Below are 49135 nucleotides of genomic sequence, written 5' to 3'. Positions count from 1 at the left end.
GACCGAAGACACGAGTGATGACCTTGACCCCTCACCCTCGCTCTCCACGCCCGCCGCGGCCCCGCCGCAGGCGCCGCCCGCCTGGGGACGCTGCCGCCGGCGGGCGTCCCGAGGCAGCGCGAGCCGCGGCCGGACCCGGCCCCGGACCGGGGGTGGCAGCCGGACCCGGCCCCGGACCGAGGGTGGCGGCGAGGGCCGGAGGGGGACCCCGAGCGGGGGTGGCGGCCGGAGCCGGTGCCGGCCCCGGAGCCGGGGTCGCGGGCGGTGCCGGTCGGGAGGGCCGAGGGGCGGTGGCTGCGGGGAGCGCGCCGGGCCGGTGGGGCCCGGTACGCGGGCGCACCCCCGGCCGCCGCCGTGCCGACCGCCCCGACGGCCCCGCTTCCCGCCCCGCGCGGTGCCCGTTTCGCACCCCCGGCCGCCGCCGTGCCGACCGCCCCGACGGCTCCCCTCCCCGCCCCGCGCGGCGCCCGGTTCGCGGGCGGGGCCACCGCCGCGGAGCCCTCCCCGTCGGCCCCGCCCACCCACCCCGCGCCGGAACCCGGGGCCCCCGCCCGCGGAGCGCACGTGCCCGCCGGCGCCGAGGGCCCCTGGCCCACCCCCGCCCCGTCAGGCCCCGGCCAACGGGCCGCGGACCCCGGCCAACGGGCCGCGGACCCCGGCCAACGGGCCGCGGAGCGCGGCCCGTTCGAACCCGCCGGTCAGGCGCCCGCGCGGCGCGACTTCGTCGCCGAGCTGCTGGCACTGCGGGAGCAGGGCCGTACCGGGGAAGCGCACGCGCTGCTCTGCGAGGCCGCCGCGTGGCCCGCGGGGCGGCTGCCCGCGCTCGCCGCGGAGCTCGGCCGCGCCGGGCTGGCCGCCGACTGGGCCACCCTGCTGTGGGAGGCGGCCTCGCTCCCGCCCGAGCGGCTCGCCGCGGCCGCCGCCGTCCTCGGCGAGGCCGGCCGCGAGGGCGACTGCGACCGGCTGCTGCGCCAGGGCGTGGCCCGCCCCGCCGCCGAGGTCGCCGAAGCCGCGCTCGCCCTCGGTGCCGCCGGGCGGGAACGCGAGGCCCGCACCCTGCTCGCCGCGTTCGTGCGCCTGCGCACCGCCGAGGAGGCGGCGGCCCTGGCCCGCCGCGACCCGCACTGGTTCGCGCCCCGGCTGCTGGCCGGGGCCCGCGCCCTGTCCGGCACCCGGCACCGGGACCTGGCGCACGCCCTGCGCGTGGCGGGGATCCCGGCGAGCTGAAGCGCCCGTCTCCTGACCGCAAACGACCACCTGGCGACGTAACTTGATCGACTACTCCAACCGCGCACGGTGGTCTTGCCCCACGCTGTGACGACGCCTACCTTCGACTCCCTACGCACACCGTCTACGTGCGTAGAAGTCGGCGTTCCCGTCGCGAGGAGCAGCTCATGGCCCAAGTCGTCCGCGCCGCACTCGTCCAGGCCACCTGGACCGGAGACACCGAGTCGATGATCGCCAAACACGAGGAGCACGCCCGCCGGGCGGCCGCCCGGGGGGCGAAGGTCATCGGCTTCCAGGAGGTGTTCAACGCACCCTACTTCTGCCAGGTGCAGGAGCCCGAGCACTACCGCTGGGCCGAGCCCGTCCCCGACGGCCCCACCGTACGGCGGATGCAGGCGCTCGCCCGCGAGACCGGCATGGTGATCGTCGTCCCGGTCTTCGAGCTGGAGGCCGAGGGGTTCTACTACAACACCGCCGCCGTCATCGACGCCGACGGCAGCTACCTCGGCAAGTACCGCAAGCACCACATCCCGCAGGTCAAGGGCTTCTGGGAGAAGTACTACTTCCGCCCGGGCAACCTCGGCTGGCCCGTCTTCGACACCGCCGTCGGCAAGGTCGGGGTGTACATCTGCTACGACCGGCACTTCCCCGAGGGCTGGCGCGCGCTGGGCCTGGCCGGAGCCCAGCTGGTCTACAACCCGTCCGCCACCTCCCGGGGCCTGTCCGCGTACCTGTGGCAGCTGGAACAGCCCGCCTCCGCCGTCGCCAACGAGTACTTCGTCGCCGCCATCAACCGCGTCGGACAGGAGGAGTACGGCGACAACGACTTCTACGGCACCAGCTACTTCGTCGACCCGCGCGGCCAGTTCGTCGGCGAGGTCGCCAGCGACAAGGAGGAGGAACTCCTCGTCCGGGACCTCGACTTCGACCTGATCAAGGAGGTCCGCGACCAGTGGGCCTTCTACCGCGACCGCCGCCCCGACGCCTACGGAGGGCTCGTACAGCCGTGACCAACCCCATCCCCCTGCACAGCCGCCACGCCGCCGTCCTGCCCGACTGGCTCGCGCTCTACTACGACCGCCCCATCGAGCTCACCCACGGCGAGGGCCGCCACGTCTGGGACGCCGACGGCAACCGCTACCTCGACTTCTTCGGCGGCATCCTCACCACGATGACCGCCCACGCCCTGCCCGAGGTCACCAAGGCCGTCTCCGAACAGGCCGGCCGGATCATCCACTCCTCCACCCTGTACCTCAACCGGCCGATGATCGAGCTGGCCGAACGCATCTGCGCGCTGTCCGGGATCCCCGACGCCAGGGTCTTCTTCACCACCTCCGGCACCGAGGCCAACGACACCGCCCTGCTGCTCGCCACGACGTACCGCCGCTCCAACCAGATCCTGGCGATGCGCAACAGCTACCACGGCCGGTCCTTCTCCACCGTCTCGATCACCGGCAACCGCGGCTGGTCCCCGACCAGCCTCTCGCCGCTCCAGACGTACTGGGTCCACGGCGCCGTCCGTACCCGCGGCCCCTTCGCCGCCCTCCCCGACGACGGGTTCACCGCCGCGGCCGTCGCCGACCTGGAGGACGTGCTCGGCCAGGCCCGCGGCGGGGTCGCCGCCCTGATCGCCGAACCGATCCAGGGCGTCGGCGGCTTCACCTCCCCGCCCGACGGGCTCTACGGCGCCTTCCGCGAGGTCCTCGACCGCCACGGCATCCTCTGGATCAGCGACGAGGTGCAGACCGGCTGGGGCCGTACCGGCGAACACTTCTGGGGCTGGCAGGCCCACGCCCAGAACGGCCCGCCGGACATCCTCACCTTCGCCAAGGGCATCGGCAACGGCATGTCCATCGGAGGGGTCGTGGCCCGCGCCGAGGTGATGAACTGCCTCGACTCCAACTCCATCTCCACCTTCGGCGGTTCCCCGGTCACCATGGCGGCCGGCCTCGCGAACCTCGCGTACCTGCAGGAACACGACCTCCAGGGCAACGCCCGCCGCGTCGGCGGACTCCTCCTGGAACGGCTGCGCGCCGTCTGCGCCGGCGTGCCGGCGGTACGGGAGGTCCGCGGCCGGGGCCTGATGGCCGGCCTGGAACTGACGAAGCCGGGCACCGACCGGGCCGACCCGCAGGCGGCCGCCGCCGTCCTGGAGGCCGCCCGCGCGGGCGGCCTGCTCCTCGGCAAGGGCGGTGGCCACGACACCAGCGTGCTGCGCGTCGCACCGCCGCTCTCCCTCACCGTCGCCGAGGCGGAAGAGGGCGCCGACATCCTCGAACAGGCCCTGCGGACCATCCGGTAGCAGCCGGCAGCCCATCCCTTAGGGGGAGTTCCATGAGCACGCGCACCCTGATCCGAGGCGGTCTGGTCGTTACCGCCGCCGACGAGCTCCACGCGGACGTCCTCGTCGAGGACGGCCGCGTCGCGGCCCTCGCCGCACACGGTTCCGCCGCGGCCGACGTCTGGACCGCCGACCGCACGATCGACGCGAGCGGGAAGTACGTCATCCCCGGCGGCGTCGACGCGCACACCCACATGGAGCTCCCCTTCGGCGGCACCTCCGCCTCGGACACCTTCGAGACCGGCACCCGGGCCGCCGCCTGGGGCGGCACCACCACCATCGTCGACTTCGCCGTGCAGAGCGTGGGCCGCTCCCTGCGCGAGGGGCTCGACACCTGGTACGCGAAGGCCGACGGCAACTGCGCCGTCGACTACGCCTTCCACATGATCCTCTCCGACGTCAACGAACACACCCTGAAGGAGATGGACCACCTCGTCGGCGAGGGCGTCACCTCCTTCAAGCTGTTCATGGCCTATCCGGGCGTCTTCTACAGCGACGACGGGCAGATCCTGCGCGCCATGCAGCGGGCCTCCGGCAACGGCGGGCTGATCATGATGCACGCCGAGAACGGCATCGCCATCGACGTCCTCGTCGAACAGGCCCTGGCCCGCGGCGAGACCGACCCCCGCCACCACGGTGAGGTCCGCAAGGTGCTGCTGGAGGCCGAGGCCACCCACCGCGCCATCCAGCTCGCCCGGGTGGCCGGATCCCCGCTCTACGTGGTCCACGTGTCGGCCGAGGAGGCGGTGGCCGAACTGGCCGCCGCCCGGGACAAGGGCCTGCCCGTCTTCGGCGAGACCTGCCCGCAGTACCTGTTCCTGTCCACCGACAACCTGGCCGAGCCCGACTTCCAGGGCGCCAAGTACGTCTGCTCCACCCCGCTGCGCCCCCGCGAGCACCAGGCGGCACTGTGGCGGGGCCTGCGCACGAACGACCTCCAGGTGGTCTCCACCGACCACTGCCCGTTCTGCTTCCGCGGCCAGAAGGAGCTGGGCCGCGGGGACTTCTCCAAGATCCCCAACGGGCTCCCGGGGGTGGAGAACCGCATGGACCTCCTCCACCAGGCCGTCCTGGACGGGCACATCAGCCGCCGCCGCTGGATCGAGATCGCCTGCGCGACCCCGGCCCGGATGTTCGGCCTCTACCCGCAGAAGGGCACCATCGCGCCGGGCTCCGACGCCGACATCGTCCTCTACGATCCGCACGCCGAGCAGGTCATCTCCGCCGAGACGCACCACATGAACGTGGACTACTCGGCGTACGAGGGCAGGCGGATCACCGGGCGCGTCGACACGGTCCTCTCCCGCGGCGAACTCGTCATCGACCGGCGCGAGTACACCGGCCGGGCCGGCCACGGGGCCTTCATCCCCCGCTCCACCTGCCAGTACCTCTAGGGGGCGCCGGGGCCCGCACGCCCCGGCGCCCGTACTCCCCAGCAAGGAGCAGCCCGACCATGGACTTCGGCCTCGTCCTGCAGACCGACCCGCCCGCCTCCCAGGTCATCAGCCTGATGAAGCGCGCCGAACGCAACGGCTTCCGCTACGGCTGGACCTTCGACTCGGCGGTCCTCTGGCAGGAACCGTTCGTCATCTACAGCCAGATCCTCGCCAACACCCAGAAGCTCCACATCGGCCCCATGGTCACCAACCCGGGCACCCGGACCTGGGAGGTCACCGCCTCCACCTTCGCCACCCTCAACGACATGTACGGAAACCGCACCGTCTGCGGCATCGGCCGCGGGGACTCGGCCATGCGCGTCGCCGGCCGGGCCCCCAACACCCTGGCCCGCCTGGGCGAGGCCATCGAGGTCATCCGCGACCTGGCCGAAGGCCGCGAGGCGGTCGTGGACGGCAACCCGCTCCGCATCCCGTGGATCAAGGACGGCAGACTCCCCGTCTGGATGGCGGCGTACGGTCCGAAGGCCCTCGCCCTCACCGGTCAGAAGGCCGACGGGTTCATCCTCCAGCTCGCCGACCCGTACCTCACGGAGTGGATGGTCAAGGCCGTCCGGCGGGCCGCGACCGAGGCGGGCCGCGACCCGGCGTCGATCACCATCTGCGTGGCCGCTCCGGCGTACGTGACGGCCGACGACTCGGCGGCCGCCCTCGCCCACGCCCGGGACCAGTGCCGCTGGTTCGGCGGGATGGTCGGCAACCACGTCGCCGACCTCGTCTCCCGCTACGGCGAGCACTCGGGCATGGTCCCGGACGCCCTCACCGAGTACATCAAGGCCCGCCAGGGCTACGACTACAGCCACCACGGCCGCGCCGGAAACCCGTCCACCGACTTCGTCCCGGACGAGATCGTCGACCGCTTCTGCCTGCTGGGCCCGGCCGAGGCCCACATCGAGAAGCTCCGCGCCCTGCGCGACCTGGGCGTCGACCAGTTCGCCGTCTACGACATGCACGACGCGCGGGAGACGGTCATCGACGCCTACGGACAGCACGTCATTCCGGCGCTGCGCGACTGACGTACCCGCTGCGCGGCCGTGCAACAACGGCCGCCACCAGCTCTGGTGGTTCGACCACTGACGGGCCCGTCGGCCCGAACCCGTGGTGATCTGCCCGGTGGTCCTCCCGAGTGCCCGCACTCACCGGGGACCACCGGGCCGAGCCGTCAGAGGCTGGTGGCCGCGCGGACCCGGTTCAGGTGGATGAGGACGTCGTAGGCCGGGGTGATGGCGAGGGTGGGGAGCGGGTCCTTCTTGAAGGACGAGCCCGCCTCGTAGATGGGGCGGGGGGTGTTCAGCCAGGTGCGGCCCGCTGTGGGCAGGGTGCGCAGGTCGAGGTAGTAGTCGCGGTGGCGCACCCGGTCGAGGGTGTGCTCCTGCATGTCGGGGGTGGCGGCGGGGACGGTGACCTCGCTCCAGGGGCTGCCGAGCGTGGTCGCCGTGAGGAACGAGCCGCGGCCGAAGGTGAAACCGATGGCGGCGTAGTCGCGGCCGAGGGCCTCGCGCAGGAAGGTGCCCTGGGTCTTGGGGTACATCACCGGGTCGCTGGACAGGTAGCCCACGTGGCCGTTGTGCGCCGAGAGCAACATCTTGTCCCCCGTCCGACGCTGCCACCAGGCGGTGTTGTCGGCCATGACCCGGTCGCGGAAGCGCTCCGCGGCGGACACCGATGCCGGGTCGGACAGGTCGAGCGAGGCGAACGCGAAGGTCTGGGCGATGCTTCGGGCGTGCTGCTCGGCCCATTCGTAGGCGTCGCCTCCCGCTCCCTTGTGCCCGGTGACCAGGTCGAAGGCCTGTTGGGCCGTGGCGGCGTCGAGGCGGCGTTCGGCGACGGGCTTGCGCAGGTAGGCGAAGACGTCGTCGAGGGGGCGCAGGCGCGCGTACAGCTCCTCCAGGTGCGCGACGTCCTGGGGGCGACTCGTGCGGACGTACAAGAGCACCCGGTCGAACACGGCGTCGCCGAGTCCGGGGGCGCCGATGTCGTTGCCCATGAAGTGGACCTTCCGGCCGGGGTGACGGTCGTTGTACCGCCGCATCCAGGCGATGAGGCTGACGAATTCCTCCCGCTCCCAAGGCGAGCCGGTCAGCGTCTCCTTGGCTATCCGCCGGGCGTCGCCGGCGCCGCCCTGAAGGTACTCGTCGATCCGCAGGCCGGCCGTCCAGCTCATCTCCAGGGCGAAGGTGGTGAATCCCTTCTCCTCGACGAGGTGGCTGAAGACGCGTTGCTTCATGGCGAAGAACTCGTGGGAGCCGTGGGTCGCCTCACCCAGTCCGACCACCCTGGCTTCGCCGATCATGGCGTCCAGGGCCCGCAGGTCGGCGGTGTTGCCGCCCGGCTCCGTCGAGCGCAGGGGGTGGGCTGCGCGCTCCAGCGCGCGGAGGGCGTCGGCCTGTTGGCCATTCGTCCCCGTGGGGGCGGGTGCGGCGGGTGCGGCGGCGGCAGCGGGGGCGAGCAGGGCCGTGGTCGCGAGTCCGGCCGTCGCGGAGAGCAGCAGCCTCCGTCGGCCGATCACCCGGTCGTGCGCTGTCATGTTGAACTCCTCGGCTCGTTCCTGTCCCCCTGCGGTGAAACGATCATGGCCTGGGCGGGAACGGGCCGCACTGAGGGATCCCTCCGGATTCGAACGGGGGATATCCCCCTTTGCGACGTTCCAGGGGCCGATCAGCCCGAGGCGGCCCACCCGCCCCGTACCGCCCGGCCGTGTCACCAGCCGCCGCCCGGGACGTCGTCCCGCCCGGGGGGCCGGCCCGGCAGCCCGCCGCCGCGCGCTCCGGGGACGGTGCGCCGCCGTTCGCGGTGCGGGGTGACCCCGGCGCCCGGGGCGAGGACGATCACCGAGTCCTCGGGGCCGAAGGCCAGCCGCTCCCGCTTGTCGGGGTTCAGCCGCACCCCGTACGAGGGGCCCTGCGCAACGGCTTCGTGGAGCCGGTAGCCGATGACGCAGTGCCCCTGGCGGCGGCCGGACTCCACGACCGTGGCGAATCCGACCGGGTGCCCGGGCCGGACGTACTCCGTCGCGGGCCTCAGGTGGATGGTGTCGCCGTCGGCCGAGAACAGGCTGTCGAAGACGGCGGCGAGGTGCCGGTTCTCCGCGATCTGCGTCATCAGCAGACTGATGAGCCGGCCGCCGACGATGAAGTCCGCACCCTCCCGGGAGGGAGCCAGCAACCGGCTCCGGTCGTCCGTCATCTCGGTCACGACGGCGAGATCGCGACCGGCCGCCTCCTCCAGCGCGCGCAGGTGGAGGAGGGTCACCAGGGTCCTGTCGTCGCCCGTGAGCGCCCCCGGGGCGGTGTCCCGGACGTCGTATCCGAGGACGATGGCCCGGTCGAAGGACAGTACGTCCAGGTCGTCCAGGACCCGCGGATCGGTGATGTCGCCGCGGTGGACGTCGACGTGCATCCGCCGGCCCGGCGCCCGGGCGCAGCGGTCGGCCTCACGGAGGCACTCCTCGCCCTCCGCCATGACCACGAGTACGGATCCGGGCGGCACGGACGCGTCGAGCTGGTCGGTGATCAGCGGGGCGCGGTGGTTCCAGCCGAGCAGCAGGAAGCGTTCCGGGGGCCGGGGAGACCTGGGCGGTGCGACGATCGCCCGCTCGTCCACGGCGAGCGGCTCGGCGGCCGGGGTGGCGGTGTCGTCGTCCTCGGTGATCAGGACGATCCGGTCGCCTTCGCCCAGCACGCTGTCGGTGGCGGGGTTGAGTTCGACGCGGCTCCGGCCGGACCGGCCGGTCCCGTCGGTGCCCTCGTCCGCCTCGCTCCGGGCGCGGCGCAGGAGACCGATGACGCTGGACGTGTCGTGGGCGAGGAGCAGTTCGCCGAAGGTGCGTCCCGTCAGGGTGGGGTCCGCCACGGTGTAGATCTCGTCGCCGTCGAAGTCCAGCAGTTCCTGGTAGACGAGGGAGAGTCCGGGCTCGCAGGAGGTCTGGGCGATGAGCCGGGCGGTCACGTCCTCGATGTCCAGCACCTTGCCGCGGGGACCCGCGGCAAGGTCCGCCGCACGTTTGTGGCGGCCGTCGCGGACCGCCGCGACCACGGCGGGCCTGCCCCGCCCGCGGACGGCGGCGTCCACGGCGAGCAGTGTCTTGACCACGTGGGCGTCACCGTCCTCGCCCTCGTGGGTGAGGACCAGCACGGCGCGGGCCGATTCGGGGCTGACGAGGGAGACGACCGCGGGGTCGGTGGTGACGCCGCTGCGGCAGATCAGCCGGGTGTGGCCGAGCCGGCCGACGGCGGTGGCGATCTCGTCCTCCATCTCCGCCTTGTCCTTGGGGCCCAGGACGGCGATGACGGCCCTGCGCCGGTTGGCGTTGGCCTCGACCAGTTCGGAGATGATCGGGAACACCTGGTCGGACCAGCCGAGCAGCACCGTGTGCCGGGCCTCCAGGACGGTGGACCGGCCGCGGCGCAGAGCCAGGACCTTGTCGTTGAGTCCGTTGGTGATGAGGCTGACGAGGGTGGAGACGAACAGCAGGGCGACGAGGGCCAGCAGGACCGACATGAGCACGTACAGGGGGCGGCCGACGGCGCCGCCGATCTTCAGCGTCTGGCCCACGCTCACCCACACGGCCACGACCTGCTCCGACCAGGTGGTGGGCCCGTCCTGCCTGGCCCACACGAGGGCCGCGCTGGCCGGGACCACGATGGCCAGGCACATGAGGGTGAGCCAGCCGATCAGCACGGCGGTGCCGCGGGCCACGATGGTGTCGAACCAGTAGCGCAGCCGCGGCGGCCAGGCAGGGCTCGCGCGTCGGGCGGTGGTCCTGCGTCCCGTCAACCGGAGTCCTTTGCTGGGCTGGGATGTCGGAGCGGACCCTGAGCTGCGTTCTGTCTGCCCGGCATCAGCGGTTTTGTACGGGCTCCAGGCTAGTGGCGCGGGCACGCACCCGAGCGGCGCAGCCGTGAACTCCGCCCTACGCGTGACGGTTCGCCCCTTCTTTCGCACTCCGGTGTCGTTCATCCTCCAGCGGGATGGTCGGCAACCACGTCGCCGACCGCTTCTGCCTGTTGGGCCCGGCCGAGGCCCACATCGAGAAGCTCCGCGCCCTGCGCGACCTGGGCGTCGACCAGTTCGCCGTCTACGACATGCACGACGCGCGGGAGACGGTCACCGACGCCTACGGACAGCAGGTCGTCCCAGCCCTGCGGGACTGAGCGCCAGGCCAGGCCAGCCCAGGCCAGGCCGGGCAGGCAGCCTGGCCTGGGCAGGGCCCGGGGGGTGGCCGGTGCCGAACCGGGGAGACGTCATGAAGATCAGAACCGCTGCCGTCACCCTTGCGTCGGCGGTCGCTGCCTTGGAGATCTCGGGTGCCACGCCCTACGCCAACTTCACGCAGGTCGTGGCCGACCTCGTCACCAACTGTGAGGTCTCCTGACCTCGGACCACTCGGTGTGTACCACGTGATGCGTCAAGACGGGCGGTTCTCTGTGTCCACGACGAACGTCCTTCAAGGAAGGCGTGGGACGAGCTCCAGCCAGGCGAGCGTCTCCTGGAAGGTCGAGTCGTCACCTGCCAGGAGTGCACGGAGGGGAAGTAGCGGAGTGAGCATGTTCTTGATCCGCCGTAGTTGTAGCATCTGATCCCGCGGTGCTGACTTCCACCCTTCGGTGAGCCGCGCCCCTGCCTCCAGCGACACTCCCACGTTCCGCAGGATCTCCGAACAGAGGGCAAGAATGTCCCGGGCCGCATCCGCGTTGCTGACCCCGAACTCCCGGATCATGTATGCGCGCACGTGGGCAGAATCGGCCATCGTCTGCTGCGGCGTCTGGTTCGGCTCCTTTCTTGAGATTGCGGAGAGAGCGAGATGGCCCCAACGGAGCCTTGTTTCGTCTGAGAGACCAGGGGACTGCATGCCACCGACAGCGAAATCGCGCAACTGTTCCCAGCGTTCCGACGGCCAGGCCACCGCTTCGACTGTCAGCAGGTTCCGTTCCAGGTCCTCCAACGAAGAACCGAGGAACCGGCGCCCGCTCCCGTGGCGGCCGCGAGTCTCAGGGGAACGGTCAGAGAATGGGGATTCCCGCACGTTCGAATGCCTCCTTCCCGGTGTCAAGGCTCTCTTGCGAGGGCCAGTAGTGTCCACTCTGTCTGTTGATCTGCATGCCGAAGTAGTTGCCGCTGCTTCCAGCGATCTCCGCCTCGCCCGCCGCAAGCACAGGTGCCCCATTCGTCAGCACGGGGTGCTTCAGCTCGGTGCCTTGGACGTGCTTCGGCATGAACACCAGCTCTCCCTCCTCAGTCACCGCCCACTTCACCGTGCCCGAGTTGATCATGTCATCGAAGCCTTCTTCGCCAACACGTATAGGCTTCACGCCGAGACGTTCGGCGTCTGCCAGCTCCCTGGTCAACTCCTCCGGCATCCGATTGTGGAAAGGGGGGCACGGCGAGAGTCCTCTTGGGTCGCTCCACGTCTGCGGGTTGTTGACGTACGTCGCCGGGTTCGGTGCTGGGGCGATCCCCAAGGGGTCCTGGGATAGGTAGCGGGCCAACTCCGGGTCGTAGTAGCGGAAGTGGTTGTAATGGAGCCCCGACTCGGCGTCGAAATACTGGCCCGGGAAGCGTAGAGGGGTGTAGGCCGTCGCGTCGCGGGTCCACGTTGTCGTGCCCCACAGAGTCGTGCGCGTGCGCCAGGCCAGTTCGCCCGATTCGTCGACGAGTTCCGTTGGGGTGCCGATTAGGTCAGTGACGATTGCGAAGAAGCGCTCTTCGGTGGAGTCCTTGCGGCGTTCTGTCTGGGCAAGGGGGCGCAGGCCTGCATGGTCCCAGGTGAGGGTGATGTCCTCGGTTGTCTGCTCGCAGAGGGTCGTGCCGTCCCAGGTGAAGTGGACCGCCTCGAAAGGGGACTGCTTGGATATTCGGCGGCCCAGGGGGTCGTACGCGTACCGCCAGACCGTGCCGTCCGGTGTCGTCACCGCGGTGAGACGGTCCTCTGCGTCCCACTCGTAACGCCAGGTGTCGGGCTTTCGGGAGAGGCGGGTCTTCTGGCGTAGAACAATCCGGCCCTGGCCGTCGTGTTCGTAGCGGAGGGCACCGGCGTTGGTGATCCGAGTGCCCTGGTAGGCACGTGTGCCCGTTGCGGTATGGGACGGGTGGGTGGCCGGCCACGAGGCCTCCGTCTGGTTTCCGGCGTCGTCGTAGGCGTACTGCTCCGTCCAGCCGTGTGCATGGACGGTCATGACGCGGCCGGTCGAGTCCAGGTCGAAGTGGCGGTCACCGGAGAGGGCGTCGTTGATGCCGACGAGACCGCCGTCCGCGCGGTAGGTGTACACGCGGTGCTGGAGGCGACCACCCCGGTGTGTGATCTCCTGGTCCGTCAAGCGGCTCATCTCGTCAAACGACGACTTGAATGACACGAAGTCCGAGACTGTGCGCTCCACTTCGCAGCCCCGGGCGTCGAAGGAAAAGGCGATCTCGCGCCCGGAGGTGTTGAGCTTCGTCTTGTGGCCCGCCGCGTCGTACGACCATTCACTGACCGCGCCACTCGGCGTGGTCCTTCCCACGCGGCGGCCGAGCTCGTCGTACGCGTACGTCAGCGTCCGGCCGTTGACCTTCTCGGACTTCAGCCGACCGAAGCGATCTCGCAGGCGCTCCAGCCGGGCGTCCGGGCCCGCAGCCAGCGCGAGTTCGTCGAAAACGTCATACTCAAATGTCGTGACCGCGTTGCCTTCGACTTCCTTGCGGATCACCTGGCCGAGGACGTTGTGCGTGAAGCCGACGTGCTGGCCCAGGCCGTTCGCCCGGGAGACCATACGTCCCGCAGCGTCGTAGTCGTAGCTCAGCACCCTGCCGTCGAAGTCTGTCTCCGCGACCAGTCGGCTCGCCGCGTCGTAGCTGTAATCCCACGTCAGGCCCTGTGGGTTCGTCACTCGCGTCAGCCGCAGGTTGGAGTCGTGGGAGAACTCGTGGCGAACTCCATCCGGGCCTGTGCGGGCCGCCAGCAGGTCGAAGTCTGTGTACGCGAACTGAGTCGTGCCGCCCATCGCGTCCGTGTGACTGAGGCAGTTGCCCTCGCCGTCGTACGTCCAGAACTCCACCGTCCCGTCGGGTGCGGTGCGCCCGGACGGCCGGCCCTCTACCGTCCACTGCAGGCGCGTCTCCCCACCGAGAGGGTCGGTGATTCGGACCGTACGCCCGAAGGCATCGTGCTCGTACAGGGTCGTGGCACCCAACGGATCGGTGACCTCGACGGGAAGACCCCGGCGGTCAAGGACCAGCCGGGTGGTGGCGGTGAGCGGGTCCGTCACCGAGGTGAGCCATCCGGCCGTGTCGTACGCGAACTCCGTCGTCGCGCCCGAGGGGTCGGTCACCGACGTGCGGTTGCCGCGCTCGTCGAAGGTCTGGCGCGTGACGTTCCCGTCGGTGCCGACGAGGCGTATCGGCAGCCCGTTGTCGTCGTACTCGGTCCGCGCCTGCCGTCCGTCCGGGCGCTCCACCAGCGTCATACGGCCGTGCTCGTCATAGGTGAAACGGCTGACGTGGCCCAGCGGACCAGTCCGTGACAGCAGCCGGTTGTAGCGGTCGTACTCGAAGCGAGTGACCGCGCCCAGAGAGTCGATCTCGGCGACCACCTGTGACCGGTCATTGACCAAGTGGCGCTCGGTGTGACCCAGACCGTTGGTGAGGGTCGTCATGCGCAGCCCGGTAGCGGGATCGACACCGTCCCAGGTGAAGGTGGATTCGAGGTGTCCGTTCGTGCCTGACTGGTAGGTGCAGCGGTCCTGGTCGTCGTAGACGTAGTCGAAGCGGCTTCCGTTGGTGTCGGTCCACGAGGTGATACGGCCGTGTTCGTCGCAGTCGAAACTCAGGGGGCGGCTGGAAGAGTTGATGACCGAGGTGAGATGGCCGTCGGTGTAGCCGTACCGCAGGACTTCCTGATCCGATCCGTCCTTCGCGGCTCCCGCGAGGTGCAGGGCCGTTACGCGGCCGTCGCTTGTGGTGAGCTTCAGGTGATAGCCGCCGTGGTGGAGGATCCCCGTTGGTGCTCCCGACTCGTCGTGCTCGAAGCTGATCCAGCGTCCGTTGCGGTCGTCGATCTGGGCCAGGAGCGCGGTCTCGTCCGTGTGATCGGTGAAGTGCCAGACCTTGCCGGTGTAGGGATCGGTGATGGTGTAGCCGCCGGGGACCCGTTCCAATGGCCACTGGCGGCCGTGCGTGGGCATCACCGCGACCCCGGGAGCCGGGTGGGGGTAGGCGAGAAGGCTCCCCTCGTCACAGCTGAAGATAACGCCCTCGGGTCCGATCTCCAGCTGCTGGTCCACCGTGGACGACCATGTCGGCCCGAACCAGTGCCCGGAGCGGCGCGAAGAGTCGAAGGTGCGCCGAAATACGAGCGGGAGGGAGCCGGGCAGAACAATGTCGGTCGCGGGCAGCAGCATGCGGCCGGTCGCGATGTCGACCGGGTCCCTCTTGCACACGGTTTCTTTGCAACGGTTGGCGCTGCTCTCCGGATTCCGTTCATGCTCCCCGCGGCGGAGAGACTTCAGATCGTCAAGGTGTCTCGCGGCTGCCCCGGCCTCCTTGAAGGAGGCGATGCCCTTGGAACCGATCAGGTCGGGGACGAATCTGCCGATGCCTTCTGCGGGGTCCTTCATGAACTCGTCGAGCATCTGCTTCCCGGCGCCCCATGGGTCGTTGACCGTGGTGACGAGGCCGGCTGCCGTGGAGTTGAGGTGCGTCATGTACTCGGCGGGATGCGTAAGGTTGTACGGATCCTGCGGGCTGAGCGAGCGGGCGAAGTCGGCGGTGCCGGCTGCACCCCGGATGATGCCGCCCACGAAGTGGTTGTTGGCGAGCTGCATGTACGCGATGCCGTCGGTGAGCTGCCCCGCGTACGAGGGCTTGGGCGGGGCGGCGTCACGCGCGGCGCGGACCGCGACCGCGGCGGTCTGTGCCTGCTCGTTGCGCTGCTTGCGGGCGCTGTTCAGTTTGTCCTGCGCTGCCGCGGCCAGCGGCTTGCCGGGGTCGTCGAAGGTCTCGGCCGGGCGGGGCGGGAGGTGCTCCTTCTTGGCTGTGATGGCGTCGTTGTACTCGCTGACCTGTTTGTTGTAGGCGTTGCGGGCGTCCTCGGACACCTTCTTCGCCTTGTTGTAGTCCTCCAGGGCCTCCTTGGCACGTCCCTGCGCCCATTCCACGGTCTCCGTGAAACGGCCCAATGCGTCTGCGGCCTTCCCGAAGGCCTCGGACGCCTTGAACCAGCGCGGTGGCTGCTTCGCCACGGCTTCCCGGAACGCCTTGGCAGCCTGGCCCTTCAGTCCGTCGGGCTCGGTCAGGTTCTTCAGGCCGTTGCCGACGGACTCGAAGGCCCTCTTGAAGTCGCTCAGGTGTCCGACCTGGGCATGGATCTTGGTGACGCTGCCGTAGACCAGCTTCTTCGGGTCGTCGGTCTGCCCGAGTTCCAGCTCGGCGACGTCGGAGCCGAGTTGGTTGGCAGCGGAGCGGGACCTGTCGCGGATCCAGTCGCCCGCTTCCTCCATGCCGACGTCGTCGGCAAGGCCGGCAACTTTACTGCCACCCCACTCGACGAAGTCGCCGACCTTCTCGATCCCGTGCTCGACCTTGTCCTCGACGACGTCCGGTATGAAGTCCTGCCAGCCCATCAGCTACCACCCCTGGCGCGTTCCGCCTGCTCCAGCAGGTCCTTCATCGAGCCGATCTTCCCCGTCGACGTCACCGTGTCCTTGGTGTCGGACCATGTCTGCCCGACGTCCTTCGCCGCCTTCTCGTAGGACTGCGCGCTGTAGTCCGGCTTGTAGACGTCGGTGCTGAAGATGTCGCCCCAGGACTTCTTCTCGATCTCGTCCTCTCTGGCATGCGGATTGCCGTACAGGGAGTTCGCGGCCACCTTGAAGCCGCCCTCGATGTAGTGGTCCTCTTCCCAGACCGTCCCCGCGGCGATGCCGAGGTTTCCGGCCAGGGCTGACGCGTCCTGGATCAGTGACCGGACGCCCCATTCCCAGAGCTCACAGAAGCCCTCGAAGTCCTTCGACAGACCACCGTGCCCTGTCTCCATTGCCGTCATCGACAGGTTGTGGAACCCCGCCCCCTGCGACGCGCCGGCTGCATCCCCAAACTCGCGCAGCTCCGAGACAGCATCCCGCAACCCCTTCTGGATCGCAGATACCGCGGCCGGAGACACCTCCAGGTCACTATCGCCCGGCATCAGGCCACCTCCCCGTCCCCGTCGTTGCTCACGTCCACAGCACAGCCATCGGGCACGATCCCGGCCACCGGTGGGAACAACATCGAACCTTCCTCATCCGCCACGTTCACGGCGATCCCAGCTGGGCCATCCACCGCGGGCACCACCGCATCCACAAGCCGCGCACCGAGGATCGCCAGGTACGGCCACTCCCTCCCGGCCTCCCCACGCGCCTCGGCGAACCGACCGAGTGACTCCTTATCCGTGAACGCGTACAGCCACCGGATACCACCTGAAACGGCAGACATCAGCCCGCCTGCGGACTCGTTGGCGAGAGGAACAAGAAGCGCAGCCCGCCGGAACTCACCCACCAGACGTCCCGGATCCCCGTTGCCCGCCCGATACGCGGCAATCTCTGCCGTCAGTTCCATGCTCTGCGCCCCCCAATCAGGCGATGTTCACCCGGACATGGCACGGTACCTTGATCGCCGATTCGGGCTTTGGCCAGAGGGCGGTAATTGGGCTTGGATCGCTATGACTCGTGGGGACGGAGGAAGAGCCAGCCGCGTCAGAGCAGTGGGGGCGTCCATGCCGGGGTGCAGAGATGATCTAGCCCCGCCGCGCCTGGGGTGGGAAGGGCCAGTGGACGGGCTTCGCCCCCGGCTACGTCCGCAGTCTCTGGCCGAAGGGCACTGCGGTGCCGAGCCCGGACATCTGCCGGGCCTTCGATGAGACCCGGCCGCACCCTGGTGCACATGCTCGGCGGCCGACACAGGCCACTGGATGGCGGAGGTTGAGCAGGCATCGGTGCCGCTCGACGGCCACCGTCCGCGCGGCGGGCGGGGGCGGCGGCTACGCGACACCGGAGGGAGTCATCCGGGGGCAAGAGTTTCATTGGCTCGCGTGACCAGGAATTCTCACGGGGACTCGACGACCAAGTCGGTGCGGAGGCTGCGTGGTGAGCGATGAGGGGTATGGCATCGCGAGATGCCGGCATGGCGCTGGCTGCGGCGGCTGACGGGGATACCGCTTTTCGTGCGACATCCCGTCGGTGGCCCTGCGACTCCGGCATTCTGACGGGAAGGGATTCCTCGGGTATGACCAGAACTCTCATCACCGGTGGCCTCGTGATCACCGCGGCCGAAGAGCTGCACGCGGATGTTCTGATCGAGGACGGCCGCGTCGTGGCCAAGACGACCGCTGGCAGCCATGGCTGGACCGCCCACCGAGTGATCGGTGCCGCCCAGAAGCATGTGATCCCGGGTGGGGTTGATGCGCACACGCGCATGGAGCTGCCGTTCGGTAGCACCTTCGCGTCGGACACGTTCGAGACTGGGACGCGAGCCGCCGCTTGGGGTGGTACGACGACGATCAACGATTTCGCGGTCCAGTCGCCAGGCCAATTCCTCCGGGCTGGCCTGGACGCCTGGTACACGAAGGCATGGGGAGAAGGGCATCGCCATCGACGTGCTGGTCGAGCAGGCCCTGGCGCGCGGGGAGAGCGATCCGCGCCATCGCGGTGCGGTTCGCAAGGTGCTGCAGGAGGCCGAGGCCACCCACCGCACCGTCCAGCTCACCAGGGTGGCCGGCTCGCCGCTCTACGCGGTCCACGTGTCGGCCGGGGAGTCGGTGGCCGAAGTGGCCGCGCCCGGGACAAGGGTCTGCCCTTCTCGGCACATCGGCCGCCAGTGGGAACTCCAGTCCGAAAGCGATGAACCTGCTCAGGTCCAGGCGGGTCCGGCTGTAGTTTCCGGTCCTCTTGCCGCTTCGGGCCAGTGCCGCCAGAAAGCGTGCGAAGGCCCACGCCGCGCCGATGAAGGTGTTCTGTGCGCCGCCGGCCTCCACCCATCCCGCCAGCCAGCCGATCGCATCGCTGAGCCATGATCGCGGCAGGACCTCCCCAGCCATGTGCATGTCCGGGTCCCTACCCCCTCATCGACCCGTCGCCAATGTCAGGACATCCCAAGAGGTCCGAACGGACCAGAGTGCCCATCGGCCCGCGGGATGTCCGCCGATGGGCGGGCATGGGCCGTGACGGCGAAGCTCACGGCCTCGCGCGGTTCGTTCCCGGACCGGGGATGCGCGGTCCCGACAATGGGGGGGTGACGAGACGTCGGATGTCCGCGGCGGAGGCGGTGCCGCTGCTGGGGCAGCTGCAGCGATATTCCTGGCGCGGGGTGCGCGGCGACATCGTGGCCGGGTTCGCGGTCTCGGTGACGCTGGTGCCCCAGGCCTTGGGCTACGGGCAGGTGGCGGGGCTGAACCCGGCCGCCGGCCTGTACACCGCGCTGGGGGCCATGGTGGTCTTCGCCCTGGTGACTTCCACCCGGCTGGTGGCCGTCGGCCCGTCGTCCACCATGGCGATCATGACGTTCGCCGCGGTGACCGGCCGCTCCGGAGGCGACGCCGGACGTGCCGTGGCGCTGGCGGCGTGCCTGGCGCTGATGACGGGGGTCCTGCTGCTGCTCCCCGGACGTCTGCGGGGCCTGACCACCTTCATGTCGGGGCCCGTGGTGCTCGGATACCTGGCCGGGACGGCCGTGCAGGTGATGGCCAGCCAGGTGGGAACCCTGCTGGGCGTGCCGACCCACAGCGACCGGCCGATGGTGAAGCTGTGGGAGGTGCTCACGAACCTGGACCAGGTCCAGGCCGTGACCGCGGTCGTGGGCCTTTCCTCCCTGGTCGCCCTCGTCGTGCTCAAGAAGGTCTTCCATGCCGTTCCCGCCCTGCGCGCCGTACCCGCCACGCCCGTGGTGTGCGTGGTGGCGATCATCGTGTCGGCCGCGGCAGGGCTGGCCGCCCGGGGCGTGGCGATGACCGGTGGCATCTCGGGCGGTCTGCCCGTACCGGCCTGGCCGCAGGTGAGCGCGGGGGACGTGTGGGCGTTGCTGCCGACCGCGGCGGGAATGGCCATGATCGCCTCGATCGAGGGCGTGGCGGTCCTGCACCGGACGGCGGCCGCCGAGGGGCAGGTCTCCTTGGTCCGGGAGTCGGTCGCCGTGGGTGCGGCAGGGGCGGGATCGGGCTTCCTGGGCGGATTCGCGCCGATGGCGAGCACCCAGCGGACCCTGTCCGCCCAGGGGGCGGGAGCGCACTCGCAGCTGTTCCAGCTGGCCGGTGCCGGCTTCGTGGTGATCGCGCTGCTCACCACGGGCCCGGTGATCGAGCTGCTGCCGAAGACGGTGCTGGCCGCGGTCGTCATCGTGTCCGCCTCGAACCTGATCGACGTCACGGGGTTCGGACAACTGTGGGCCGGCTGGCGTACCGAGGCGTGGCTCGCCGTGGCCACCATGGTCGCCGTCCTGGCTCTCGGGGTCCTGAACGGCCTGTTGGTCGCCGTCATCCTCGCGCTGCTACAGCTGCTCCGCCGGGTCGCGTGGCCGCACGACGCCGAGCTCGCCGTCACCGGTGACGGGGCGCCCCACGAGGCGGCCCCCGGCGAGTCCGCCGACACGGACGTCCTGATCTACCGGGTGGACGCACCGCTGTTCTTCGCCAACGCGGGCCGCATCCACGACAGGGTCCTGACCCTGGCGGCGGCCCGGTCGCCGTACCCCCGGTACGTGGTCCTGGACGCGGGGGCCGTCTTCCACGTGGATGCCACCGGGGCGGAGATCCTGGCCCAGCTCACCGTCGACCTGCGGGCCCGGGACTGCGAGCTGGTTCTCGCACGCCCTCGCGCATCGGTCCTGGCCACCCTGCGCGCCAATCCCTACCAGGACGGCGCCACCCGGAAGCTGCGTGCGTTCCCCACCGTGAGGGAGGCGTACGCCGTCCTGCGTACCCACTGATCACCGCGCGCGCACCCGACGGAGGGGCGGACGTGTCGTTGCCCGTCTCCGGTCACCCGCTGCCCCAGAATCGCGGTGATCCCGATCTCCGTGGAGGCTGGTCCATGTCCGGCGGTGAGCTGCGCTCCGGTTGCTGCGGCCCTGCGCGTCCCTCCGGAACGGCAGCGGCCGGGCCGGCCGGGCGTGCCCCGTACGTCTCCGCCGCCGGCGCCGCCGCCGGCACTGCTGCCGGCCGCGAGGGCATGGTGCGGTTGGAAGGGGCCGTCTTCCTGATGGGCTCCCGGGACAGGTGGGCGGTCCGGGGCGACGGCGAGGGGCCGGTGCACGAGGTGTCGCTCGATCCGTACTGGATCGACCGCTGTGCCGTCTCCAACGCCGACTTCGGGGCTTTCGAGGCCGCGACCGGATACCTCACGGAAGCGGAACGGATCGGCTGGTCCTTCGTCTTCACCGGGCTGCTGCCGAGCGGCTTCCCCGATACCCGGGCCGTTGCCGCGGCCCCCTGGTGGCGTCAGGTCGACGGTGCCTCCTGGCGGCATCCGGAAGGGCCCGGTTCCGACCTCGCCGGCCGGGCGGACCACCCGGTGGTGCACGTCTCCTGGAACGACGCCTGCGCCTACGCGGCGTGGGCGGGCAAACGGCTGCCGACCGAGGCGGAGTGGGAGTACGCCGCCCGCGGCGGCCTGGAGCAGGCCGCGTTCCCGTGGGGCGACGACCTGGAGCCGGGCGGCGAGCGCCGGATGAACGTGTGGCAGGGCCGGTTCCCCGACCGGCACACGCGGCCGGACGGCTGGTACGGCACGGCTCCGGTGGCCGCCTACCCACCCGGTGGACACGGCCTGCACAACACGTGCGGCAACGTGTGGGAGTGGTGCGCCGACTGGTACGCGCCGGACTACTACGCGAGCAGCCCGCGCGAGAATCCCACGGGCCCCGTGCTCGGCACGGTCCGGGCACTGCGTGGCGGGTCGTACCTGTGCCATGCCTCCTACTGCCGCCGCTACCGGGTGGCCGCCCGCGGCTCCAGCACCCCCGACAGCAGCACCGGCCACCAGGGCTTCCGCTGCGCCGCGGGCGCCGCGCCCCGGGAGGGCCGGTGAGGGGGGCGACACCGGCCCGCGGCCGCCGCCCGCCCGGGCCGGCCGCGAGCGTCCGCCGGGCGCGCCACCCGGCCCGAAGGCGTACGGGACGGGTGGCGCGGCAGCCTCGGCGGCCGGCGGCCGGCGTCAGTCGCGGTGGAACATGCCGATGAGTTCCTTCTCCACATCGCTGAAGGCTTCACCGCTGACGTCCACCACCACCTGCCTGATCGTGCCGCCGAGGAAGGCGAACGGCGTCTCGTAGTCGCTGGACACCGGCTGACTGCTGTCCTCGCCGATGGCGAGACCCTCCCCGACCAGCGAGAAGTTGCCCGGCTGGGTCTGGATGTCGGCCTCGGCGACCTTCCGTTCGCCCACGTAGAGGGCCAGGCTGCCGTGCGTACTGCCCTGCTCGTCGCGCTTGCCCGCCCGGAACACCGCCGAGAAGGTGAGGTCTCCGGTACCGACCGGCGCCGGTGAGCTGACCTTCTGCTCCATGCGCCCGAGCCAGTTGTAGACGTAGTGCAGATGCCCGTCCATCAGGTACATGCTGTGGCCGCCGAAGCGCCCGCCGTGGGAGAAGAGGACGCCACGGGCCTCGGGCGTCTCCAGATGCGCATCGGCGACGATCGAGTAGGACCGGCCCCGGATGTTGACCGCCACCGCCTCGGGCACCCCGGCGCAGCCCGGGTAGTAGACGTACCGGTCACGGGGCTTGGAGAGCTGCGGCCGGGGCGTGTTGAGGATCTCCACCGGGCTGCGGTCGTCCAGCGGCAGGCCGTGGTACTTGGTGGCCTCCGACGACCACAGACGCTTGAGCTCGTCGAGCTTCTCCGGGTTCCGGGCGGCCAGGTCCCGGTTCTCGGAGCGGTCCTCGCGCAGGTTGTACAGCTCCCAGGTGTCCTGCTCGAAGTGGCTCCAGTTGGAGGGGGCCGGGGGGTGTGCGGTGGCGGCGTGCCATCCGTCGTGCCAGATCCCGCGCGTGCCGAGCATGGTGTAGAACTGCGTCTGCCGCGGTTCGGGCGCCCGGGCGTCCTCGATCACCTTGCGGAGGCTGGCGCCCTCGATCGGATTCTGCGCCACGCCCCCGACCATGTCCGGCGGCTGGACGCCGAGCATCTCGTAGACGGTCGGCACGATGTCGATGGCGTGGCAGTACTGGTGCCGGACCTCGCCCTTCTGCTTGATGCCCTTGGGCCAGGAGATGATCATCGGGTCGGCGATGCCGCCCTCGTACGACACCCAGCGCTTCCAGTACTTGAACGGGGCGTTGAACGCCCACGCCCAACCGGTCGGGTAGTGGTTGTAGGTCTTCGGGCTGCCCAGGTCGTCGAGGTGGCGCAGGTTCTCGGTGATGTCGTCGGGTACGCCGTTGAAGAAGTTGTTCTCGTTCATCGAGCCGTTCGGACCGCCTTCGGCGCTGGCGCCGTTGTCCGAGACCGCGATGATGATGGTGTTCTCCAGCTGCCCGGACTCCTCCAGGTAGTCCAGCAGGCGCCCGATCTGTGCGTCGGTGTAGGAGACGAAGCCGGCGAAGACCTCGGCCATCCGGGCGAACAGGCGCTTCTCCTCGGCGCTCAGCGAGTCCCACGGGCGGACGAAGTCCGTGCCCGGCCACGGCTGCCCCTGGGGGCCGGTGGCCTCCGGTTCGCCGTGCGGGTTGATCGGCGTGAGCTCGGTGCCCTCGGGCAGGATGCCCAGCTCGATCTGCCGCTGCAGCGTCATGCGGCGGTACACCTCGTAGCCGTCGTCGAACTTCCCCGCGTACTTGTCCGCCCACTCCTTGAAGATGTGGTGCGGGGCGTGGCCCGCACCCGGGCAGAAGTACGTGAACCAGGGCTTCTCCGGGGCGATGACCTTGGCGTCCCGGATGAACTGGATCGTCCGGTCCACCAGGTCCTTGGACAGGTGGTAGCCCTGTTCCGGGGTGTACGGCGGCTCGACCGGGTGGTTGTCGTAGCAGAGGTCGGGGTAGTACTGGTCGGCCTCGCCGCCCAGGAACCCGTAGAAGCGTTCGAAGCCGCGGCCGAGCGGCCAGTGCCGCTTCGAGGAGGCCATGTTGGCCTCGTCCGAGGGGACCAGGTGCCACTTGCCCAGCGCGTAGGTGTTCCAGCCGCGCTCGACCAGGACCTCCGCCAGACTCGCGTTCTCGAACGGGATGCGCCCGTTGGAGCCCGGGAAGCCGCTGGTCATCTCGGCGACGCAGGCCATGCCGTTGCTGGTCGCGTTCCGCCCGGTCAGCAGGGACGAGCGCGTGGGTGAGCACAGCGCGGTGGTGTGGAAGTTGGTGAACTTCACCCCCGATTCGGCGAGCCGGCGCATCGCCGGGACCTCCACGAGCCCGCCGAAGATGTCGAACGTGCCGAAGCCGACGTCGTCCCACACCACGTACAGCACGTTCGGCGCGCCATCGGGAGCCTGGGGCTGCTTGTAGGGCTCCCAGTCCGGCACCGACTGCCTGATGTCCTCTTGGATCACACCGTTGAACGAAACTGCCATCCCTCGACCTCCTCGGTGTTCTGGGCGACTGCCTCCGACCTGAGAAAAGTCCCCCGGCGGTCCTGGCCGCTAGACCGATGCCGCCCTCAGTCATCCCATCGGACGCAGCAGAGCTGAGAGCCGCCCCGCGCCGGGCGAGGATGGTGACGGCGCGTGCGCCCCGGACGGGCCGGTCCCGCGGCCCGGCCGAGCCGTCATGGGAAGGGCCGGAGATACCGTGAAGTACGAGCTGCGTCCCGAAGACCTCGCGTTCACCGAGCGCGCCCGCTTCCGGCGGCACTGCACCCGGACGGTCAAGGCGTCCGCCGAAGCCGTCTTCGACCAGCTCGCGCTACACCCGGAGAACTGGCCCCGCTGGTTCGGCCCGGCCAACGACGTCCACTACGAGGACCAGCCCCCCCACGGCATCGGCAGCACACGCTTCTTCCGTCTGTACCGCGTCATCAGGGCCCGCGAACGGGTGATTGCCTGGGACCCCGGCCGGCACTTCGCCTACCGCGTCCACGAAGCCAATGTGCCCGGCGTCGCGGCCGTGATCGAAGAATGGACCCTGGTCCCCTCCCCGGACGCGGGAACCACCGTCGGCTGGACGCTCGCCGTCGATGCCGGACCGCCCGTAGACCGCCTGCTGCGAGCCGGCCACCGCCACATCGACACGCTGTTCCACCGCTCGATGCGGCGGCTGGAAGACCTGTGCGGGCAAACCCGCCCGTAGCCCCTCGACCGTGCCGGGAGGACATCATGACCGCCGCTGCGGCACCGGCCGCCCAGGACCAACCAGAGCCCCGGCCCTCTCTCCGGCAGGTCCTCTGGAGCATGCTGCGTGGATGCGGCGTCGTCGCCGCCCTGGTGACCCTGTACTACGTGCTGCCCCTGGACCACTCCTCGATGGCTGTCGCCGCCACCGTGCTGCTCACCGGTCTGGCGGGGTTCGCCGGCCTGGTCGCCGTCCAGGTCCGTGCGATCCTCCGCTCGCGCTACCCGGGGCTGCGGGCCCTGGAGGCCCTGGCCACGAGCATCCCGTTCTTCCTGCTGCTGTTCGCGGCCGCCTACGTCACCCTGGCCGCGCAGTCTCCCGGCAGCTTCAGCAGCAGCCTGTCCCACACCAACGGGATCTACTTCACCGTCACGGTGTTCGCCACCGTCGGCTTCGGCGACATCACGGCGAAATCAGAAGCGGCGCAGCTCCTGGTCACCGCGCAGATGCTCGCTGACCTGGCCGTGTTCGGCCTGGTCATCAAGGTCATCCTGGAGGCGGTCCGCCGCGGCCGGCTGCGCAGGAGCACCGCGGCGACCGCCCCGGGCCGGGGCGAAGAACGATGAGCGCGGACGGCCGGCCGGCGCGCGGTGCGGCCGGCCGGCGCGCCGCGGGCTACGGGGCCACGGCCGCCGCGGGTACCGGGCCGCGCGCGGTGCGCATCCGGGCCCCGTCGAACTCCACCGTCTCACCGGGCAGGACGAGCAGGCCGGGCTCACCGTCCTGCCAGGCCGCGCCGATCCGCCGGATCTGGACCGCCGGGCCGCGCGCACCCGCCATGAAGACGGTCGGGTCGACCTCCCAGCCGTGGCCGGCCAGCCACCGCTCCAGCGTCGTGGCGTCCGTGCCGGTCGCTTCTCGTGGCCATGCGTACGTGTTCCGGCTGTCCATGCCCGTCCCCCTCCAGTGCGGCCGGATGCCCGGCGCCGCGCCGATCCTCGCATCCACCACCGACACGGGCCGGTCAATTTCCGGACGGGACGGCCTCGGTAGGGGAGGGGGGCGCGGGCGGGGTGCCGTCCCCGAAGGGGCGTCCGCCCAGCGCCGCCCGGCCGTGCGGTTCGAGCCAGCCCGACGGGTCGGGGCCGTCGGGAACGATCCCGGACGGGTTGATGTGGCTGTGGACGAGGTAGAAGTGCTGCTTGATGTGGTCGAAGTCGACCGTGTCCCCGAAGCCGGGTGTCTGGAACAGGTCCCGGGCGTAGGCCCACAGCACCGGCATCTCCGCGAGCTTCTGCCGGTTGCACTTGAAGTGGCCGTGGTAGACCGCGTCGAAGCGCACGAGCGAGGTGAACAGCCGGACGTCCGCCTCGGTGATCGTCTCGCCGACGAGGTAACGGGAGTGCTCCAGCCGCTCGGAGAGCCGGTCGAGGCGCGCGAAGAGACGCTCGTACGCCGCGCCGTAGGCTTCCTGGGACTTGGCGAACCCGGTGCGGTAGACGCCGTCGTTGACGTCCGTGTAGATCTCCGCGCCGATGGCGTCGATCTCCGGCCACAGCGCCTCCGGGTACAGATCCGGTGCGCCGGGGCGGTGGTGGGCCGTCCACTCCAGCATCATGTCGAAGGTGATCTGCGCGTAGTCGTTGGTGACCACCCGGCCGGTCGGCACGTCCACGATCGCCGGTACGGTGATGCCCCGGTCGTAGTCGGGGTCGCGGGCGAGGTACGCCTCCTGGAGGCGTTCTATGCCGAGCACCGGGTCGCGGCCGCCCGGGTCGAGGTCGAAGGTCCAGCTGCGGGCGTCGTGCGTGGGGCCGGCCACGGCCATGGGCAGGGCCTCCTCCAGCCCGAGGAGCCGGCGGATGATCACCGCGCGGTGCGCCCAGGGGCAGGCGCGGCTGACCACGAGGCGGTAGCGGCCGGACTCCACCGGGAAGCCGTCGCGCCCGTCGGCGGTGATCCGGGTGGTGATGTAGCGGCTGTCGCGGGTGTACCCCTTGCCGCGCTGTACGTCAGTCATGCCGGGGCCCTACCCAGGAACCGCGGCTGCGAGCACCTCCTCCACCGGGCCTCCGCCGTCCCTCTGGCCAGGAGATACTCGCCGCTTTCAACAGTTGAATTACGTACAGTTTCGGCCAGGTGTCGGGCGCACAGGCGATTTCCGGCCGTCATAGGGGTTCCAATCTAGGGGTACTGGCAGGATTGGCGCTCTGCTAGACATGGGGCAACGGAACGCGTGTGCGGAAGCCGCAAATGGGCTTGGATTGTCGAGCCCGTGTGCTGCTCCGGACTGGAACACGGAGTTTTCATCCCTTGATCGACAACAGGAATGCCGACGGCTGGATCCGCCGCTATCACGCGGCGGACGAAAGCCCGATCCGACTGGTCTGCCTCCCGCACGCCGGCGGATCCGCCTCTTTCTACTTCCCCATGTCCCAGGCCCTGGCCCCCGGGCTGGACGTCGTCAGCGTCCAGTACCCCGGACGCCAGGACCGCCGGCACGAGCCCGGCATCACCGACATCGGCGCCTACGCCGACGCCCTGACCAGCGCACTTCTGCCCTGGACGGACAAGCCCCTGGCGTTTTTCGGCCACAGCATGGGTGCCGTCCTCGCCTTCGAGGTGACCCGCCGCCTGGAGCGTGACCACGGCGTCGACCCCGTCCGCGTCTTCGCGTCCGGCCGGCGCTCACCGTCGAGTTTCCGCCAGGAATCCGTGCACCTGCGCGACGATGACGGCATCGTCGCCGAAATGCGCGAGCTCAGCGGGACAGATGCCGCCATTCTCGGCGACGAGGAGATTCTGCGCATGGTGCTCCCCGCCATTCGCAGTGACTACACGGCGATCGAGAACTACCGGGCCGCGGCCGACGAAACGATCGGCGCCCCGATCACCGTGCTGACCGGCGAGTCCGACCCCCGCACCAGCGGCGAGGAAGCGGAAGCCTGGGAAGCGCACACCCGCGGTGAATTCGCCATCCACCGTTTTCCCGGCGGACATTTCTTTCTCGCCCGGCATCAGGCGCGTATCTTGAAGATCGTTTCTGAGGAGATCGCAGCGGTCACCACCCCCAGGGGCTGAACCGTACACCGGGCGGGGAGCCGTACGACTGACGGCGCGCCCGGCGCTGAACGGACGAACGGGACCCGAGGCGCGCCCGGCACCCCCTCCCCGCACGGAGGGGGTGCCGGCCCGCCCCGGGCGACCCCGAACCGCCCCGCCCGGCCGGCGGGGCGCGAGGAGGCACGAAGCAGTGCAGTGCAGGGCAGGCTCAGGCGGTCCGGGTGAAGGGAACAGCGTGGAGGCAAGGCTGGTCGAGCGCGAGCACGAGTGGGAGACGCTGGGCGACCTGCTCGACAGCGCCCGCCGGGGCCGCGGACGCGTCGCCGTCATCAGCGGCGCCATCGCCGGCGGTAAGACGAGCCTGCTCGAATGCTTCACCGAACACGCCCTGTCCGAAGGGGCCCTGGTCCTCGAAGCGGCCGGCTCCCGCGCCGAGCGCTACCTCCCCTTCGGCATCCTGCGCCGCATCCTCGACAGCGCCGCCCCCCTGGACCCCGCGGTCCACGCCGAGGCCACCGCCCTGCTCGACGCGGTCAGCGACCGCGCGACGGACGGCGAAGACGCCGCGAGCGCCGTCGAGTCGGGCATGCGCGTACTGCCCCACGTCTGCGCCTCGCTCCTGCGGATCGCCCGGGACCGCACCGTCGTCATCGCCGTCGACGACGTCCACCACGGCGACGAACTCTCCCGCGCCTTCCTGCTCTGCCTGGCCCGCAGGGTCCGTCAGGCCGGCGTCCTGATCGTCCTCACCGAGGCCGTCCGCCTGCTGCCCGCCCAACTCGACTTCCACGCCGAACTCAAGCGCCAGCCCAACTGCACCACCCTGCGCCTCCCCCTGCTCAGCACCGAAGGCACCGGCCGCCTGCTCGCCGGCCACTTCACCGGCGCCGCCGCACAGCGCCTCGCCGCCGACTGCCAGCAGGCCACCGGCGGCAACCCGCTGCTGGTCAAGGCACTGCTGGAGGACGGCCTGGCCGCCCTCGGCGACAGCGAGCCCTTCCAGCCGCTGCGCCCCGCCGAGACCTTCGAACGCGCCGTCCTGGACTGCCTCCACCGCGGCGACCCCGAGATGCCGGCCGTCGCCCGGGGCATCGCCGTCCTCGGCGACGCCTGCCCGCCCGCCCTCCTCAGCCGCATCACCGACGTACACGTCAAGACCGCCGAACTGGCCCTCCAGGACCTGGGACGCTGCGGGATCCTGCGCGACGGCGCCTTCCGCGAGGCCGCGACCCGCAGCGCCGTCCTCACCGCGACCCCGCCCGGAGCGCTGTCCGCCCTCCACCAGCGCGCCGCGCGGCTGCTGCACCAGGAAGGCGCCGCCGCCCTCGACGTGGCCCGCCACCTGCTGGCCGCCCGCAAGCCCGTCGAGGACTGGGCGATCCCCGTCCTGCAGGACGCCGCCGAATACGCCCTCGTCGAGGGCGACCCCGAACTCGCCCTCAGCTGCGGGCAGCTGGCCGTCGACTCCTGCCCCGAGGGCTCCCTGCGCACCGCCCTGAAGTCCCGCCTGGTCAGCATCGTCTGGCGCAGCAGCCCGGTCGCCGCCGAAAGCCACCTGCGCCAGCTGTCCCGCGAGTTCTGCGCCGGCCGCCTCACCGACCGCGACCTCCTGCACGCCGTGTCCTGCCTGGCCTGGATGGGCGAGGCCCGGCAGGCCGCCGAGGAGATACGCCGCCTGCAGAACGACGCAGACCAGGCGCGCGAGAGCGGCCACCCCGCCGCCTACGAACCCGGTACGCTCGCCGCCGCCCAGGACTGGCTCTGCGTCATCAGCCCCCCGGTACGGGACGTCTTCGCCACCGCCGAGCCCGCGGACACCGCCGCCCCCGGCCCGACCCGCACCCCGGCCACCGGCCGGCTCGCCGCGACCGCCGCCCACGAGATGCCCGACGACGCCCACGTACCGGCCGCCGAGGCCATGCGGACCGCGCTGCGCGGCGGCCACGGCGAAGCCGCCGTCGCCGAGGCCACCCGGGTCCTGCAGCGCTACCACCTCAGCGACCGCACCCTGACCCCCCTCGTCCTCGCCGTCCTGACCCTCGTCTACGCCGGCCGCCTGGACCTGGCCCTGACCTGGATCGACCGGCTGCTCGGCGAGTGCTCCGCCCACAACGCCCCGACCTGGCAGGCGGCGCTCGGCGCGGTGCGCGCCGAGGTCTCCCTGCGCCAGGGCGACCTGCCGGGTGCGGCCGCCCAGGCCCGCCAGTCCATGTCCCTGATCTCCGTGCAGTGTTGGGGCGTGGGCGTCGCCCTGCCACTGGGCGTCCTCATCGAGGCCGAGACCCAGATGGGCAACATCGACGAGGCCATGAGCCTGCTCGAACAGCCCGTGCCCGAGACCATGCTGGAGACCCGGCTCGGCCTGCACTACCTGCGCGCCCGGGGCCGCTGCCACCTCGCCACCGGCCGCTACCACGCCGCCCTGCGCGACTTCCTCACCTGCGGGGAACTCATGCGGGCCTGGGACATGGAGGCCGCCGAACCGGCGCCGTGGCGGCTGGACGCCGCCGAGGCGTGGCTGGCCATCGGCAACGTGGCGCGTGCCCGGGAGTACGTGGAGCAGCAGCGCGGGCGCGAGGCGGTCCCGGCCGGCGGCAGGCCGCGCGGGGCCCTGCTCTTCGCGCTGGCCCGTACCAGCGGCGACCTCGCCTACCGGCTGAAGCGGCTCACCGAGGCCGTGGACGCCCTGGAGCAGGGCGAGGACCGGCTCCAACTGGCCCGGACCCTCGGCGAACTGGGCAGCGCCTACCGCGCCGCCGGCGACTTCAACCGGGCCCGGATGCTCGTACGCAAGGCCTGGCACGTCGCCAAGTCCTGCGGGGCGCAGCCGCTGTGCCAGGAGTTCACCCCCGGCCGGGGCGACGGAGAGAGCGCTCCCGTGGTGGCCGGGCGCGAGGCGGAACCGCCGAAGGAGGCCGAGGTGCTGTCCGAGGCCGAGGCCCGGGTGGCGCTGCTGGCGGCGCGCGGCCACACCAACCGCGAGATCGCCACGAAGCTCTACGTCACCGTCTCCACGGTCGAACAGCACCTGACCCGGATCTACCGCAAGCTGAAGGTCAAACGACGCCGCGACCTGCCCGGCCGGCTGTGGGACCTCAGCCTGCCCGGCATCGCCTGAGGCAGCCCCCGACGCGGGCCCCGTGCGGGGAGCCCGATGCAAGAAAAAAGGGGGCCGGGTGCCCGGGGCCGTGCGACCCCGGGCCCCCGGCCCCCGCACCGCGCTGCCCGCCCGCGCCCGCGCGGTGCGTCCGCGCGTCCGGGCCCGGCGCCCCGCGCGGGGCACCGGGGCGCCCGGCGGTCAGGACAGCAGGCCCCGTTCCAGGGCCGCCATCACCGCCGCCGTACGGTCCGACACCGCCAGCTTCTTGAACGACCGCAGCAGATGCGTCTTCACCGTCGCCTCGCTGATGAACAGCCGCCGCCCGATGTCCGCGTTGGTCCGGCCCTCCCTGACCAGCTGGAGGACCTCCCGCTCCCGCTCGGAGAGCACCGGCGGCTCCGCCACCCGGGCCCGGAACAGCTTCGGCGCCAGCGACGGCGTCAGCACCGTCTCGCCGCGCGCCGCCGCCTTCACCGCCCGCACCAGCTCCTCGCGCGAGCTGCCCTTCAGCAGATAGCCCGCCGCACCCGCCTCCACCGCGCGCAGGATGTCGGCGTCGTCCTCGTACGTGGTCACGATGACCACCTTGGTGCGCGGCGACTCCCGCAGGATGTGCCCCGTCGCCGCCACCCCGTCCATCGCGCCCATCCGCAGGTCGAGCAGGACGATCTCCGGCCGCAGCCGGCCCGCCTGCACCACCGCCTCCTCGCCCGAGCCGGCCTGCCCCACCACCCGGATGCCCGGGTCCAGCTCCAGCATCGCCGACAGACCCTCCCGCACCACCGGATGGTCATCGACCAGCAGCACCCCGATCGGGTCGCGCTCAGTCATCGTCCGACTCCTCTCCCACCGGGCCCAGCGCCACCGTCACCTCGACGGTCGTGCCCTCACCCGGGCCGCTCTCCACCCGTACCGTTCCACCGATCTCCGCCACCCGGGCCCGCATCCCGAGCAGCCCGAAACCCCCGCTGTGCGCTTCGTCCCCGGCCTCCTCGGGCCCGGGTTCCCGGCAGGCGTCCACCGCGAATCCCGCGCCGTCGTCCCGCACCACGAGCCGTACCTCCCGCGGCGCGTACGCCACCCGTACCTCGACTTCCCGGGCGTCACGCGCATGCTTGCGCACGTTCGCGAACGCCTCCTGCGCCGCACGCAGCAGCACCACGCTCACCACCATCGGCAGCGGCTGCTCCTCGCCGCCGGCCGTGCACCGCACCACCAGCCCCGTCTCCTCGCGCAGCAGGTCGGCCTGCCGGCGTACGGCCTGCACCAGCGAACTCTCCCGCAGCGCCGGCGGAGTCAGCTTCGAGACGAAACCCCGGGCCTCGGCCAGACTGTCACGGGCCACCCGCCCCGCCAGCCCGAGCCGCTCGTGCGCCCGCGCGGGATTGTCCACCACCTCCGACTCGGCGGCCTGCACCAGACTGATGATGCTGGTCAGGCTCTGCGCCAGGGTGTCGTGGATCTCCCGCGCCAGACGCTCCCGTTCGGCCGAGATGCCGGCCTGATGGGACAGGTGCGCCTCACGCTCGCGGCTGCGCCGCAGCTCGTCGATCATCTCGGCCCGCTCGGAACTCTGCTGCACCACCCGCGTGATCCACAGGCCCAGCAGCACCGACAGGGCGATGCCCAGCAGCGAGATCGGCAGCACCGAGAGGATGTGCGGGTCGAACTCCCCGCCCCGCAGCCACACCACCGTCACCGGCCACAGGTTGGCCAGGACGACCAGCACGATCGCCGGCGGCATCGGCAGGCTCATCATCAGCATCGGCACCACCGCGAACAACGCGAAGGAACCCCCGAGATCCAGCGTGCTGGAGGTGGCGAACAGCAGGAACAGACCGGCGGAGAAGACCAGATTGCGCCGCCCCTTCGTCCGGTCGATCATCGGCCTGCGGCCGAGACCCGCGTACCAGGGCACGATCAGCGTCAGCGCACCGATCGCGAGGGCCCGGTTGACCTGGTCCTCACCCGAGGCGAACAACAAGACGACCGTGACGAGGTAGGAGACGGCGAAATAGCCGTCCCACAGGCCGAACCAGCGGCCCCCGGAGTCGAACCCGCGACCGGGGCCCTTCCAGGGGACCTCCTCCTGCGTGTATATCTGCACGGCACCAGTCCTACCACGAGCCCCGCCCGTGTCCGTCGAACGGTTGACAGCCGGTCCCACCGATCGGTCGGCACCCGGGCCGCGGCGCCCCGCCTACGTTGGAAGCAGCGGAAGGAGAACCGCGACAACGGATTTCGAGGCAGTGCGGAAAGGGCGGGTTCGGTCACGTGGGCCAGTTCACGACGGCGGTCATCACCAGCGCGACGATCCTGGCCTTCATCCTCGCGACCGACTCCGGCAACCGGCGCATCACCGCACTGAGGATCGCGGGCCCCACACTGGTGGCCGTCGTCGTCACCGGTCTCTGCGTACACTCTTTCCCGACGGCCGGCAACGACATGTCGCTGCACCTCGCCGCCATCGGCGTGGGCGGCATCTGCGGACTCGTCGCGAGCTCCCTGCTCACCGCCCACCGAGACACCGCGGGAGACGTCCGCAGCGTCGGCGGACCGGGCCACGCGGCCATCTGGGCCCTCCTCTTCGGAGCCCAGATCCTCTTCGCCTACGGCTGCGAGCACTGGTACGGCGCAGGCATCACGCGCTTTACCACCGACTACCAACTCAGCGGCGGCGAGGCCCTCACGAGCTCGCTCGCCCTGATGTCGCTGTCCATGGTGGTGGCCCGGGCCGCCGTCCTGCTGTCCCGGCTGCGCGCCGTACCGACCGAGCGGGAACCGGTCGCGGCGGACCGGGAAGCGAACTGAAAACCATCCGGTGCGAGTTGACCGGCGACGATCCAAGATTCTCCAGGAACCAGGGTGACGCAGTGCTAGACAACCAAGAACTGAGGCTCCGTCCGCCTCGCAACCGGGTCGAGACCCGTGCCATCGGCTGGTGGACCCTCCAGTCCTCCCTCTTCGCCCTGCCGCTCCCGATCACCTTCGGCGTGCTCTGGCTCTTCATCACCCCGGCCCGCTTCGTCTTCGGACCCCTCTTCCTCGTCGCACTCGTCCCCGGGCTCCTCTTCATGGGCATCATGCCCGTCTGGCGCTACCGGGTGCACCGCTGGGAGATGACCGACGAGGCCGTCTACGCCGCCTCCGGCTGGCTCTGGCAGCGGTGGCGCGTCGTACCCCTCTCGCGGGTCCAGACCGTCGACATGCTCCGCGGCCCGCTCCAGCAGCTGTTCGGACTCTCCGGGATCACCGCCACCAGCGCCTCCTCCGCCGGCGCCGTGAAGATCAAGGGCCTGGACCACCGCACCGCCACCGAGCTCGTGGAGAAGCTCACCAGGGCCACCCAGGCCGTCCCGGGGGACGCGACGTGACACAGGACAGCGCGGTACGACCCGCCGACCAGGCCGAGACCGACGGGTGGGGCCGCCTCAACCCCCGCCTCCTCCTCGTCAACCTGAGCGTCGTGGCCACACCGCTGGCCACCTTCGCCGCCACCACCGTCCTCACCGGCGGCGAGATCAACCTCCAGGTCCTGATCACCTTCGCCTCGTTCCTCATCACCTGCCTCGTCATCGCCGGTATCAGCGTGATGCGCCTGATCACCACCCGGTACCGCATCACCGACGACCGGGTGGAACTCCACAAGGGCCGCTTCTTCCACAGCGAACGTTCCGTCCCCGTCGACCGGATCCGCAGCGTCGACCTGACCGCCAACCCCCTCCACCGGATCTTCGGCCTCACCTCCCTGAAGATCGCCACCGGCGACCAGGCCACCTCCGGCGGCGGCCTGTCCCTCGACGGCCTCAGCGTCCACGACGCCGAGGAACTGCGGCGCCGGCTCAGCGAACTGCGCCACGCCCGCCAGGGCCTGGCCACCGCCGACCCCGACGACGACGCCACCCTCGCCCGGCTCGACTGGGCCTGGCTGCGCTACGCGCCCCTGACCCTCTGGGGCGTCGGCGGTGTCTTCATCGCCGTCGGCTCCGTCTACCGCACCCTGCACGAGATGAAGATCGACCCGCTCGAACTCGGCGTCGTCAAGGACCTGGAGGAGCGCTTCGGCTCCCTGCCCCTCTGGTACGGGATCCTGCTCAGCCTCGCCGTCATCGCCGTGATCGGCGTCGCGGGCTCGACGGCCACCTTCATAGAGGGCTGGGGCGGCTACCACCTCGACCGCCCCGAAACCGGCCTGCTCCGCGTCCGCCGCGGCCTGCTCGTGACCCGCTCCGTCAGCATCGAGGAGCAGCGGCTGCGCGGCGCGGAGGTCGCCGAACCCCTGCTGCTGCGCTGGGCCGGCGGCGCCCGGCTGAAGGCCGTCGCCAGCGGCCTCGGCGACGAGGACGAGAACAGCAGCCGCAGCCGCCTCACCCCGCCCGTACCGCTGGCCCTGGCCCAGTCGATCGCCGCCGACGTCCTCGGCGAGCGCGTCTCCCCGACCACCGAGGCCCGGCTCGCACCGCACCCCCGCGCCGCCCTGCGGCGCAGGCTCAACCGCGCCCTGATCTGGTCCGTCCTGATCGCCGCCCCCCTCGTCGGCCTCGGGCTGTGGCTCACCCCGGTCCTCGTGCACACCGGCTGGATCACCGCCGTCGTCCTGTTCTGCGCCGGAGCGGCCTTCGCCTTCGACGCCTACCGCAGCCTCGGCCACGCCGTCCACGGCCCCTACCTGGTGACCCGCTCCGGCACCTTCACCCGCCGCACCGCCGCCCTCCAGCGCGACGGGATCATCGGCTGGACCATCACCCGCTCCGCCTTCCAGCGCCGAGCCGGCCTGCTCACCCTGGGCGCCGCCACGGCCGCCGGCAACGGCGTCTACAAGGTCCGCGACGTGGCCGTCTCCGACGGGCTCGCCCTCGCCGAGGACGCCGTACCGGGCCTGCTGGCCCCCTTCGTCGAACGGGCCCCCGCCCGGCACTGACGGCGCCGGCGGCCCGGCCCCGGCCGCCGCCCGCGCACCCTCACCGACCAACTGGCGCACCCCCGGAAACGGAGGGGCGGTCCCCCCCGGCCGCCCCTCCGTTTCGTATACCCGCGCTCTAGGGGGCCCTTAGGGGCCCCAGGGGATTCGAATTCCCCGAATTCTTGCGCCCGCCGCTCTTCACGGGCATTATGATGCGGTCGCAACTCGCATACGTGCAGCGCAAAAACAGGGGTACCCGCATAGGGGCCCCTAGGGGACCGTTAGGGGTTTCTGCGCCACCACTCCCCGTGCCAGGGTCATAACCGGTCTTAGGTTTCTCTGCACGGAGTGATGGAGCGCGCGATGTTGAACGAGTCCCAGGATTTCGCAGCCGAAATCGACGGTGCCCCCGAGGCCGGCGAAACCCAGGACATCAGCAACAGCGACAGCCCGCAGCAGTGGTACGAAGACCTCTCCGGGCTGACCGAGGGCGAACAGCACACCGCACTGCTGGAGCGGGTCTCCGCCCTCGTCATCGCCGCCCTGCGCGACAACGCGCCCACCGTGCTCGACCCCCACCGCTCCTTCCTCGACCTCGGCTTCGACTCCCTCGCCGCCGTCGACCTGCACGCCCGCCTCGTGGCGGCCACCGGCCTGCGCCTGCCGGTCACCCTGGCCTTCGACCACCCCACCCCCGCCCACCTCGCCCGCCGGATCCACGCCCTGCTCCTGGGCCTGACCACCCCCGCCGAGGCCCCCGTCACCGCCGCCATCAGCAGCGACGAACCGATCGCCATCGTCGGAATCGGCTGCCGATTCCCCGGCGGCGTGCATTCCCCCGAAGCGCTCTGGGACCTCGTCGCCAACGGCACCGACGCCATTTCCGCATTCCCCACCGGACGCGGCTGGAACCTCGACTCCCTCTACGACCCGAACCCCGACCGATCCGGCACCACCTATGCCCGCGAAGGCGGATTCCTCCACGACGCCGACCAATTCGACGCCGCATTCTTCGGAATCTCCCCGCGCGAAGCCCTCGCCATGGACCCGCAGCAGCGCCTGCTGCTGGAAACCTCCTGGGAGGCGTTCGACCGGGCCGGCGTCGACCCCGCCGCACTGCGCGGCGGCCAGGTCGGCGTCTTCGTCGGTGCCGAAACCCAGGAGTACGGACCCCGGCTCGAAGACGCCACCGACGGGTTCGAGGGCTACCTCGTCACCGGCAACGCCGCCAGCGTCGCCTCCGGCCGCATCGCCTACACCTTCGGCTTCGAAGGCCCCACCGTCACCGTCGACACCGCCTGCTCCTCCTCCCTGGCCGCCCTGCACCTCGCCGTCCAGGCCCTGCGCTCCGGCGAATGCTCCCTCGCCCTCGCGGGCGGCGTCGCCGTCATGGCCAGCCCCGGCTCGTTCGTCTCCTTCAGCCGCCAGCGCGGCCTCGCCCCCGACGGCCGCTGCAAGCCCTTCGCGGCCGCCGCCGACGGCACCGCATGGGGCGAGGGCGCCGGCATGCTGCTCGTCGAGCGCCTCTCCGACGCACGCGCCCACGGCCACCGCGTCCTCGCCATCGTCCGCGGCACCGCCATCAACCAGGACGGCGCCAGCAACGGCCTCACCGCCCCCAGCGGCCCCGCCCAGCAGCGCGTCATCCGCCAGGCCCTCGCCAACGCCGGCCTCACCGCCGCCGACGTCGACGCCGTGGAGGCCCACGGCACCGGCACGAAGCTCGGCGACCCGATCGAGGCGCAGGCGCTGCTGGCCACGTACGGCCAGGACCGCCCCGCCGACCGGCCGCTGCGCCTGGGCTCCCTGAAGTCCAACATCGGACACACGCAGGCCGCCGCCGGCGTCGCCGGCGTCATCAAGATGGTCATGGCCATGCACCACGGCCTGCTCCCCAAGACCCTCCACGTGGACGCGCCGACCCCGCACGTCGACTGGGAGGCCGGAGCGGTCTCCCTGCTGACCGAGCCCGTCGAGTGGCCCGCGACCGGGACCCCGCGCCGGGCCGGCGTCTCCTCCTTCGGCATGAGCGGCACCAACGCCCACGGCATCATCGAGGAACCGCCCGCCGAAGACCGCGAAACGGCCGGGGAGACGGGCACGGCGGACCGGCCTTCCACGCAGCCGGCCGGGCAGACGGCCGAGGAGGCGGGCGGGGAGGCGGGCGAGCCTTCCGGACCGCTGCCCTGGGCACTGTCCGCCAAGACCCCCGAGGCCCTGCGCGCCGCCGCCCGGCGACTCGCCGACTGGCTCGACACCCACCCCGACGCCGACCCCCTCGACATCGGCCACTCCCTCGCCGCCACCCGCGGCCGCTTCGACCACCGCGCCGTCGTCCTCGGCGACGACCGCGCCGCCCTCCGCCGCGGCCTGCACGCCCTCGCCGACGCCACCGACACCCCCGCCGTCGTCCACGCCGCCCCGGCCACCGGACGCACCGCCGTCCTGTTCACCGGCCAGGGCAGCCAGCGCCTGGACATGGGCCGCGAACTGTACGAGACCCAGCCGGTGTTCGCCGACGCCCTCGACGACGCCTGCTGGTACCTGAACGAACAGCTCGACACCCCCCTCCTCGACGTCCTGTTCGCCGAGGAGGGCACCCCCGAAGCCGCCCTGCTGCACCAGACCGGCTACACCCAGCCGGCCCTCTTCGCGATCGAGGTCGCCCTCTACCGGCTCGTCGAATCGTGGGGCGTGAAGCCCGACTTCGTCGCCGGACACTCGATCGGCGAGATCGCCGCCGCGCACGTGGCGGGCGTCTTCTCCCTGGACGACGCGTGCGCGCTGGTGGCGGCGCGCGGCCGGCTGATGCAGGCGCTGCCGGGTGGTGGCGTGATGATCGCATTGCAGGCTTCGGAGGACGAGGTCCTGCCGCTGCTGACCGACCGCGTGAGCATCGCCGCCGTCAACGGGCCCACGTCGGTGGTGATCGCGGGCGACGAGGACGCCGCCGTCGCGGTCGTGGAGGCCTTCGCCGATCGCAAGAGCAAGCGGCTGACGGTGAGCCACGCCTTCCACTCGCCGCACATGGACGCCATGCTCGACGAGTTCCGCCGCGTGGCACAGGTCCTCGACTACGCCGCACCCACCCTCCCCGTCGTCTCCCTCCTCACCGGCACCACGGCCACCGCCGCCGAACTGGCCGACCCCGAGCACTGGGTCCGCCACGTCCGCGAGGCCGTCCGCTTCCTCGACGGCGTCCGCACCCTGCGGGCCCGCGGCGCCGACTCCTTCCTGGAACTCGGCCCCGACCCCGTCCTCACCGCCATGGCACACGACTGCCTGGTCACCGACCCGCAGGACCCCGCCAACCCGGGCTTCGCCGCCGCCCTGCGCACGGGCCGCGCCGAGCCGGCCACCCTGCTCGACGCCGTCGCCCGCATGTTCGTCCGGGGCACGGACGTGGACTGGGCCGCCTGCTACGCCGGTACCGGCGCCCGGAGCGTGGAACTGCCGACGTACGCCTTCCAGCGGCAGCGCTACTGGATGAACTCCCGCACGGCGACGCCCGAGTCGGCCCACACGTCCGGCTACGGGACCGACCCGGCCGACACCGAGTTCTGGGACGCGGTCGAGCACCAGGACGTGGCCGCGCTCGCCGCCGCGCTGGAACTGGACGCGGACGGGGAGCAGCCGCTGAGCGAGGTCGTCCCCGCCCTGTCGGCCTGGCGCCGCCGGGTGCGGACCCAGTCCGAGGTGGACGGCTGGCGCTACCGCGACGCGTGGAAGCCGGTGATGGACTCCGTGGAGGGTGCGCGGCTCTCCGGTGTGTGGCTGGTGGTTGTTCCGGCCGGTGGTGTGGACGACTCGGCTGTGGTGGAGGGGCTGGCTGCTCGGGGGGCTGAGGTCCTTCGGGTGGTGGTTGATGGTGGTGGGGTGCGTGCCGCGCTGGCTGGGGCTTCGGGTCCTGTGGCTGGTGTGGTGTCGTTGCTGGCGCTGGATGAGGCCGCGGGGGTTGTCGCGACGGCCGGCCTCGTGCAGGCGCTGGGTGAGGCTGGGGTGGGGGCGCCGTTGTGGTGCCTGACCCGGGGTGCGGTGAGTGTGGGCCGTTCGGATCGCCTTGTGTCTGCGGTTCAGGCGCAGGTGTGGGGTCTGGGCCGGGTTGCTGCTCTGGAGGTTCCGGAGCGTTGGGGTGGCCTGGTGGATCTTCCCGAGGTGTGGGACGAGCGGGCGATGGCCCGGCTGGTCGGCGTACTGGCCGGTGGTCTTGCCGGTGAGGATCAGGTCGCGGTCCGGTCCTCCGGGGTGTTCGGGCGCCGCCTGGTTCGTGCGGCTGCCGGGGACACGGGCTCTTGGTTGCCGTCCGGGACCGTGCTGGTGACCGGTGGTACGGGTGCGCTGGGCGGCCGGGTTGCGCGGTGGCTGGCCGGTGCGGGCGCCGAGCGCCTGGTGCTGACCAGCCGTCGTGGTGCGGATGCGCCGGGCGCGGCCGAGCTGATGGAAGAACTGTCCGAGCTGGGCGTGGATGTGTCGGTGGTGGCGTGTGATGCCGCTGACCGGGACGCGCTGCGCGAGCTGCTTGCCGCCGAGGCCGAGACGCTGACGGCTGTGGTGCACACGGCGGGTGTGCTGGATGACGGTGTGCTGGATGCGCTGACTCCTGAGCGGTTCGAGGGTGTGCTGCGGGCGAAGGCCGCGTCTGCGCTGAACCTGCATGAGCTGACTGTCGAGCTCGGGATCGAGCTGTCGGCTTTCGTGCTGTTCTCCTCGATGAGCGGGACCATCGGTGCGGCCGGTCAGGGCAACTACGCCGCTGCGAACGCCTATCTGGATGCCCTTGCGGAGCAGCGGCGGGCTGCCGGGCTGGCCGCGACCTCGCTCGCGTGGGGCCCCTGGGCAGGCAGCGGTATGGCCGCCGACGAGGCGATGGACGCGCGGATGCGGCGCGAAGGCGTACCGCCGATGGCTCCCGACGCGGCGATCGCCGCGCTGGCGCAGGCCGTGGGCGCAGGTGAAACCGCGCTGACCGTCGCGGACATCGCCTGGGACCGGTACGCGGCCGTCGTGGCGGCCGTCCGACCCAACCCGCTGGTCCGTGACTTCGTCACCACCACCACCGCCGCGGCGGGCGAGGCCGCGATCACCGGTCACGGAACCGTGGTGACGGGCGCCGACGTCGCGGGTGCGACGTTCGCGAAGCTGGCCGAGCTGCCGCGGGCCGAGCAGGAGCGCGAGCTGCTCGCCCTGGTCCGTACCCAGGTCGCCGCCGTCCTCGGACACGAGGGCTCGGACGCCGTCGGTGCCGAACGCGCCTTCAAGGAGCTGGGCTTCGACTCCCTCACCGCCGTCGACCTGCGCAACCGCCTCGGCGCGGCGAGCGGCCTCAAGCTCCCCACCACGCTCGTGTACGACTACCCCACCTCCGCCGCCCTGGCCGAGTACCTGCGCGGCGAGCTGGTGGGCAGCGCGCCGACGGTGGACGCCGGACTGCCGATGGCGGTGGAGACCGACGGCGACCCGATCGCGATCGTGGCGATGAGCTGCCGTTTCCCGGGTGGAGTGCGGACGCCGGAGGACCTCTGGCGCCTCCTCGCCCAGGGCACCGACGCGGTCGCCGAGTTCCCGGCCGACCGCGGCTGGGACCTGGAGCGCCTCTACGACGCCGACCCCGAGCGACCGGGCACGTCCCACACCCGTGAGGGCGGCTTCCTCTACGACGTCGCCGACTTCGACGCCGATTTCTTCGGCATCTCGCCGCGCGAGGCCCTCGCCATGGACCCGCAGCAGCGCCTGCTGCTGGAGACCTCGTGGGAGGCCTTCGAGCGCGCCGGCATCGACCCCGAGACGCTGAAGGGCAGCAGGGCCGGCGTCTTCGTCGGCACCAACGGGCAGGACTACCTCTCCCTCGTCGCAGGCGAGGCCGACGGCCTCGAAGGCCACGTCGGCACGGGCAACGCGGCGAGCGTGGTCTCCGGACGCCTGTCGTACGTGTTCGGGCTGGAAGGCCCGGCCATCACGGTCGACACCGCCTGCTCCTCGTCCCTCGTCGCCCTCCACCTGGCCGTTCAGGCGCTGCGTCAGGGCGAGTGCACCATGGCGCTCGCCGGTGGCGTGACCGTGATGTCCACCCCGGACGCCTTCGTCGACTTCAGCCGTCAGCGCGGGCTGGCGGAGGACGGCCGGATCAAGGCGTTCGCGGAGGGTGCGGACGGTACGGGCTGGGGTGAGGGTGTCGGCATGCTGCTCGTGGAGCGGCTGTCGGATGCCCGTCGCAACGGGCACCCGGTCCTCGCGGTGGTGCGCGGCTCGGCGATCAACCAGGACGGTGCGAGCAACGGTCTGACGGCCCCGAACGGCCCGTCCCAGCAGCGGGTGATCCGGCAGGCGCTGGCCAGTGCGGGTCTGTCGGCGGCCGAGGTGGACGTGGTCGAGGCGCACGGTACGGGTACCCGGCTGGGTGACCCGATCGAGGCGCAGGCGCTGCTGGCGACGTACGGCCAGGAGCGGGCCGAGGGCCGGCCGCTGCTGCTCGGTTCGATCAAGTCGAACATCGGTCACACGCAGGCTGCTGCGGGTGTGGCGGGTGTGATCAAGATGGTGCTGGCGATGCGGCACGGGGTGCTTCCGCAGACCCTGCACGTGGACGCGCCGACCTCGCACGTCGACTGGACGGCCGGTGAGGTAGCCCTGCTGACCGAGTCGGTGGACTGGCCGGAGACCGGCCGCCCGCGCCGCGCGGGCGTGTCCTCGTTCGGCCTGAGCGGCACCAACGCGCACACCATCATCGAGCAGGCCCCGATCGCGGAAGCGGAGGAGGTCGCGGCGCCCGACGCCCCGACCCGTGGCACCGCACCCGTCCTGCCCGTCGTCATCACCGGAAAGAACCCCGCCGGGCTGCGCGCCCAGGCGGCGCAGCTCGCCACCTGGCTGAGCGGCGACCCGCAGGCGGCCCTCGCGGACACCGCGTACTCGCTCGCCGCCCAGCGGTCGAAGTTCGAGACGCGGGCCGTCCTGCTCACGGGCTCCGAGGGCCACGAGGCGCTGACGGCCAACCTGCGCGGGATCGCAGCCGGCGAGCAGGTGCCGGGCCTGGTACAGGGCGAGGTCACCGGTGGCGGGCTGGCCTTCCTCTTCACGGGGCAGGGCAGCCAGCGCCTCGGGATGGGGCGTGAGCTGTACGAGACCTTCCCGGTCTTCGCGGACGCGCTCGACGCCGTCTGCGCGCGGTTCGACAGCCGGCTCGACGTGCCGCTGATGGACGTCGTCTTCGGGGCCGAGGGGGAGACCCTCGACCGTACGGAGTTCACGCAGCCGGCCCTGTTCGCGGTGGAGGTGGCGCTGTTCCGGCTCGTGGAGAGCTGGGGGGTGACGCCCGACTTCGTCGCGGGGCATTCGATCGGTGAGATCGCCGCCGCGCATGTGGCGGGTGTCCTGTCGCTGGAGGACGCGTGTGCGCTGGTGGCGGCGCGCGGCCGGCTGATGCAGGCGCTGCCGGCCGGTGGTGTGATGATCGCGGTGCAGGCTTCGGAGGACGAGGTCCTGCCGCTCCTGACGGACCGGGTGAGCATCGCCGCGGTCAACGGGCCGACGTCGGTGGTCATCGCCGGTGACGAGGACGACGCCGTCGCTGTCGTGGAGGCCTTCGCCGATCGCAAGTCCAAGCGGTTGACGGTCAGTCACGCGTTCCACTCGCCGCACATGGACGGCATGCTGAACGACTTCCGCCAGGTGGTGGAGGGGATCACCTTCGCCGCCCCGCGGATCCCGGTGGTCTCCAACCTGACCGGTTCGATCGTTTCCGATGAGATGGGCTCGGCCGAGTTCTGGGTCCGGCACGTGCGGGACGCTGTGCGCTTCCTGGATGGGATCCGGGCTCTTGAGGGCGCGGGTGTCACGACGTATGTCGAGCTCGGTCCCGACGGGGTCTTGTCGGCGCTGGCGCAGGAGTGCGTGAACGAGGACGCCGTCTTCGCGCCCGTGCTCCGCAAGGACCGGGCCGAGGCGGAATCCCTGGTCCGCGCCGTGGCCCAGGCGTTCGTACGGGGCACGAAGGTGGACTGGTCCGCCTTCTTCGCCGGTACGGGTGCCGGGCGCGTGGAGCTGCCGACGTACGCCTTCCAGCGCCGGCGCTTCTGGCCGGAGTCGGTCCTGGCCGGCGGAAGCCCGGCGCGAGCCCTGGCGGACGCCGGGGCCGCCGGGGTCGACGCACGCTTCTGGGACGCCGTGGAGCGCGGCGACCTCGCGACCCTGCTGTCCGAACTGGAGGTGGAGGACGACGCGAGCTTCAGCGACTTCGTCCCCGCGCTGTCGGCGTGGCGCCGGCAGACCCAGGAGCAGGCGCAGGTCGACGGCTGGCGCTACCGGGTGTCCTGGAAGCCGCTCACGGCGGCGGCCCTGTCCTCCGCGGCGCCGCGTGGCGAATGGATCGTCGTCGTACCGGGTGCGGCTGAGGACGATGCCCTGGCCGCGGCTGTGGTGGAGGGGCTGGCTGCTCGGGGGGCTGAGGTCCTTCGGGTCGTGGCCGAGGGTGATGCGGTGCGTGCCGCGCTGGCTGGGGCCTCGGGTCCTGTGGCTGGTGTGGTGTCGTTGCTGGCGCTGGACGAGGCTGCGGGTGTCGTTCCGTCGGCTGAGCTGGTGCGGGTGTTGGGTGAGGCCGGGGTGGGGGCGCCGTTGTGGTGCCTGACCCGGGGTGCGGTGAGTGTGGGCCGTTCGGACCGCCTCGTCTCGGCCGTGCAGGCGCAGGTGTGGGGTCTGGGCCGGGTCGCTGCTCTGGAGGTTCCGGAGCGCTGGGGCGGTCTGGTGGACCTTCCCGAGGTGTGGGACGAGCGGGTGATGGCCCGGCTGGCTGGTGTGCTGGCGGGTGGTCTTGCCGGTGAGGACCAGGTCGCGGTCCGGTCCTCCGGTGTGTTCGGGCGTCGCCTGGTTCGCGCGGCTGCCGGTGGTGCTGGTTCTTGGGTGCCGTCCGGGACCGTGCTGGTCACTGGTGGTACGGGTGCTCTGGGTGGCCGGGTTGCGCGGTGGCTTGCTGGTGCGGGTGCTGAGCGGCTGGTGCTGACGAGCCGTCGTGGTGCGGATGCGCCGGGTGCGGCCGAGCTGGTGGAAGAGCTCGGCGCCCTGGGCGTGGATGTGTCGGTGGTGGCGTGCGATGCCGCTGACCGGGACGCGCTGCGCGAGCTGCTCGCCGCCGAGGCCGAGGGCCTGACGGCTGTGGTGCATACCGCGGGTGTGCTGGATGACGGTGTGCTGGATGCGCTGACTCCTGAGCGGTTCGAGCGCGTGCTGCGGGCCAAGGCGGTCTCCGCACTCAACCTGCACGAGCTGACCGTCGAGCTCGGGATCGAGCTGTCCGCGTTCGTGCTGTTCTCCTCGATGAGCGGCACCATCGGTGCGGCCGGTCAGGGCAACTACGCCGCTGCGAACGCCTACCTGGACGCTCTCGCGGAGCAGCGGCGGGCCGCCGGGCTGGCCGCTACGTCGATCGCCTGGGGCCCCTGGGCCGAGGGCGGCATGGCCGCTGATGACGCCCTTGAGGCGCGCATGCGCCGCGACGGCGTACCGCCCATGGACGCGCAGGGCGCGATCCGTGCGCTCCGGCAGGCCGTCGGTGCCCAGGACGTCGCCATCACGGTCGCCGACGTCGAGTGGGAGCGGTACCTCTCCCACCACACCGCCGTACGCCCCAGCGCACTGTTCGGCGAGCTGAGCGACGTACGCGAAGCCCGCTCCGCCCAGTCCGCATCCGGGGCCCACGGGCAGGCGCACGCGGACGCCGGGCGACCGCTCACCCTGTCCGGCCGGCTCGCGGTGCTCGCGCCCGCCGAGCAGGAGCGGGAGCTCCTGGACCTGGTCCGTACGCACGTCGCGGCCGTACTCGGTCACGGCGGCGCCGAAGCGGTGGGCGCCGAACGCGCCTTCAAGGAGCTGGGCTTCGACTCCCTCACCGCCGTCGAGCTGCGCAACCGCCTCGGCGCGGCGACGGAGCTGCGGCTCCCCGTCACCCTCGTCTACGACTACCCCACCTCCGCCGCCCTGGCCGAGTACCTCCGTGTCGAGCTCGTGGGCAGCGTCTCGGTATCCGGCGCCCTGCTGCCCGTCGCCTCGGCCGTCGACGGCGACCCGATCGCGATCGTGGCGATGAGCTGCCGTTTCCCGGGTGGAGTGCGGACGCCGGAGGACCTCTGGCGCCTCCTCGCCCAGGGCACCGACGCGGTCGCCGAGTTCCCGGCCGACCGCGGCTGGAACCTGGACCGGCTGTACAGCCCCGACCCGGACCAGGCGGGCACCTCGTACACCCGTGAGGGCGGATTCCTCGCCGGTGCGGCGGAGTTCGACGCCGACTTCTTCGGGATCTCGCCGCGCGAGGCCCTGGCCATGGACCCGCAGCAGCGCCTGCTGCTGGAGACGGCGTGGGAAGCCTTCGAGCGGGCCGGCATCGATGCCGGGACGCTGCGCGGCAGCCAGGCCGGTGTCTTCATCGGCACCAACGGGCAGGACTACCTCTCCCTGGTGGCCCGCGAACAGGACGGCCTTGAGGGCCACGTCGGCACGGGCAACGCGGGCAGCGTCATGTCCGGCCGCGTCTCGTACGTCCTCGGCCTCGAAGGCCCGGCCGTCACGATCGACACCGCCTGCTCCTCGTCCCTCGTCGCCCTCCACTGGGCGGTCCAGGCGCTGCGGCAGGGCGAGTGCGACATGGCACTGGCCGGCGGTGTCACGGTCATGTCGACGCCCGAGAACTTCATCGACTTCAGCCGTCAGCGCGGGCTGGCGGTGGACGGCCGGATCAAGGCGTTCGCGGAGGGTGCGGACGGTACGGGCTGGGGTGAGGGTGTCGGCATGCTGCTCGTGGAGCGGCTGTCGGATGCCCGTCGCAACGGGCATCCGGTGCTGGCGGTGGTGCGCGGCTCGGCGATCAACCAGGACGGTGCGAGCAATGGTCTGACGGCTCCGAACGGGCCGTCGCAGCAGCGGGTGATCCGGCAGGCGCTGGCCAGTGCGGGTCTGTCGGCGGCCGAGGTGGACGTGGTCGAGGCGCACGGTACGGGTACCCGGCTGGGTGACCCGATCGAGGCGCAGGCGCTGCTGGCGACGTACGGCCAGGAGCGGGCGGAGGGCCGGCCGCTGCTGCTCGGTTCGATCAAGTCGAACATCGGTCACACGCAGGCTGCTGCGGGTGTGGCGGGTGTGATCAAGATGGTGCTGGCGATGCGGCACGGGGTGCTTCCGCAGACCCTGCACGTGGACGCGCCGACCTCGCACGTCGACTGGTCGGCCGGTGAGGTAGCCCTGCTGACCGAGTCGGTGGACTGGCCGGAGACCGGCCGCCCGCGCCGCGCGGGCGTGTCCTCCTTCGGCATCAGCGGCACCAACGCGCACACCATCATCGAGCAGGCTCCGGACGCCGAGCCGTCCGAGACCCCCGACGCGCTGCCGGCCGTACGCCCGGCCGGTGTCCTCCCCTACCTCCTCTCCGGCAAGACCAAGGAGGCCGTCCGGGCCCAGGCGGCGGCCCTGACCGCGCACCTGGAGGCGACCGACGGCGCGGGGCACCCGGACGCGCTCGACCTGGCTTACTCCCTCGCCACGAGCCGTGCCCACCTCGACCACCGGGCGGGCATCGTCCTCGTCGCGGATGCCGGGGACGACGGCGAGGGCCTGCGCGACGCACTGACGCGCCTTGCCGCTGGCGAGCCCACACCCCGGACGGCGACGGGCACGGCCGGTGACGGCCGCACCGCCTTCCTGTTCACGGGTCAGGGCAGTCAGCGCCTCGGCATGGGGCGTGAGCTGTATGACGCCTTCCCGGTGTTCGCGGACGCCCTGGACGCGATCTGCGCCCACGTGGATGGCCATCTGGAACTTCCGCTGCGTGACGTGATGTTCGGGACGGACGCGGAGCTGCTGGACCAGACCGGCTACACCCAGCCGGCGCTGTTCGCGGTCGAGGTGGCGCTCTTCCGCCTCGTGGAGAGCTGGGGTGTGCGGCCCGACTTCCTCTCCGGGCACTCCATCGGCGAGATCGCCGCCGCGCACGCCGCCGGGGTCCTGGACCTCGACGACGCGTGCACGCTGGTCGCGGCCCGCGGCCGGCTGATGCAGGCCCTGCCTTCGGGTGGTGTGATGATCGCGGTGCAGGCGTCGGAGGACGAGGTCCTGCCGCTGCTGACCGAGCGCGTGAGCATCGCCGCCGTCAACGGTCCGACGTCGGTTGTGATCGCCGGTGACGAGGACGCGGCGGTCGCGATCGCTGAGGCCTTCGTGGCACAGGGGCGCAAGACCAAGCGGCTGACGGTCAGCCACGCGTTCCACTCGCCCCACATGGACGGCATGCTGAACGACTTCCGCCAGGTGGTGGAGGGGATCACCTTCGCCGCCCCGCGGATCCCGGTGGTCTCGAACCTGACCGGTTCGGTCGTTTCCGATGAGATGGGCTCGGCCGAGTTCTGGGTCCGGCACGTACGGGATGCCGTGCGGTTCCTGGACGGCATCCGGATCCTTGAGGGCGCCGGTGTGACGACGTACGTCGAGCTCGGTCCCGACGGGGTCCTGTCGGCCCTGGCGCAGGAGTGCGTGAACGAGGACGCGTTCTTCGTACCCGTGCTCCGCAAGGACCGGGCCGAGGCGGAATCCCTGGTCGCCGGCCTCGCACAGGTGCACGCAGAGGGGGTGGACGTCGATTGGTCGGCGTTCTTCGCCGGTACGGGTGCCCGGCGGGTGGAACTGCCGACGTACGCCTTCCAGCGGCAGCGGTTCTGGCCCAGCGCGGTGGCCTTCGCCGGAGGCGATCTGGAGTCGATCGGCCTCGGTGACGCGGGCCACCCGCTGCTCGGCGCGACCGTGGCCCTCGCCGATTCCGAAGGCGCAATCCTGGCCGGTCGTCTGTCGTTGGAGACCCATCCCTGGCTTGCCGATCACGTGATTCACGGTGGTGTGCTGCTGCCGGGTACGGCCTTCGTGGAACTGGCGCTGCGTGCCGGTGACCAGGTCGGTTGTGATGTGGTGGAGGAGCTGACGCTGGAGGCGCCGCTGGTGCTGCCCGAGCGGGGTGGCGTTCAGCTGCAGTTGGTGGTCGAGGCGCCGGCTGCGGGTGGTGGGCGGGCGTTCGCCGTGTACTCGCGGCGTCAGGACGGTGTGGGGGAGGAGTTGTGGACGCGTCACGGGTCGGGTGTGCTGGCCAGTGGCGCGCGTTCTGAGGCTGCGGCGGAGTTCGGTGAGCTGGCGGTGTGGCCGCCGGTGGACGCGGTACCGGTCGACGTCAGCGGGCTCTACGCGGAGCTGGCGGAGAGCGGTGTCTCCTACGGTCCGCTGTTCCAGGGACTGAAGGCCGCCTGGAGGCGCGGAGACGACCTGTTCACGGAGGTACTGCTGCCGGAGGACGGGCGTCGGGACGCGGCCCGGTTCGGGCTGCACCCGGCACTGCTCGACGCGGGACTCCACGCCATCGGCCACGGTGACCCGTCCGGGCAGGCCGATTCGGGTGCACTGCTGCCGTTCTCGTGGGCCGGTGTCTCCCTGTACGCCGTGGGTGCTTCGGCGCTGCGGATGCGGTTGGCGGCGACGGGTGCGGGTGATCAGCGTGCGCTGGCGTTGTGGGTGGCGGACGGGTCGGGGCGGCCGGTTGCGGCGGTGGAGTCGCTGACGTTGCGTCCGGCTTCTGCCGAGCAGGTCAACGCGGCGGGTGCCGCTCACGTGGAGTCGCTGTTCCGCGTGGAGTGGACGGCTTTGGCCCCGCAGGAGACTCCCGTCGGGGAGCTGCGGTGGGCGGTACTGGGCCGGGACGAGATGGGCCTCGGAAGCACGGGCCTCGTCCAGGTCACCGAGTATGCCGATGTCGATGCCCTTGTGGTGGCGTTGGAGGCGGGTGAGCCGGTTCCGGACGCGGTGTTTGTTGCTCCGTCTGTCGG

General features: G+C 71.5%; 27 protein-coding genes and 3 pseudogenes. 18 read left to right on the top strand and 12 right to left on the bottom strand.

The window, feature by feature from the left end; all coding sequences use genetic code 11:
• The first annotated feature begins 264 nt into the window (after nucleotides 1-264).
• The 5 genes from ABZW32_RS28195 (at nucleotide 265) to ABZW32_RS28175 (ending at nucleotide 6038) form a co-directional block, all read left to right on the top strand.
• The gene (locus ABZW32_RS28195; protein WP_356220924.1) at nucleotides 265-1227 is read left to right on the top strand and encodes a hypothetical protein; all 963 of its coding nucleotides are present in this window, start codon (nucleotides 265-267) and stop codon (nucleotides 1225-1227) included.
• 167 nt (nucleotides 1228-1394) lie between these two features.
• Nucleotides 1395-2237 carry a nitrilase-related carbon-nitrogen hydrolase gene (locus ABZW32_RS28190; RefSeq protein ID WP_356220922.1) on the top strand — a complete coding sequence of 281 codons (843 nt, stop codon included), beginning with the start codon at nucleotides 1395-1397 and terminating at the stop codon, nucleotides 2235-2237.
• Nucleotides 2234-3529, top strand: a complete 1296-nt coding sequence (locus ABZW32_RS28185; RefSeq protein WP_356220920.1) for an aspartate aminotransferase family protein — start codon at nucleotides 2234-2236, stop codon at nucleotides 3527-3529. The genes ABZW32_RS28190 and ABZW32_RS28185 overlap by 4 nt, the downstream gene beginning before the upstream one ends.
• 32 nt (nucleotides 3530-3561) lie before the next feature.
• The gene (gene hydA / locus ABZW32_RS28180) at nucleotides 3562-4962 is read left to right on the top strand and encodes a dihydropyrimidinase (protein ID WP_356220918.1); all 1401 of its coding nucleotides are present in this window, start codon (nucleotides 3562-3564) and stop codon (nucleotides 4960-4962) included.
• A 59-nt stretch (nucleotides 4963-5021) separates the two neighbouring features.
• Entirely contained in the window at nucleotides 5022-6038 is a 1017-nt protein-coding gene (locus tag ABZW32_RS28175) for a TIGR03842 family LLM class F420-dependent oxidoreductase (protein ID WP_356220916.1), read from the top strand.
• Nucleotides 6039-6184: 146 nt separating this feature from the next.
• On the opposite strand, the gene ABZW32_RS28170 is transcribed toward ABZW32_RS28175, so the two are convergent.
• Together ABZW32_RS28170 and ABZW32_RS28165 are read right to left on the bottom strand one after the other, a co-directional pair.
• Nucleotides 6185-7549 (bottom strand): erythromycin esterase family protein, encoded by a 1365-nt coding sequence (locus tag ABZW32_RS28170; protein ID WP_356220913.1) that lies wholly within the window; start codon nucleotides 7547-7549, stop codon nucleotides 6185-6187.
• 173 nt (nucleotides 7550-7722) lie between these two features.
• On the bottom strand, nucleotides 7723-9798 hold the full coding sequence (locus tag ABZW32_RS28165) for an NAD-binding lipoprotein (RefSeq protein WP_356220911.1): 2076 nt from the start codon (nucleotides 9796-9798) through the stop codon (nucleotides 7723-7725).
• 215 nt (nucleotides 9799-10013) lie between these two features.
• Here ABZW32_RS28165 and ABZW32_RS28160 point away from each other — a divergent pair.
• Nucleotides 10014-10175, top strand: a pseudogene (locus ABZW32_RS28160) (TIGR03842 family LLM class F420-dependent oxidoreductase); the annotation flags it as partial.
• Between the two features lie 92 nt (nucleotides 10176-10267).
• Nucleotides 10268-10396 (top strand): hypothetical protein, encoded by a 129-nt coding sequence (locus tag ABZW32_RS28155; protein WP_356220910.1) that lies wholly within the window; start codon nucleotides 10268-10270, stop codon nucleotides 10394-10396.
• 72 nt (nucleotides 10397-10468) lie between these two features.
• On the opposite strand, the gene ABZW32_RS28150 is transcribed toward ABZW32_RS28155, so the two are convergent.
• From ABZW32_RS28150 to ABZW32_RS28135, 4 genes are all read right to left on the bottom strand, one after another.
• Complete coding sequence (locus tag ABZW32_RS28150) at nucleotides 10469-10966, bottom strand: hypothetical protein (RefSeq protein WP_356220909.1); 498 nt, start codon at nucleotides 10964-10966, stop codon at nucleotides 10469-10471.
• 58 nt (nucleotides 10967-11024) lie between these two features.
• On the bottom strand, nucleotides 11025-15617 hold the full coding sequence (locus tag ABZW32_RS28145) for a putative T7SS-secreted protein (protein WP_356220907.1): 4593 nt from the start codon (nucleotides 15615-15617) through the stop codon (nucleotides 11025-11027).
• On the bottom strand, nucleotides 15617-16030 hold the full coding sequence (locus ABZW32_RS28140) for a hypothetical protein (protein ID WP_356220905.1): 414 nt from the start codon (nucleotides 16028-16030) through the stop codon (nucleotides 15617-15619). The genes ABZW32_RS28145 and ABZW32_RS28140 overlap by 1 nt, the downstream gene beginning before the upstream one ends.
• Nucleotides 16031-16179: 149 nt before the next feature.
• Nucleotides 16180-16590: an SseB family protein gene (locus tag ABZW32_RS28135; protein ID WP_356220902.1), complete on the bottom strand. Its 411-nt coding sequence runs from the start codon at nucleotides 16588-16590 to the stop codon at nucleotides 16180-16182.
• A gap of 666 nt (nucleotides 16591-17256) precedes the next feature.
• Here ABZW32_RS28135 and ABZW32_RS28130 point away from each other — a divergent pair.
• Nucleotides 17257-17826, top strand: a pseudogene (locus tag ABZW32_RS28130) (dihydropyrimidinase); the annotation flags it as partial.
• 67 nt (nucleotides 17827-17893) lie between these two features.
• On the opposite strand, the pseudogene ABZW32_RS28125 reads toward ABZW32_RS28130, so the two are convergent.
• Nucleotides 17894-18067: pseudogene (locus ABZW32_RS28125) on the bottom strand (hypothetical protein); the annotation flags it as partial.
• 194 nt (nucleotides 18068-18261) lie between these two features.
• Between ABZW32_RS28125 and ABZW32_RS28120 the strand changes: the two are divergent.
• Together ABZW32_RS28120 and ABZW32_RS28115 are read left to right on the top strand one after the other, a co-directional pair.
• On the top strand, nucleotides 18262-19950 hold the full coding sequence (locus ABZW32_RS28120) for a SulP family inorganic anion transporter (protein ID WP_356220900.1): 1689 nt from the start codon (nucleotides 18262-18264) through the stop codon (nucleotides 19948-19950).
• Nucleotides 19951-20054: 104 nt separating this feature from the next.
• Nucleotides 20055-21050: a formylglycine-generating enzyme family protein gene (locus ABZW32_RS28115; RefSeq protein WP_356220898.1), complete on the top strand. Its 996-nt coding sequence runs from the start codon at nucleotides 20055-20057 to the stop codon at nucleotides 21048-21050.
• A 126-nt stretch (nucleotides 21051-21176) separates the two neighbouring features.
• Here ABZW32_RS28115 and ABZW32_RS28110 read toward each other — a convergent pair whose 3' ends face one another.
• On the bottom strand, nucleotides 21177-23528 hold the full coding sequence (locus tag ABZW32_RS28110) for an arylsulfatase (RefSeq protein ID WP_356220896.1): 2352 nt from the start codon (nucleotides 23526-23528) through the stop codon (nucleotides 21177-21179).
• Between the two features lie 217 nt (nucleotides 23529-23745).
• On the opposite strand from ABZW32_RS28110, the gene ABZW32_RS28105 reads away from it, so the two are divergent.
• Nucleotides 23746-24243 (top strand): SRPBCC family protein, encoded by a 498-nt coding sequence (locus ABZW32_RS28105; RefSeq protein WP_356220893.1) that lies wholly within the window; start codon nucleotides 23746-23748, stop codon nucleotides 24241-24243.
• 26 nt (nucleotides 24244-24269) lie between these two features.
• Complete coding sequence (locus ABZW32_RS28100; protein WP_356220891.1) at nucleotides 24270-24851, top strand: potassium channel family protein; 582 nt, start codon at nucleotides 24270-24272, stop codon at nucleotides 24849-24851.
• 49 nt (nucleotides 24852-24900) lie between these two features.
• Here the strand turns inward: ABZW32_RS28100 and ABZW32_RS28095 are convergent, their stop codons facing one another.
• A complete protein-coding gene (locus ABZW32_RS28095) occupies nucleotides 24901-25176 on the bottom strand; it encodes a hypothetical protein (RefSeq protein ID WP_356220889.1) in 276 nt (91 codons plus the stop codon).
• A gap of 73 nt (nucleotides 25177-25249) precedes the next feature.
• Nucleotides 25250-26245: a glutathione S-transferase C-terminal domain-containing protein gene (locus tag ABZW32_RS28090; protein ID WP_356220887.1), complete on the bottom strand. Its 996-nt coding sequence runs from the start codon at nucleotides 26243-26245 to the stop codon at nucleotides 25250-25252.
• Nucleotides 26246-26538: 293 nt separating this feature from the next.
• Here ABZW32_RS28090 and ABZW32_RS28085 point away from each other — a divergent pair, with 293 nt between their 5' ends.
• A complete protein-coding gene (locus tag ABZW32_RS28085) occupies nucleotides 26539-27306 on the top strand; it encodes an alpha/beta fold hydrolase (RefSeq protein ID WP_356220885.1) in 768 nt (255 codons plus the stop codon).
• 217 nt (nucleotides 27307-27523) lie between these two features.
• The gene (locus ABZW32_RS28080; protein WP_356220882.1) at nucleotides 27524-30406 is read left to right on the top strand and encodes an AAA family ATPase; all 2883 of its coding nucleotides are present in this window, start codon (nucleotides 27524-27526) and stop codon (nucleotides 30404-30406) included.
• A 180-nt stretch (nucleotides 30407-30586) separates the two neighbouring features.
• On the opposite strand, the gene ABZW32_RS28075 is transcribed toward ABZW32_RS28080, so the two are convergent.
• Both ABZW32_RS28075 and ABZW32_RS28070 read right to left on the bottom strand, forming a co-directional pair.
• Nucleotides 30587-31219 (bottom strand): response regulator transcription factor, encoded by a 633-nt coding sequence (locus ABZW32_RS28075; RefSeq protein WP_356220880.1) that lies wholly within the window; start codon nucleotides 31217-31219, stop codon nucleotides 30587-30589.
• Nucleotides 31212-32495 (bottom strand): sensor histidine kinase, encoded by a 1284-nt coding sequence (locus ABZW32_RS28070; protein WP_356220878.1) that lies wholly within the window; start codon nucleotides 32493-32495, stop codon nucleotides 31212-31214. Before ABZW32_RS28070 ends, ABZW32_RS28075 begins: the two co-directional genes overlap by 8 nt.
• A 167-nt stretch (nucleotides 32496-32662) precedes the next feature.
• Between ABZW32_RS28070 and ABZW32_RS28065 the strand changes: the two genes are divergently transcribed.
• From ABZW32_RS28065 to ABZW32_RS28050, 4 genes are all read left to right on the top strand, one after another.
• Nucleotides 32663-33199, top strand: coding sequence for a hypothetical protein (locus ABZW32_RS28065; RefSeq protein ID WP_356220875.1), 537 nt, complete (start codon nucleotides 32663-32665; stop codon nucleotides 33197-33199).
• Between the two features lie 62 nt (nucleotides 33200-33261).
• Complete coding sequence (locus ABZW32_RS28060) at nucleotides 33262-33762, top strand: PH domain-containing protein (protein ID WP_030237368.1); 501 nt, start codon at nucleotides 33262-33264, stop codon at nucleotides 33760-33762.
• Nucleotides 33759-35309 carry a PH domain-containing protein gene (locus ABZW32_RS28055; RefSeq protein WP_356220873.1) on the top strand — a complete coding sequence of 517 codons (1551 nt, stop codon included), beginning with the start codon at nucleotides 33759-33761 and terminating at the stop codon, nucleotides 35307-35309. The genes ABZW32_RS28060 and ABZW32_RS28055 overlap by 4 nt, the downstream gene beginning before the upstream one ends.
• Nucleotides 35310-35654: 345 nt before the next feature.
• On the top strand, nucleotides 35655-49135 hold a 13481-nt coding region (locus ABZW32_RS28050), incomplete at its 3' end, for a type I polyketide synthase (RefSeq protein WP_356220870.1).

Origin of the sequence: Streptomyces sp. NPDC004667 (assembly GCF_040609475.1) — a bacterium.
Taxonomy (GTDB): Bacteria; Actinomycetota; Actinomycetes; order Streptomycetales; family Streptomycetaceae; genus Streptomyces.
The sequence above is the reverse complement of the archived record's forward strand: the minus strand, read 5'-3'. Positions and strand labels throughout refer to the sequence as shown.

Excerpts from the sequence above, each read along its gene's own strand:
- ABZW32_RS28170 (WP_356220913.1), bottom strand. The coding sequence starts at position 7,549 with ATGACAGCGCACGACCGGGTGATCGGCCGACGGAGGCTGCTGCTCTCC.
- ABZW32_RS28145 (WP_356220907.1), bottom strand. The coding sequence starts at position 15,617 with ATGGGCTGGCAGGACTTCATACCGGACGTCGTCGAGGACAAGGTCGAG.
- ABZW32_RS28135 (WP_356220902.1), bottom strand. The coding sequence starts at position 16,590 with ATGGAACTGACGGCAGAGATTGCCGCGTATCGGGCGGGCAACGGGGAT.
- hydA (WP_356220918.1), top strand. The coding sequence starts at position 3,562 with ATGAGCACGCGCACCCTGATCCGAGGCGGTCTGGTCGTTACCGCCGCC.
- ABZW32_RS28115 (WP_356220898.1), top strand. The coding sequence starts at position 20,055 with ATGTCCGGCGGTGAGCTGCGCTCCGGTTGCTGCGGCCCTGCGCGTCCC.
- ABZW32_RS28095 (WP_356220889.1), bottom strand. The coding sequence starts at position 25,176 with ATGGACAGCCGGAACACGTACGCATGGCCACGAGAAGCGACCGGCACG.
- ABZW32_RS28100 (WP_356220891.1), top strand. The coding sequence starts at position 24,270 with ATGACCGCCGCTGCGGCACCGGCCGCCCAGGACCAACCAGAGCCCCGG.
- ABZW32_RS28075 (WP_356220880.1), bottom strand. The coding sequence starts at position 31,219 with ATGACTGAGCGCGACCCGATCGGGGTGCTGCTGGTCGATGACCATCCG.
- ABZW32_RS28110 (WP_356220896.1), bottom strand. The coding sequence starts at position 23,528 with ATGGCAGTTTCGTTCAACGGTGTGATCCAAGAGGACATCAGGCAGTCG.
- ABZW32_RS28090 (WP_356220887.1), bottom strand. The coding sequence starts at position 26,245 with ATGACTGACGTACAGCGCGGCAAGGGGTACACCCGCGACAGCCGCTAC.
- ABZW32_RS28140 (WP_356220905.1), bottom strand. The coding sequence starts at position 16,030 with ATGGAGACAGGGCACGGTGGTCTGTCGAAGGACTTCGAGGGCTTCTGT.
- ABZW32_RS28190 (WP_356220922.1), top strand. The coding sequence starts at position 1,395 with ATGGCCCAAGTCGTCCGCGCCGCACTCGTCCAGGCCACCTGGACCGGA.
- ABZW32_RS28155 (WP_356220910.1), top strand. The coding sequence starts at position 10,268 with ATGAAGATCAGAACCGCTGCCGTCACCCTTGCGTCGGCGGTCGCTGCC.
- ABZW32_RS28175 (WP_356220916.1), top strand. The coding sequence starts at position 5,022 with ATGGACTTCGGCCTCGTCCTGCAGACCGACCCGCCCGCCTCCCAGGTC.